The organism is Bradyrhizobium sp. STM 3561 (genome assembly GCF_045571455.1).
In the GTDB taxonomy this organism is placed as follows: domain Bacteria; phylum Pseudomonadota; class Alphaproteobacteria; order Rhizobiales; family Xanthobacteraceae; genus Bradyrhizobium; species Bradyrhizobium vignae.
Map to the genome: position 1 here is coordinate 5,621,554 of NZ_CP120695.1, position 56,864 is coordinate 5,678,417.

The following is a 56,864-nucleotide window of genomic DNA, read 5'->3' on the forward strand; positions in this document are numbered from 1 at the left end:
GAGCGGGACGTCCGCGTTCCGCTCCGGCGATAGCAGACGTGGGATCGTCAGCGTATTGTTCTGGTCGAGCTTGCGCAGGAGATCGGGATCGGTGATCGCGATGCCGCGCGTCAGCGCAGTGTTCTCCGCTGCGAAGAGCGAAACGACACCGCCCAGCAATGCGACGGCAGCAACGAGAATTCGCAGCGCGCGGCTCATGCCTCAGGTAACACCGCGCAGGGACGCCTATTCAAGCAAAAAAGGCGCCTCACAGGGTGGTGAAGCGCCTCTGCGACGGTCGAATATCGAATGTTCAGCGCGCGACGATCAGGCCCCTGCTGGTGACGACCACCCAGCGGCCGTCCTGGCGGCGAATTGCATCGACGCGGCCGACCCCGGGTATGGGGTCGCCGGGATAGACCTCGTAGATGCCGTAGCGGCCCTCGATCAGCGCACCGCCGTTGCCGGCGTTGCGCAGCCGCCAGCCCTCGACCGTCGGGAGACGTCCAATCTCGGTCTTGGGCGCGGCGGGAGCGGGAGCCGGTGCGGCCGCAGCAGTCGCGAGCTGGGTCGGCGCGATCGAGCCGGTGGTCTCCTTGGCCGGTGCGGCCGTGGCTTGCGCAGGTGCGGCGGGCGGAGTCGCGCGGAGCTTGTCGACGGTCTCAGACAGCTTGGCGATCTTGGCCAGCGGCTCGGCCTGCGCCTTTTCGAGCTTGTCGAGGCGCTCGTTGGTCCGGCTCAACTGGCTGACTCCGGTCTTCGAGCTCTGCTCGACATTGGCCTTCAGTGCGACGAGATCGGCATCGATCCGGGCGACGGACGCATCCAGCGCGCTGGTATCGGCGACCTGTACTGGCGCCTGGGCCGGGGATGCGAAATGCATCATGCCGGCGGTCGCGAGCGCACCGCTGATCGCGCCGACGCCGGCGGCAATCGCCACCGCGGCAGCCATGGCCGAGAGGCGGCGCTTGCTACCGGTTTCGCGCGGCTCGTCCGCCTTCACATGCGGAGCGAACTCCTCGCGCTCCCAGGTGCGGTCGGCAGGCGACATGACGATGAGCTTGCCGAGCTTCGGCTCGGGATTGGCTTCGGTCTTAGCTTCGAACTTCGGCACCTCGATCCGCGGCGGCTCCACCTTCGGGGCTTCCGCCTTGACCGGATCCGGCTTGGGCGGCGCCTCGTGGTCGGGGGCAATCGAGGGGGCCTCGATACCGGCGGCAGCCTCGACGGCCTGCGGCGCTGCGGCGTCGACAGCACCGGAATCCTGGGCAGCCTGCTCGGGCAATGGTTCGCTCACGGCTCAAATACTCCAGTCTCGGTTGACCTTTTGGTAACTTTCATTGCTTGCGAAATCCTTACCTTCGGATCCGCTTACCGAAATTTTAGGAACTCATCCGGGGCCGAATTAGGCCGGGAAAATGGAACCGGTGTGGCGGGCGTGAAACAGTTTGTAATCGGGGCAAGATGAATGGCGGCGCAACGGACGGGCCGTCGCGTTCGCGGCGCGCTGAAGAAGCGGGCGCTTCAGTGCGACGGCGAGAGAGTTAACGCGTCCGCTGCGTCCACATCGTCATTGCGTGTGGGGCGTCAGCCGGCATTCACATCACCACCGGCGCATCCGGCAGCTCGTTCGGATGCGGGCCGCCCGGCGGGAAATGGCGCGCCAGTTCGCGCGACACCGCCTCGATGCCGGCGATCACACCGCGTTCGAACTGGCCCGATCTGAAATCGGCCTCCATCGCCTGGCAGATGGTCTCCCAGCCCTCGGCGCCAACCTTCGCGTCGATGCCGCGGTCGGCGATGATCTCGACGTCGCGGTCGGCGAGCAGGAGATAGATGAGGACGCCGTTGTTGTGCGCGGTGTCCCAGATGCGCAAGTGCGAGAACACGTCGAGCGCACGCTCGCGCGCCGGCTGGTTGCGGAACAGGGGGCCGCCGTCGAGCGCGCCTTCGACCACGAAGCGGATCTGGCCGGAATGGGAGGCTTCGCCGCGCTCGATCGCCTGCTCGATGCGTTCGAGCACGGCTCGCGGAAAAATCTGCTTCGCCCGCCAATGATGCTGCACGAGATGTCGGGCAATGCGCTTGATGCTCATGACTGCTACCAGCTCCCCGAGGCGCCGCCGCCGCCGAAGCTGCCGCCTCCGCCGCTGAAACCGCCACCGTCGCTCGACGATGATCCGCTGCTCCAGCCGCCGGACGAGGAGCCGCTCGACCAGGAGCCGCCGCGCGAGCGGCCTGTCGCCGATCCCACCCCCAACAGATCCGCGATGAAGGTCAGGATGGCGCCGAGCACACCGGCGCCGAGGCCAATCACGGCAGACTCCAGCACGAACCAGGCGAGGACGCCGACGATGACTCCGGCCACCACCGAACCCAACAGACGCCCGAACATGGCGCGCAGAAATCCGCCCACGACGAGGGGGCCGAACAATACGAAGTAAAACAGCGGCTCGATGTCGTTCCAGCTGCCGAAATTCACGCTGCGCGAGGGCGTCGGCAGGGGCTCGCCGTCGATCACGCGGATCATGCGATCGACGCCCGCCGAGATGCCACCTGAAAAATCGCCGCTGCGAAATTTCGGCGTGATGTCCTCGTCGATGATGCGCCGCGAGGTGACATCGGTGAGCGCGCCTTCGAGGCCGTAGCCGACCTCGATGCGCAAATGCCGGTCGTTCTTGGCGACGACGAGGATCGCGCCGTCATCGACCTTCTTGCGCCCGATCTTCCAGACCTCCGCGACGCGGATCGAGAATTGCTCGATCGTTTCCGGCTCCGTCGTCGGCACGATCAGGACGGCGATCTGGCTGCCCTTGCGGTTCTCGAACTCGCGCAATTTTTGCGACAACGAGGCGATGTCGCTGCTGGAGAGCGTGCCGGTCTGATCGACGACGCGGCCGGTGAGTTGGGGGACGGCGACGTCGGCGCGGGTGGGGAATGCGAGGGTGAGAAGCAGTGCGATGGCGAGGACCAGTGCGGCGACCAACGAATACGCCCGCCACATTCGCGCTGTCATCGCCCGCGCAGGCGGGCGATCCAGTATTCCAGAGGCCGCGCTGCTCGAGCCGTGAAGCCGCGGCGTACTGGATTCCCCGCTTTCGCGGGGAATCACAGTGGAGTGTGGGGCCCGCATCGGAAGCCGAACGCAGCTACTTCGACGGCGCTGGTGACGGATTGAAATCCACCTTCGGCGCGGTCGAGATCGCCTTCTCGTTCTCGACCGAGAAGTTCGGCTTCTCCTTGTAACCGAACGCCAGCGCGGTGAGGTTGGTCGGGAAGGAGCGGATGGTGACGTTATACTCCTGCACTGCCTTGATGTAGCGGTTGCGCGCCACCGTGATGCGGTTCTCTGTGCCCTCCAACTGGGACATCAGGTCCCTGAACAAGGCATCGGACTTCAGCTGCGGATAGTTCTCGGTGACGACCAGGAGACGCGACAGCGCGCTGGAGAGCTCGCCCTGGGCGGCCTGGAATTTCTGGAAGGCGGCGGGATCATTCAGCACCTCCGGCGTTGCCTGGATGCTGCCGACCTTGGCCCGGGCATTGGTGACACCGAGCAGCACGTCCTTCTCCTGCTGCGCAAAGCCCTTCACCGAGTTGACGAGATTGGGCACGAGATCGGCGCGGCGCTGATACTGGTTCACGACCTCGGACCAGTTGGCTTTGATCTGCTCGTCCTCGGTCTGGATCGCGTTGTAGCCGCAATTGGTCAGGCTGAGCGAGGCCAGCGCCGCCAGCACGGTCAGGATCTTGCGCATCAAATTTCTCCCGGTGGAATCCTGTGATTCAATATCAGATAGCGATCACACGATGCCAGCTTCCCGCGTCATTCCGGGGCGCGAAGCGAACCCGGAATCTCGAGATTCCGGGTCTGGTCCTCCGGACCATTCCGGAATGACTGCGGCGAATGGGGCACCCCAGCCGACTGACGCAAGCCCCTTGCCTATCGCAGGCGGTCATAGTCAACTCCGGCAAAACAAAAGCGGAAACGCCAGGAGGAGCGCGATGTCCTCGTTCGAGACCATTCTCGTGGAGCGGCCGGAGCCGGCCATCGTCCGTGTCGTGATGAACCGGCCCGAGGCGCGCAACGCCCAGAACCTGCAGATGACCTACGACCTCAACGCCGCTTTCGATGCAGCGGTGCAGGACGACGCGGTCAAGGTGATCATCCTCGCCGGTGCGGGTCCGCACTTCTCGTCCGGCCATGACCTGCGTCCGGGCGGCAAGAACGCCGCAGGCGTCGATTTCCCGCCGATCGGAAATTGGGGCGGCTTCGCCGAACCCAACGCGCATGGCCGCTTCGCGCGCGAGCAGGAAATATATCTCCAGATCACGCGGCGCTGGCGCAACCTCGCCAAGCCGACCATTGCCGAGGTGCACGGCAAGTGCATCGCCGGCGGTCTCATGCTGGCCTGGGCCTGCGACCTCATCGTCGCCAGCGACGATGCGCAGTTCTGCGATCCCGTCGTCACCATGGGCGTCTGCGGCGTCGAGTGGTTCGTGCATCCCTGGGAGCTCGGGCCGCGCAAGGCCAAGGAGTTCCTGTTCACCGCCGACAGCTGGAGCGCGCAGGACGCGCATCAGCTCGGTATGGTCAACCAGGTCGTGCCGCGCGCCGAGCTGTCATCGCGGGTGCTGGAGCTGGCGCGCCGGATCGCGACAAAGCCCTCCTTCGCGCTGAAACTGACCAAGGAGGCGGTCAACCGCTCGGTCGACGTGATGGGCCAGCCCGCCGCGATCGACCAGGCCTTCGCGCTGCATCAGCTCTGTCACGCGCATAATCTCCAGGAGTTCGGCATGATCGTCGATCCCTCCGGCCTGCATCCCTCCGTGCGCAAGCCGCCGACGGCCGCGGAGTAGACGCAATGGACCTGAATCTCAGCGACGAGCAGAAATTGCTGCGCGGGAGCGTGGAGCGGTTCGTGGCCGAAAGCTACGATGCCGATCACCGCCGCAGAATCGCGAATGATCCGCTCGGCTTCAGCCCTTTGGTGTGGAAACAGTTCGCCGACCTCGGCTGGCTGGCGTTGCCCCTTCCCGAAGAATTCGGCGGTCTCGGCGGCGGCGCGGTCGAGATCGGTATTCTGATGGAAGCCTTTGGCCGCGGGCTCGTGTCGGAGCCCTATGTAGCGACCGTGGTGCTCGGGGCCGCGCTGATCGCCAGATGCGGCACCACGAAGCAAAAGCAGGCGAGCCTGTCCAAGATAGCGGACGGATCATTGAAGCTCGCCTTGGCGCATTCCGAGCGCGCGGCCCGGTTCGATCTTGCCAAGGTCACGACCAGCGCCACCAAGACGTCGCAAGGCTGGCGCCTCGCCGGCAGCAAGATCGCCGTGCTCGACGGACATGCCGCCGACGAGATCATCGTCTCCGCCCATATCCACGATCACCGGGGGCCGTCGGGGCGGATCGGCCTGTTCCTCGTGCAGGCGACGACGCCGGGCCTCGTCATCAACGATTATCCGCGTCTTGGCGGCGGACGTGCCTGCAACATCGAGCTGTTCGACGCGCATCTGCCGGAGGATGCCCTGCTCGGCGACGGCAGCGATGCGCTGCCGGCGATCGAATGGGCAGTCGATCGTGCCATGGCCGCGCTGGGTGCCGAAGCTGTCGGCATCATGCAGACGCTGCTCGACACCACGCTCGAATACACCAAGATTCGAAAGCAATTCGGCCGGCCGCTCTCGGCCAACCAGGTGATCCGCCACCGTCTCGCCGACATGGCGATGCAGGTGGACGAGGCACGCTCGATGGCGCTGCGGGCCGCGTTGAAGGTGGATGCTGCGCCGATCGAGCGTGCCCGGGCGGCGTCGGGCGCGAAAGCCAAGATCGGCAAATGCGCGCGCTTCGTCGGTGAGCAGTCGATCCAGCTTCACGGTGGCATGGGCGTCACCGAGGAGCTCGAGGTCGGCGCCTATTTCAAGCGGCTGGTCGCATTCGACACGCTGTTCGGCGGCAGCGCGCATCATTATGCCCGCCACGCCGAACTTGGCCGCAGGGCCTGACACCGGGAGAGCCTCATGGACCTGTCGTTCAATGTCGAGGAGCGTGCCTTCCAGGACGAGGTGCGCGGCTTCATTGCAAAGAATCTCACCGAGGAGATGAAGCGCGCGACCGCGCTGACGCCGTCGGTGTTCTCCGATCCTGATATCGGCATGGCCTGGCAGCGCGCGCTGCACCGGCAGGGCTGGGGCGCGCCGGGCTGGCCGGTCGAATATGGCGGTCCCAATTGGACGCCGGCACAGCGCTGGATCTTCGAGACCGAATGCGCGCGGGCCGGCGTGCCGAACGTCAACGTGATGGGCGTGAAGATGGTCGGGCCCGTCATCATCGGCTTCGGCAGCCCCGAGCAGAAGAACTTATACCTGCCGCGGATTCTCTCCGGCGAGGATTATTGGTGCCAGGGTTATTCCGAGCCGGGCTCCGGCTCCGATCTGTCCTCGCTGAAGACGCGCGCGGTCCGCGACGGCGACGACTACATCATCAACGGCACCAAGATCTGGACCACGCATGCCCATCACGCCAACCGCATGTTCGCACTGGTGCGCACCAGCGACGGGCCGCGGCAGCAGGACGGCATCAGCTTCATCCTGATCGACATGAAGACGCCGGGCATCACGACGCGCCCCATCCTCACCATCGGCGGCGACCACGAGGTCAACCAGGTGTTCTTCGACGACGTCCGCGTGCCCGTCGCCAATCGCGTCGGCGAGGAAGGCAAGGGCTGGACCTACGGCAAATATCTGCTCGAGTTCGAGCGCGGCGCCGGCATCGCCTCCGCCAAGCTGCGCGAGGGCCTGAAGGCGATCGCGGATCTCGCCTGCTCCGACCTCACGGGCCGCGCAATCGACAGTCCCGACATCGCGACGCGGATCTCCGAGGTGGAGGTCGATATCGACGCGCTGGAAATGACCGAGTTGCGCGTGCTCTCGGCGCTGCAGACCGGGCAAAATCCCGGCGCGGTGTCGTCGATCCTGAAGCTGCGCAACAGCGAGATCCGCCAGGCCGTGACGCGGCTGGGCGCCGACGTGATCGGCCACGATGCGCTCGCAGTCGAGCCGATGCGCCCGCTCTACAAGCTCAACCACGAGCCGGCGACACCTGAGGAAATGCTGACGGTGATGCCTGAATATCTCAACGGCCGCGCCTACACGATCTTCGGCGGCACCTCGGAAATCCAGCGCGATATTATTGCGAAGATGATGCTCGGGATTTGATGGCTGCGGCCCTCTCCACCGTCATTGCGAGGAGCCCTTCGAAGCAATCCAGAACTGCCGCTGCGGAAAGATCCTGGATTGCTTCGCTGCGCTCGCAATGACGGTGCCCTTGAAGGCTTACCCCGCCGCCTTCGCATCCCGGATCGCCTGCCAGATCTTCTGCGGCGTCAGGGGCGTGTTGAGCTGGGTGATGCCGAGATCGGCGAGCGCGTCCATCACGCCGTTGGTGACGCAAGGAGGGCCGCCGATCGCGCCGGATTCGCCGCAGCCCTTGGCGCCGAGCGGATTGGTGCGGCAGGGCGCCGAATCGTCGAGCGTCACCACGATCGGCGGAACGTCGTCGGCGCGCGGGATGCAGTAATCCTGGTAGCTCGCGGTGAGGAGCTGGCCGTCGGCGTCGTAGGACACGCCTTCATACAGCGCCTGGCCGATCCCTTGCGCGACGCCGCCATGGATCTGGCCGGTGACCAGCATCGGGTTCACGGCGATACCGACGTCATCGACCGTGGTGTAGCGCACGACCTTGGAGACGCCGGTCTCGGGATCGATCTCGACCTCGCAGATATGCGTGCCGTTGGGCCAGCTCGGACCATCGACCTCGCCTTCGGAATCGACGCTGAGCTTGGCGCCGCGCTCCTTCTCGGCGAGATCGAACAGGCTGATGCGGCGGTCGGTGCCGACCACGGTGAGCATGCCGCCCTGATATTCGATGTCCTCGACCGAGGTCTCCAGCACGTTGGCCGCTTTCTCGCGCGCCTTCTGGATCAGGTCGTTGGAGGAGACCGCGACCGCCGTGCCGCCGACGAACAGCGAGCGCGAGCCGACACTGCCGAAGCCCATGGCGAGATCGGTGTCACCCTGGACGACGTCGATCTTGTCCATGGGAATGCCGAGCGAGTCGGAGATCATCTGGGTGTAGGTGGTCTGCAGCCCCTGCCCCATCGCCATGGTGCCGGAATGCAGCACGACGCGCCCCTGAGAGGTCGCGTGCAGGCTGACCTTCTCGGTGTGGGCGCGGCCGCCGGTCCACTCGATGTAGGAGGTGAGCCCGCGGCCGTAGAGCAGGCCCTTCTTCTTCGCCGCCTTCTTGCGCGCGGCAAAGCCGTCCCAGTCGGCGAGCTTGACGGCACGGTCGAGCATGTGGGCGAAGGCGCCGGAATCGTAGACCTGGCCGGCGGCATTGGTGTAGGGCAGCTGCGCCGGCTTGATGTAGTTCGCTTTCCGGATCGCGCGCGGATCCATGCCGATTTTTCGTGCGGCCGCGTCAAACAGGCGCTCGACGATGAAGACGGCTTCGGGTCGGCCGGCGCCGCGATAGGCACCGACCGGCGCGGTGTGGGTCATCACCGTCTTCACTTCGAAATGCACCAGCGGCAGATCGTAGACGCCGGTCTGCACGAAGGGCCCGAGCACCAGCGGAATGATGTTGGCCGCGCCCGAGGAATAGGCGCCGGTACAGCCGATCGACTTGACACGATAGGCCAGCACTTTGCCTTTCTCGTCCAGCGCGAACGAGGCCGTCGAGGTGAGATCGCGGCCATGGGTGCCGCCGACAAACTCGTCGGTGCGATCGCCGCGCCAGCGGATCTTCTTGTTCAACTTGGTCGCGGCATAGGCGACGATGCCGTCTTCCGGATAGAGGTTGGTCTTCTGGCCAAAGCCGCCGCCGATGTCGCCGACCAGCACGCGCACGCTGTCCTTGGGACGCTTGAGCACGGCTTCCGCCAGCACGTCGCGGGTCGAGGCCGGGGTCTGCGACTGCACGTGCAGGAGGAGACGGCCGGACTTCCTGTCGATCTCGGCAATGGTCGAGCGCGGCTCCATCGCGGAAGGAACGAGGCGCTGGCTGACGATGTCGAGCTCGACCGTGTGCGCGGCCTTGGCAAAGGCCTCGTCGACCCTGGCGGCGTCGCCATAGCTCATCGCGCCGACGATGTTGTCGGGTGCCTCCGGCCACACCACGGGCGCGCCGGGCTTCACGGCTTCGACGGGATCGACCACCGCGGGCTGCACGTCGTATTCGACCACGATCGCCTCGGCGGCGCTCTGCGCCTCCACGCGCGATGAAGCCACCACCGCGGCCACGGCCTCGCCGGCATGGCGCACGACCTCGTGGGCGAGCAGCCGGCGCGGCGGCACTGTCATCGGCTTGCCATCGGGGCGCTTGAAGATGTTCAACGTCGGGATGCTGCCGATGTCGTCCTTGACGAGGTCCGCGCCGGTGTAGATCGCGGTGACGCCGGGCATTGCGGCCGCGGCGCTGGTGTCGATCGAGACGATCTTGGCGTGGGCATGCGGCGAACGCAGCACGTGCAACCACAGCGCGCCGTCTTCCGGCTTGTCGTCGATGAACTGTCCCTTCCCGGTGAGCAGCCTGAGGTCTTCCAAACGCTTGACGGGTTGCCCCGCTCCGAAACGCAAATTGCCGGGAAGAATGTTCATTCCGTTATGTCCTCGAAATCCGGAAAACGACCGCGGCGGTTTTAACCGATTTTGCGGGTCAGACAACCGAGCCCCGGCGCATCTGCAATGCGCGTCAGAGCCCCTTGCAGGCGCGGATTGGCCCGCTAAGACCTGTCGATATCGATGATGCTTACGTTCACATCACGGGTATCCGAGCCGCGCTTGACCGTGAGCCGAACGGTCTTTCCGGCCCCGGACAGCTCAAGCGCATCGGTCAGGTCGGAGAGGCGTCGCACCGGCTTGCCGTCGGCCGCGGTGATGATATCTCCGACCGCTCCGGTCGAAAAGTTGACACCACGAATTCCCGCGCGCTCGGCAGGACTGCCGGGGGCGGTCCGGACCACGATCACCCCTTCGACACCAAGCCGCGTCGACACATCCTCGCTGGCGGCCACGATGCCGATACCGGGTGTCGGCACCCGGCCGTTGCGGATGAGCTCGGGCACGATCCGGTTCACGACATCGACCGGCACCGCGAAGCCGATGCCGGCGTTGGAACCCGACGGCGATATGATCGCGGTCGTGACGCCGATCAGCCGGCCGGCAGAATCCAGCAGCGGTCCGCCTGAATTGCCCGGATTGATCGCGGCGTCCGTCTGGATGACATTGGCAATCTCCCGGCCGCCATGAGTCGGGAGCCTGCGCTTGAGCGCGCTGATGATGCCGCTGGTCATCGATTGATCCAGCCCGAAGGGGTTACCGATCGCAAAGGCGGATTGCCCGACCTTCAGGTCGCTCGAGCTGCCGAGCGCCACCGGCGGAGGCAGTTCGCGCACACTGCGGATCCGCAGCACCGCAAGATCGTAATTGGGAGCCGTGCCGACCAGATCGACCTGGGCCACCTCTCCCGACGCAAAACGCACGGCGATTTCCTCGCCATTGGCCACGACATGATTGTTCGTCACGAGATGGCCCTCACGGTCCCAGACGAATCCCGTGCCGGAAGCGCCGCCCTGGGCTTCCTCGCCCATCAGCGGATTGGCCGCCGATTTCGCCGCCACCTGGACGACCGAGGGAGACACGCGCTCGAAGATGTCGATGGTGGCCTTTTCGGCCTCGGACAACGGCCCGCGCTGCTCGATGGCTCGCGCGGCAGGCGTGGTCCACGGCACATGCTGGATCTTCGCGGCGGTGACCACGACGAGCAGAGCGGCCAAAACTGCCGCGGCAATTCCGTAGCGACGATTCATGGGTGATCACTGCGTGTGCTGAAGACCATGCTCGGAATGCAGATACATAAGCTGGCGGACCTCGCTCACGCAGCAACGTCCCAAGCGGATGGAAGTTTCCCGGTCAGGCAGATGGGGAACGGCTTGGCTCTTGGCAGGCGTCCGAGGACATATTGCCGCGTGACAATCGGCTATGCCAACTCCCTCAGCGCGGCTTCGACGATCCTGCGCTGCTCGACTGTCAGCGCGGCCTGCGGCGGGACGGGGTCGCCGACGTCGTAGCCCTGGATCGAAAGGCCGGCCTTGATGCAGGCGGCGAGGTTGAAGCGGGCGAAGGCTTCGTTGATGCGCCACAGCCGGCGCTGGAGCGACATGGCCTCGTCCCAGCGGCCGGCCCTGCAGAGGTCGTAGAGCATCACGCTCTGGCGCGGGATGATGCAGGCAGGTCCCGCCATCCAGCCGCGGCCGCCGATCAGCATCACCGCCGCCGGAATGTGGGCGGAGGCGGAGAACACGCGCAAGGCGTCCCCGCAGCGGTTCATGATCGAGAGCAGCCGGCCGGTGTTGGTCGAGGCGTCCTTGATGTAGCCGATGCGCGGATGCTCGGCGAGGCGCGCTATGACGTCGAGGGTGAGATCGGAGCGCTGGAATTGCGGATTGGTGTAGATGACGACGGGAATGTCCACGGCATCGGCGATGGCGCGGAAGTAGGACTCCACCTGGACATCCGAGAGCGGGAAATAAGCCTCCAGGATCGCCAGGATGCCGTCGGCGCCGAGGGCCTGATAGGCTCTCGCCTGCGCCACCGCATCCGCCGTCGAAGTGGAGGCAACGCCGGCTACGACCGGCACGCGGCCCCTCGCCGCCTCGATCGTGGTCCGTACGACAGAGGTGCGTTGCGCTGCATTGAGATAGGCGAATTCGCCGGTCGAGCCCAGCGGCGTCAGCCCGTGGACGCCGGCAGCGATCAGGTCCTCACATAGCTTCGCAAGGACGTTCGTCCGCACCGTGCCGTCGGCATCAACGGGAGATACGAGGTAGGGAAAGACGCCGTGGAATTCGGACATGTCGGGCTCCCGGAGAGCAGCTGGCACCCGACGGTATTACCAACGCCAGCTCCAGCGATCAAACCTTGAGCAAGCGTACCCGCGTGCCCCAGGGATCGATCGCTTCCAGGCCGTCGGCAAGCGCCGTGACCTTCACACCGTTCTTGCGCAGGCGCTCCTCCTGGGCGGCGAGCAGCTCCGGCTTCGCCATCATCAGAGAAAACCAGGCAAGTCCCGTCGTCTGCTCATCGCGTTGGCCGGCGCCCTGGCTCTGCCAGACGTTCATGCCAAGGTGATGGTGGTAGCGGCCCGACGACAGGAACGCCGCGCCGTCGCGGCGGCGGGTCGGGTCGAGACCAACCGTGCCATGATAGAAGCTCTCGGCCTGCGCGAGATCGCCGACGCGAAGATGCATGTGGCCGACGCGCATTCCGTCCGGCGCTTTGGCATAGTCGGCAACGCGCGTATTGGTCAGCGACAGCAGGTCGGGGATGTTGAGCTCGTCGGTCGCCATCTTCACGCTGCCCTCGCTCCATTGCCATTGCGAAGGGTCGCGGTCGGCATAGACCTCGATGCCGTTGCCCTCGGGATCGTCGAGATAGATGGATTCAGAGACGAGGTGATCGGCAAAGCCCGACAGCGGCACGCGATGCGAGGCCGCGTGAACCAGCCAGCGCGCCAGATCCTTGCGGGTCGGCATCAGGAAAGCGGTGTGATAGAGGCCGGCGGCGTTGCGCGGCTCGATCGCCGCATCGGGACGAGCTTCCAGCGCGAGCAGCTTGATGCCGGCCGTGCCGAGCTTCGCGCCGGTTGCCGAACGCTCCATCACGGTGAGACCGATCACGTCGCGGTAGTAGTCCGCGATCTTCTCGAGATTCTTCACCCGGAGCGTCACCATGCCGACCCGCATCGGCGTGCGGCTGGCATAGGTCGGGCCGCCGCCCTGCGGTGTGCCCTCGGCGCGCGCCGCCGCTGCGGCGGCCATCGCAAGCGAGGTGGCGCCGGCCAGTTGAAGCAGGGTGCGGCGGGTGAGATCGATGGTCATCTGTCAGGGCTCGCTGAAATCCTTGGTGCCAAAGGGCGCACTTTCGGGATTGCTACACGTTCCCGTGAGGCGCTCCCAATCACATGTTCGTCGGCCGTGGTCCTGCGGCGGACCGCCCTGTCCCTGCTCTGGTCCTGGCCACCCGGCCAGTTTCGCAATCGTGCGCGGCATCCCAGATTGAGGGCAACTACAGGAGCCTGCCATGACTGATTCAACTCCTCTGACCTTGCTGTCGTCCGCGCTCGCGGACGTGGTGGCGCGCACCGCGCCCTCCGTCGTCTCCGTGCATTCGCATCGCGCCCGCGCAACCGGCTTTGCCTGGAAGCCCGGTCTGATCGTCACTGCCGATGAGGCGCTGGCCGACGAGGGCGAGGTCGAGATCGGCCTCGCTGACGGCAGCCGGGTCGCGGCCACGATCGCCGGCCGCGACCACACGACCGACATCGCGCTGCTACGCACTGAGGCCGCTGTCGCACCGGTCAAACTCGCCTCCACGGTCCCGCCCCTCGGCGCGCTGTCGATCGTGGTCGCCACCCATCGCGAGACGCCGAGCGCCGCGCTTGGAATGGTATCGGCGTCCGGCAAGGGCTGGCGCTCCTTGCGCGGAGGCGACATCGACGCCCGGATCGAGCTCGACGTTCGCCTGCGCGATAGCCAGCAGGGCGGCCTCGCGCTCGACGCATCGGGCGATGCCTTCGGCATGGCGGTGCTCGGGCCGCGGCGCGTCCTCGTCATTCCGACGGCGACGATCGAACGTGTCGCGCCGCAGCTTGAGGCACGTGGCCGCATCGCACGCGGATATCTCGGCCTCGGGCTCCAGCCGGTGCGGCTCGACGATGGCGTCGGGGCGATGGTGATGAGTGTCGACAAGGCCGGCCCCTCGGCCGCGGCCGGCATCCGCCAGGGCGACGTGATCGTCGCGGTCAACGACCAGAAGCTGTCCGGCGTGCGCGCCTTGTCGCGGACGCTCGGACCTTCGAGCGTCGGCGCGGTGGTCGAAGTCGCCGCCCGCCGCGGCGGCGAGCCGGTCAGCTTCAAGGTCACGGTCGGCGAGAGGCCTGAGGCGTGAGCGAGGACAACGCGCCCGAGATCGTGCTGTCGCTGGAGATCGACGATCCCGCTCTCGCCGATCGCCTGGCGAAGCTGCTGAGCAACGTCACAGGGTTACGCCTCGCCGCGCCCGGCGAAGCGGCCTCAGTGACGGTTGTCGCCCGCGACCCGCGCATCAGGCCCGACATCGCGCTGACCCAGCGCGAGCTCGACGTGCTGGCGCTGATGGCCGAAGGCGCCTCCAACAAGATGATCGCCCGGCAGCTCGGCATCTCCGTGCACACCGTGAAATTCCACGTCGGCTCGCTGCTCGACAAGCTGGATGCCACCGGACGCACCGATGCGGTCGCGCATGCGGCGCGGCGTGGCGTGATCGAGCTTTGACACCGCCGGGCGTCACGGCGCCGACGTCGCTCGGAAGCGGAGCTCGACCTTCAGGCCCGGCGCATTGTCTTGCAGCGCAACCTCGGCGCCATGAAGGCGCGCGACCGCGGCGACGAGGCTGAGGCCGAGACCATTGCCCGGCGTGTAGCGGCTCTGCTCGAGTCGATAGAAGCGCTTGAAGACGTGATCGCGCTGCTCGGCGGGAATGCCGGGACCGTCGTCGGCAATGGATATCAACGCACCGCCATCGGCTCTGCGGCAGCTCACGGTCACCTGCCCGCCCTTGCGGCCGTGCTTGATCGCGTTGTCGACGAGATTGGCGATGGCGTCGAACAGCAGGTCGCGGTCGCCGGTGATCGCCACCGCGCGGTCACCATCGAGGCTGAGGCGCGTGGCGACCTGCTCGGCGGCGGCATCGTAGAGCTCGACGACCTCGCCGGCGATCTCGGCGAGATCAAGCGCGCGGAAGGCACCGGTGCGGGCCCGCGTCTCGATCTCGGAGATCCGCGTGATGGAGGCGAACATGCCGAGCACGGCATCGAGATCGGCGATGGTGTCGCCGATCAGCGCCGCGTCGGCTTCGCTGTTGCGCGGCGCGTGGAAGGCCTTCTCCAGCCGGCCGCGCATGCGCGTCAACGGCGTGCGCAGATCATGCGCGACATTGTCGCTGACCTGCTTGACCTCGCCCATCAGCGTCTCGATGCGGTCGAGCATCTGGTTGAGATTTTCGGCGACGCGATCCCACTCGTCATTGCTGCCCCGCAGGGGAATACGCTGGTCGAGGCCGGAGAGCATGATGGCGCGGCTGGTGGCGTTGATCTGTTCGATCCGTCCGACCGTGCGTCGCGTCACCAGCACGGCTGCGAGCCCGGCGAGCACCAGCAGCAGCGCAGCGACGGCAGCCATCGCGAGCTCGATCATGCCGGTGAAACCGTCATGATCGACGACAGTGCCGACCCGGCGCTCGACATAGGCGAGCGTGCCGAAATAGACATAGGCCATGATCGCCGCCACGATCAGCCCGAATGTCGCGATCGCGATCAGCGCCAGGCGGAAGGTCGAGGAGCGGAGGGTCTTAGCCAGGAGCACGGAGACAGTATCCGATGCCGCGGATGGTGTGGATCAGCGGATAAGCCTGGGCGTCGTCGACCTTGCGGCGGACGCGCCCGACATAGACGTCGATGATGTTGGTGGAGGGATCGAAATGCAGGTCCCAGACATGCTGCAGGAGCATCGCGCGGGAGACGACGCGGCCCTCGTTGCGGACGAGATATTCGAGCAGCTGGAATTCACGCGGCAGCAGCGGAATCTTGCGGCCGCGGCGGCTCGCGCTACGCGCGATCAGGTCGATGGCGAGATCGCCGACGCGCAGCAGCGTTTCCTTGGCGATGGTCTCGCTGCGGCGGCCGAGCGCCTCCAGCCGCGCCAGCAATTCGGTGAAGGAAAATGGCTTGACGAGATAATCGTCGCCGCCGGCGCGCAGGCCGCGCACGCGGTCGTCGACTTCGCCGAGTGCGGAGATGATCAGAAAGGGTGAGGCGACGCCGTCATCGCGCAGCTGGCGCATCACGCTGATCCCGTCGATATCGGGTAGCATGCGGTCGATTGTGATCACGGCATAGTCGCGCGCCGAACCATGGCTCAGCGCTTCGCGCCCGGTGGCGGCGAGATCGACGTCATAGCCCGAGGTCGTCAGTTCCTCGACGAGCTGGCCTGCGGTTTCCGGATCGTCCTCGACGACCAGGATGCGGCGGTGACCTCCGGTCATGCAAGACTCCGCGCGACGGTCGCCACCAGACTATCCCGTTCCGGGGCTGAGCGGAACTGCCCGGTGGCGATCGCGACAATGGTGCGGTCCGGCGATGCTAGTACCAATCGTACCCGCACACATTGACCCATTGCCATCCGTAGGGCGTCCAGCTCCTGCGCCAGCAGCCGTCATAGTAACTGGCATAGATGAAAGGCGCGCCGAAGAAGGCGAAGCGGTGGAAGCGATGATGCCGGAAGAAGAAGGCATGTCGGCCAATGAAGGGCCTGTGGAATGCCGTGCCGGCAAACCGCGGTCCGAAGGCGGCGCGGGTCGCGAACGGCGCACCGGCAAAGCGCGGCCCGATCGCCGCGTGAGCGGCCATCGGGGAACCGGCGAAGCGGGCGCCACCGAAATGAGCGCCGCCCATGCCGCCCATCCGCATGCCCCCGCCCATTCCGCCGACGTGCATGCCGCCACCACCGAAATGCCCGCCGCCAAAGCCACCATGGCCGCCGCCGCCAAAACCACCGCGCGCGAGAGCGGGCGCCGCAGCCGCCAGCGTCGCAGCAACTGTCGCCGCGACGAGCCCTGTGAGAAGCCTGTTCTTCATCGGAATATCCTCCTTGCAGTGCAGCGCTAGTCCCGCTGCACGAAGGGGATCAGGAGATGCGAATGGGCTGTCCCTATCAACTTACAAATGCGCCAGTTTCTGACGCCGGTGTTAGGGAGGGCAGGCTCTCTCCCCGTCATTGCGAGGAGCCTTTGCAACAATCCAGAGTCCCGCCGCGAAAGCGGTTCTGGATGGCTTCGCTGCGCTCGCAATGACGATGTGGAGAGAGTTTGCCGTACGGCGAGTAGCCGACCTCTCTCCGCAAAGAGCGGGGAGAGGCAGAAGTCACGCCCGCTTACCGCCGCTCTTCTCCGCAGCCCTGCGCAGCGCCTCCGCGAGAGCGCCGCCGCCGGAGGACTCCTGCTTGCGCGGCGCCGACGAGGTCATACGGCTCGCGTTGCGCGAGCCGTTGTCGCGCTGCATGCCGGGAGCGTCCTTCTTGGCGCCGACCTCGTCGTCGAGGCGCAGCGTCAGCGAGATGCGCTTGCGGGCGACCTCGAAATCCAGCACCTTCACCTTGACGATGTCGCCGGGCTTCACCACCTCGCGCGGATCCTTGATGTAGCTCCTGGACATCGCCGAGATGTGCACGAGGCCGTCCTGGTGCACGCCGATGTCGACGAAGGCGCCGAAGGCAGCGACGTTGGTCACGGTACCCTCGAGGATCATGCCCTTCTTCAGGTCCTTGATCTCCTCGACGCCCTCCTTGAACACGGCAGCCTTGAACGCCGGTCGCGGGTCGCGGCCGGGCTTTTCCAATTCGCGCAGGATGTCGGTCACGGTCGGCAATCCAAACCTCTCGTCAACGAAATCCTTCGGCTTCAGCGTGCGAACGACGTCGCTGTTGCCGATTAATGCCTTGATGTCGCTCTTGGTCGCTTCGAGAATCCGGCGCACCACGGGATAGGCTTCGGGATGCACGCCGGAGGCATCGAGCGGGTCCTCGCCGCCGAGGATGCGCAAGAAGCCCGCGCACTGCTCGAACGCCTTCGGCCCGAGCCGTGGCACGTCCTTGAGCGACTTGCGCGACTTGAACGGGCCGTTGGCGTCGCGATGCGCCACGATGCTCTGGGCAAGGCCGGAGCCGACGCCCGACACGCGTGCCAGCAGCGGCGCGGAGGCGGTGTTGACGTCGACGCCGACGGCATTCACGCAATCCTCGACCACGGCATCGAGCGATTTGGCGAGCTTGGCCTGGCCGAGGTCGTGCTGATACTGGCCGACGCCGATCGCCTTGGGCTCGATCTTGACGAGCTCGGCGAGCGGATCCTGCAGGCGACGCGCGATCGAGACCGCGCCGCGCAGCGTGACATCGAGGCCGGGCAACTCCTCCGAGGCAAAGGCCGAGGCCGAATAGACCGAGGCGCCGGCTTCCGACACCACGATCTTGTTCATCTTCAGCTCAGGCAGCCCCTTCACCAGCTCGGTCGCGAGCTTGTCGGTCTCGCGCGAGGCGGTGCCGTTGCCAATCGCGATCAGCTCGACGCGATGCTTCAGCGCGAGCCGGCCGAGCGTCGCCAGCGACTCGTTCCACTGCCGCTGCGGCTCGTGCGGATAGATCGCGGTGGTGTCGACCACCTTGCCGGTGGCATCGACGACGGCGACCTTCACGCCGGTGCGGTAGCCGGGGTCGAGCCCCATGGTGACGCGGGTGCCGGCGGGCGCCGCCAGCAAGAGGTCGCGCAGGTTCGAGGCGAACACGCGCACGGCCTCGGTCTCGGCCGAGTTCCACAGCCGCATCCGCAGGTCGATGTTGAGATGGACCTGGATCTTGGTGCGCCAGGCCCAGCGCACGGTGTCGATCAGCCAGCGGTCGCCGGGGCGCTTGAGATCGGCGATGCCGAAGCGCTTCATGATCTTGAGTTCATAGGCACTCGGCACGCCCGGCGGCGGCGCTTCGGCCTCGGCTTGAATTTGCAAGTCGAGGATCTCTTCCTTCTCGCCGCGGAACATCGCGAGGATGCGGTGCGACGGCAGCTTGGTCAGCGGCTCGGAGAAATCGAAGTAGTCGGCGAACTTTTCGCCCTCGGTCTTCTTGCCGTCGCGCACCTTGGAGGCCATGCGCGCGTTGGTCCACATTTCCTCGCGCAGAGCACCGATCAAGTCGGCGTCCTCGTCGAACCGTTCGACCAGGATGGCGCGGGCACCATCGAGCGCGGCGGCGGCATCCACCACGCCCTTATCGGCGTTGACAAAGCCTTCCGCCACGACCTTCGGATCGTTGCCGGGCTCGGCCATGAGCTGATTGGCGAGCGGCTCGAGGCCGGCTTCCTTGGCGATCTCCGCCTTGGTGCGGCGCTTCGGCTTGAACGGCAGGTAGATGTCCTCGAGGCGTGCCTTGCTGTCGGCGGCCATGATGGAGGCTTCGAGGGCGGCGTCGAGCTTGCCCTGCTCGCGGACCGATTCGAGGATGGCCTTGCGGCGGTCTTCGAGCTCACGCAGATAAACCAGGCGCTCCTCCAGGGTGCGCAATTGCGCGTCATCGAGCGCACCGGTCGCTTCCTTGCGGTAGCGGGCGATGAAGGGAACGGTGGCGCCGCCGTCGAGCAGCGTCACCGCCGCCTCGACCTGCTCGGCGCGAACCCCAAGCTCCTGCGCAATTTTCTGGTTGATGTTGGCCACGCGAGATTCCCTCTGTCAAAGCACGCGGCGCAGGGGCGAACCACCGGCCGCGGGACGGAGCTTATGGACCAACCAAGGTTGATTCATCAAGGTGCGGCGGAGGACCTTCGACAGAGGATTTTTTGCTGGATCGATGCGATCTCGCCACATTCGTGGGGGCTGGCGGCTTCTCTCTTGCGTCGCGGCAGACCAGAATAGCCGGCCGTCATCCTGAGAGGGTGTGAACCTTTTTCAGGCTGACGGTGAAAGTGCATCGCTTGCAGCTTGACATCAGCCCCGCGTTCCGCGCCTGCTTGATCCGCCGGACCACCGAACTCTGAGGACCAGTATGCCTGCAACATCGGTCGGCGTTTTCAAGATCGCGACCAGCGGCCCCGGCGACGTCTCCGGCCTCATGAGCCTGATCAGCTCCGGCACGATCGATCCCAAGTCGATCCTCGCGATCCTCGGCAAGACCGAGGGCAATGGCGGCGTCAACGACTTTACGCGGGAATATGCCGTTGCCGCGCTGTGCACCGCACTTGCACCACACCTCAACCTGCCGCCGCACGACGTCGAGCAGCGCATTGCCTTCGTGATGTCCGGCGGCACCGAAGGCGTGCTCAGCCCGCATGTCACGGTATTCACACGCCGGACGGTCGAAGCTCGTCCGGACGGCCGCTCCGGCAAGCGGCTGAGCATCGGCATGGCGCAGACGCGGGACCTCCTCCCTGAGGAGCTCGGCCGCGCGACGCAGATCACGGAAACGGCGACGGCCGTGAAGGCCGCGATGGCGGACGCCGGCATCAGCGATCCCGCCGACGTCCATTTCGTGCAGATCAAATGCCCGCTGCTCACCAGTGATCGCATCGCGGCGGCAGCGGCGCGCGGCAGCAAGACAACGACGACCAGCGCCTACGCCTCGATGGCCTATTCCCGCGGCGCTTCCGCGCTCGGCGTCGCCGTCGCGCTCGGCGAGATCGCGCCTGGTATCCGCGACGAGGACGTGCTGCGGCGCTACGACCTGTTCTCGAAGGTCGCCTCGACCTCGTCCGGGATCGAGCTGATGCACAACGTCGTCATCGTGCTCGGCAATTCAACATCGTCAGCAAGTGAGTTCGAAATCGGGCACGCCGTGATGAAGGACGCGATCGATGCCGCCGCAGTGATGGCGGCCCTGAACAGCGTCGGGCTTGGTACTACGCCGCAATCAAGCCGTGAGCTCGTCAACGTCTTCGCCAAGGCCGAGGCTTCGCCTGACGGCAGCGTACGCGGCTTTCGCCACACCATGCTGGAGGACACCGACATCAGCGCGACGCGCCATGCCCGCGCTGCGGTCGGCGGACTGCTCGCGGGCCTTGCCGGCAATGGTGCGGTCTACGTCTCCGGCGGCGCCGAGCATCAGGGACCTGCGGGCGGCGGGCCGGTTGCAGCGATCGCGCGGCTCTCTTCCTGATAGGGCGACCCCACCGCGCCGTGCAACCCTGCCCCTCGCGCCGGCTCGGTTGATTCACGCCCGCCCTTGCGAAAAAGGTGACGCTGCTACCGAGGGGATTTGATTTCATGACTTTGCCGATGAGCTGGAGTGAATGGGCGCAGCACGATGGCGTCGCGCTGGCGGGACGCGTCCGCAAGGGCGAGCTGACGGCGAAGGAACTGGCACGGCAGGCCGCCGCGGGCATCGCCAAGGTCAATCCGGCACTGTCGGGCGTAGTCGAGCTGTTCGAGGACGTGATCGCCGATCCCGCCAAGGATGGCGCCAATCTTGCGGGTCCGTTCGGCGGCCTGCCCTTCCTGATGAAGGACCTCGGGCCGACCATGAAGGGCCGGCTCCAGGAAATGGGCTCGCTGTTGATGCGCGGCAATCGCGCCGCGGCCGACACGTTCCTGACAGGTAAATTCCGTCAGGCGGGGCTCAATCTGATCGGGCGCACCACGACGCCGGAATTCGGCGTATGCAGCTCGGCCGACAATCCCGCCGTCTACGTCACGCGCAATCCCTGGAATACCGACTACACCACCTGCGGCTCGTCAGCCGGCAGCGCCGCGATGGTCGCCGCCGGCGTTGTGCCGATCGCGCATGCGACCGATGGTGGCGGCTCGATCCGCATTCCCGCCGGCGTCAACGGCAATATCGGACTGAAGGTCTCGCGCGGCGTGTTCTCGCTGGCGCCGCACATGTCCGACCTCACCGGCCTCGTCTCGATCCAGGGCTGCCAGTCGCGTTCCGTGCGCGACACCGCCGCCTTCGTCGATCACGCGAGGGGACCGGCGCCGGGCGAGTTCATGCCGTTCTGGACCACGGCGCAGCCTTATTGCGAGATGATCAAGCGGGACCCGGCAAAGCTTCGCATCGCGCTGTCGCATACATGGGGCGACTACACCGCGACGCCCGAGATCGCCGCCGAGCTGGCGAAGGCCGGTCGCTTCCTCGAAGGCCTCGGCCATCACGTCGACTACGCGCTGCCCGAGCTCGATTTCCGTGCCGCGTTCGCAGCGCAGACCACCTGCTACATCTCGAACTTCGCGGTGGTGATCTCCAACTTGCTGGCCGCGCGCGGGCTGGAAAGGCCGCCGGAAGACCTGATCGAGCCCATGAACGTCCGGATCTGGGAAGCCGGCCGGCACACGAGCTTCGCCGAGCGGGCGAAGATGCAAGGCGTATTCAACACGACCTCACGCGGTTTCGGCGCGTTCTTCGAGCAGTGGGACGTGATCCTGACGCCGATCACGGCGCTGCCGACGCCGAAGGTCGGCACCAAGGAATACCTCACCATCTCCGATAATCCCGATGTGCTCGACTGGTTCGGCAATCTCTGGCGCTTCTTCGCCTTCACGCCGCTCGCCAATCTCTGCGGCATGCCGGCGATCTCGCTGCCGATGGCCGCGCAGGACCACGGCCTGCCGCTAGGCATCCAGGCGATCGCCAAGCAGGCCAATGACGGCCTGCTTCTCCAGCTCGCCGCCCAGATCGAACGCGCACTCGATGGCAAGTGGAACGGCGGCAAGAAGCCGAAGGTGCATGTGGGCTGAGAAGCTGGGATTGCCCTGACAGGCGATCGCGCTTCTGCCTCAATTCTTCACCGCCGGGATGTCCTCCGTCGGCTGCTGCTGGCCCTGCTTGTACATCGCGAGCGCCTTGTCGAGCGCTTCGCGCAGCGCCAGCGCGGCGGCCACGCTGCAACGTAAGTGCGCGGTCTGGACCACGTCGACCCTGACGGCGGCGCCGACCGGCATCAGCAGGTTTGCGGCGAGTTCGATCTGGATCGCGCCGTTGTGGTGGCCGAAACAGGAAGCGCCATCGAAATAGATGATCGGCGCCCGCTCGGCGCTGGAGGTCGAAATGGTGACGGGCCCCTGGGCGGTCGAGGGCGTTTCGGGATCGGCCATGGGCACTCCTTACAACGAGTCGAACGAACGGAGCCCCACCATCGTCGCTTCGGACCGCCCTGTCGAGGCCAAACCGCTCCAGGCCGAGCAGCGACGCCCATTCGGGGTTTTGCACGGCGCCCGGCGCTGGTCTAGAACCTGCTCATGTCCAGCACACCGACCGCACTCCCTTTCGAGGAACTCGCCGAGGCCATCCAGGGCCGGCGCTCCGATTACGGCCATATCAGCGGGCTCCAGCTCGATCGCTTCGCGCCGGCCGAGGCCTGGTCCAGCCTGCCCTACCGTCCCGTCTTCGTCGGCGACACCGAGACCGGCGTTCTGCATGGCGGCGTCGTCACCGCGATGCTGGACGAGAGCTGCGGCATGGCGGTGCAACTTGCGCTCGACGGCACGCGCGCGATTGCAACCCTGGACTTACGTATCGACTACCAGAAGCCGGCAACACCCGGCCTCGACATCAAGGCGCATTCGGTGTGCTACCGCACCACGCGCTCGATCGCCTTCGTGCGCTCCACCGCCTATCAGGAATCCGAGGACGATCCGGTCGCGACCGCGACCGCCTGCTTCATGATCGGCGCCAACCGCACCAACATGCTCGCCGATCGCCGGATGGACTTGCGCAGCATCCCGACTCTGGAGGCGCCGGAGGATCCGGATGGCCCGTTTGCGAATAGCCCGTTCGCGCGCTGCCTCGGCATCCGCGTCAACGACAATGGCACGCTGACGATGCCGTTCTCGCCGAAGATCATCGGCAATCCGATCCTGCCCGCGATCCACGGCGGCATGACCGGCGCCTTCCTCGAGACCACCGCGATCGTCGGCGTGGCACGTGAGCTCGGCGCTGCCGCGCCGCCCAAGCCGATCGGCCTCACCGTCAACTACTTGCGCTCCGGTCGCGCCCTCGACACGTTTGCCAACGTCTCGATCGTGAAGCAGGGCCGACGCATCGTGGCCTTCGAGGCGCGGGCCTGGCAGGACGATGCGAACAAGCCGATCGCCACCGCTTTCGGTCACTTCATGCTGCGGTCAACGCCGGGCCTCGAGCAGGATTAAGTCGCATCTGGCGGTACGCTACCCAAGACCACGAGCCTACACCGACGACCGTAAATTCCGATTCGTGATCGCGGCGCCATCGCCGTCGCACAAGCATTCTTGAGATCATGCTGCCCGATCTGGAGCGCGCCGTCGCCAGGTTCTCCACCCGCTCGTCGAAACGCGATGCTGCGATCGACGAGGCGAGGATTGAGTTGCTCGAGGAGTCCATCGACACCGCCATTCGTGGGCTGATCGCCGAGCGGACCGGCTTGGCTCCGTGGCTAAACCGATTTCTGGATGAACCGGAAGCGCTAAAGCGCGATGAGATTTGGATGAATCGTCATCGCGCTTTAGCTTGTTGTTTACGCATGATCTTTCCGGAAAACCGCTTCGCACTTTTCCGGATCATGCTTTAGCAACTTGGATCTCCGCGAATAAGATGCAGCCACCCAAATCGGAGCTCGAGCGCGTCGAGAGACGTCTTCGTCTACTCGATCGCCAGATCTTGGAATGCCGACACATCGAGCGCACGATCGCAAATATGCGCGTCCTGGCCGGTGGCGCAAGGCGAACCGCGGGTGTATGAGTCAGCAGCCTACGTTGCCGGCCCGGCGTTGCCGTGCGACCCGGAGTGCCTGATCTTCACCACATTGGGGCTTGACGGGCGACGCGCGCGTCTACAACGATACCGTGGTTCCACGAGAGGTACCGTCGTGCGGCATCCGATCGACATCGTCGCCATGTTCGCCGCGCTCTGGCTGCTGGCATCAATGGTGCTCGACGCGTTGACGCCGAAGGAGCTGACGGCGATCATGATCGCCATCGCCATCGGGCCGGCCATCGTCATCACCGCCGTGTTTTATTATCTGCGCTGCCCGCGAACCGACTTTGCGGTCATGTTCGCAGCGCTGTGGCTGATCTCTGACATCGCCATCGCCTTCATCTCGCCGAAGGAGCTGCCGCACTTCCTGATCATGCTCGGCTTTGTGCCGGCGCTGCTGATCGGCATCGTGCTGCACTGGCAACGCTTCCAGCGCCGCCATGAGCGGTTGCCGCTACCCTCGGCGAAGCGCGGCTGAGGACGCGCATTGGTATTCACCTCTCTCCATCGGCGGGAGGTCGGAAATGCTCTTGGCGATGCGAAGCGTCGTCCAGTGCAATCCGGGTGAGGGGCCGCAGCAGTCAGTGAGACTGCAACCCCTCACCCGGACCGCATTTGCAATGCGATCCGACCTCTCTCTTCAGGAGAGGTGAGGCCGAGCCGCCTCAGCCGGAATCAACGCGGCAACAAATTCGTCTTCGCAAGGTCCAGAACCTCGTCGCCGCGCCCGTTCATCACGGCGCGCAGGACCCACAGGCTGAAACCCTTGACCTGCTCGGCGGTGATGGTCGGTGGCATCGACAGCTCCTGCTTGGCGGTGACGACATCGAGCAGCGCCGGCCCATCGTGCGCCAACATCTCCTTCATCGCGCCAGGGAGCTCGCCGGGATCTTCGACGCGTTTCGCGAAGATACCCATCGCACGCGCCAGCGCGGCGAAATCGGGATTCTCCAGATCGACATTGGTGTCGACGAAGCCTGCCGCCTTCATCTCCAGCGCGACGAAGCCGAGCACGCCATTATTGAAGACGACCACCTTCACCGGCAGCTTCATCTGCGTCAGCGTGATGAGATCGCCCATCAGCATGGTGAAGCCGCCGTCGCCGGAGAGCGAGATCACCTGTCGCCCGGGCTGTGCGGCCTGCGCGCCGATCGCCTGCGGCATGGCATTGGCCATCGAGCCGTGCGCGAAGGAGCCGATCAGCCGGCGCCGGCCGTTCATGTCGAGATAGCGCGCCGCCCACACCGTCGGCGTGCCGACATCGGCAGTGAACACGGCATCCTCAGATGCGTGGTCGCTGATGACCTTGGCGAGATATTGCGGATGGATCGGCTTGCTGCCGGGCGTGCCCTTGGCGAGCGAGTCCAGACCTTCGCGCGCCCTCTTGTAGTGCACGATGGCATCGTCAAGATGCCTGCGCTGCGTCTTGGTCTTCAGCAGCGGCAGCAGCGCCTCGATGGTCAGCTTGACGTCGCCGACGAGGCCGAGATCGATCTTGCAGCGTCGCCCGAGATTTTCCGGACGGATGTCGATCTGCGCGATCTGGCAGCCGGTCGGGAAGAACTGCTTGTAGGGAAAATCGGTGCCGAGCATCACCAGCGCGTCGCAAGCGTGCATGGCGGCGTAGCCTGAGGAGAAGCCGATGAAGCCGGTCATGCCGACGTCGTAAGGATTGTCGTACTCGACATGCTCCTTGCCGCCGAGCGCATGCACGATCGGGCTCTTGAGCGCTTCGGCCAGCTGCATCAACGGCGCATGCGCGCCGGCGCAGCCGCGGCCGCAGAACAGCGTGACACGCTCGGCGCGGTTCAGGAGGTTCGCAAGCGCCTTCAGCTCATCGGGCTGCGGCTCGACCTTCGGCGCAGCCAGCGCAAGCCCGCGCGCCGTCGATAGCGCGCGCTTCGGCGGGCTGCGGAAAGCGACATCGCCGGGCATGGCGACGACCGCGACACCGCGCAGGCCCACCGCCGCGCGGATCGCATTCTCCAGCACGTAAGGCAGCTGGCTCGGGTCCGAAACCAGTTCGCAATAATGGCTGCATTCGCGGAACAGGTTCTGCGGATGCGTCTCCTGGAAATAGCCGCCGCCGATCTCCGCGGTGGGGATCTGCGCTGCAATCGCCAGCACCGGAACGCGACTGCGATGCGCATCGAACAGCCCGTTGATCAGATGCAGATTGCCCGGGCCGCAGGAGCCCGCACACACCGCAAGACTTCCCGTCATCTCGGCTTCGCCGGCCGCGGCGAAGGCCGCAACCTCTTCGTGGCGAACATGGATCCATTCGATCGTGCCGCGGCGACGCAGCGCCTCAGTCAGCGCGTTCAGACTGTCGCCGACGATGCCGTAGATGCGTTTGACGCCGGCCTGCTCGAGCGTTGCCACGAACAGATCGGCCACGTTGTTGATCGCCATGTCGGTCTCCTGCTTCAGCCATTCGCATGCGCACGATGCGCGAACATCGCGGCACCGCGAAGGACAATAAGCTATCACACGATCAAGGCTTGTCTGTTCCGGCTCACTTTTTCGCAATCGCCCGATCGTAGGCCGCGACTGTCACCTTTGCGCGAGCTGCGACATCGGCTGCACTCATGCCGGGCTTGTAGAGGCTGGAGCCGAGGCCGAATGCGGTCACACCACCGTCGATGTACTCCGCAAAGTTCTGGTCGGAGACGCCGCCGACGGCGGCGATCATCACGCCTGATGGCAGCACGGCGCGGATTGCGGCAATGCCGGAGGCGCCGAGCACGCTCGCCGGAAAGAATTTTAGGCTCGACGCGCCGGATCGCATGGCGAGCAGCGCTTCGGTCGGCGAGAAAACGCCGGGCATCGTGATCATGCCGTGCTGATGCGCGCGCGCCAGCACCTCGGTGTCGACATTGGGCGAGACCATCAGTCGGCCGCCGACATCGTTGAGACGATCGACATCTGCCGTGGTCAGCACCGTGCCGGCGCCGATCAACACGCCTGATGGCGCCCGCTTCACCGCCATCGCGATGGAGCGGAATGGATCCGGCGAGTTCAAGGGAATCTCGATCGCGGTCATGCCGGCCTCGATCAGCACGCCGACGATCGCCTCGGTCTCCTCGGGCCTGACGCCGCGCAGGATCGCGACCAGCGGCCGCTTCATCGACGGAAAGGGAACGCTCATCTCAAGAATCCTTCCACTTCGTCCAGATCGCGGCGGCCGCCATCGACAGGCCGCGGCGGACGGCTTCATCCGCATCGACGGGCCTTGCGGTCACCGACAGCGCCTCGAAACCCAGCCGATACAGCATCGCAAGCCGCCCCGAGGCAATCAGCTGGACACCCGCTGGCGGCACGGCGCCGGAGAGCCCCGCGGCCAGCTCGACGCCGATCAACGTGCCAGACAGCGTCTCGCGCGCCGCGGCCGGCGTGCCGCCGAACAGAAGCTGCCGCGACCGCGCGGTGAACAGAAGGTTGGCAGCGAAGGCCGGGGCGTCGAACGCGGCCTTCACGGCCGCCTTGAAGCTCACGACATCCTCAGTGTCGTCTGCGCCGGCGACCGCGAGCGACAGGATGGTCTCGCGCGAGACGACACTGAACAGCTCGCCGGTCATGAACGTGGAAAATCGTTCGACAGTCCCGTCCGTCACGCGAACCCATTTCGAATGCGTGCCGGGCATGCAGACCAGCGCCTCACCCGCGGCATCGAGGCCGAGCGCGCCGAGCAATTGCGTCTCCTCGCCGCGCATCACGTCCGGCGCTGTTGCATCGCGCTGCGCGATGCCCGGCAGGATGCGGATGTCGCGCGCCTCGCCCGGCACGCGCACGGCCTGTTTCAGAACGGCGGAGAGCGGCGCCGGCGTGTCGACATAGCCGGCCTCGACCCAGCCGTTACGGGCACCGGCCATGCCGCAGACGAGCACCGGCAGATGATCCGGCGCTTCGACGGCCGCAAGATGCGATTGCAGCACGGTGGGAAAGCCAGCCTTGGCCGCGGCCAGCATGCCCTCGCCGCTGCGGCGCTCGGTCAGCGCCTGGCCGGCGCGATCGATCAGCCAGAGCCGGAAGCTGCTGGTGCCCCAGTCCACCGCGACGTAAGCGGGTTCGGTCATGTCAGGTCTCGTCCTCGTCTCACGGCTAAGACGCCGTCTCGCGACACATGAGACGATGTCTTGCAGGCTCCCGTCGAGATACCGGCTATTGCGCGGGCAAACCAGCCCTTTCTCTTCAATTTGAGACCCCGCCGCGCTGGCACACCGCTTGCTCAAGCTGGGTCACTCAATCCGTCAACGCGCGGCAAGACGCGTCAACATCAGATGAGGAAACCCATGGAGATCGGTTATTTCACGATGCCCTCGCATCCGCCGGAGTGCGGCCTGAAGGAAGGGAACGACTGGGACCTGCAAGTCATGCGCTGGCTCGACGAACTCGGCTATCAGGAGGCCTGGGTCGGCGAGCACCACACCGCACCCTGGGAACCCAATCCCACGCCGGACCTCCTGATCGCGCAGGCGCTGATGCAGACCAAACGCTTGCGCATCGGACCGGGCGGCTTCCTGTTGCCCTATCACCATCCGGCCGAGCTCGCCAACCGCGTCGCCATGCTCGACCATCTCTCCGAGGGCCGGCTCAATTTCGGCGTCGCGGCTTCTGGGCTGCCGAGTGACTGGGCGATGTTCAACGTCGACGGCATGAGCGGGCAGAATCGCGACATGACCCGCGAGGCGCTGGAGATCATTCTCAAACTCTGGACCGAGCCGGCACCCTTTACCCACAAGGGCAAGTTCTGGACGGTGACCAAGCCTGACACGATGTTCGACTTCCTCAAGCCGCACATCAAGCCGCTGCAGGCGCCACATCCGCCGATCGGCGTCGCCGGGCTTTCCAAGAACTCGGACACGCTGAAGCTCGCCGGCGAGCGCGGCTTCATCCCGATGAGTCTCAACCTCAACCCGGCCTATGTCTCCAGCCATTGGGACTCGGTCGAGATCGGCGCGGCCAAGACCGGGCGCAAGCCGAACCGGCAGGATTGGCGTCTCGTGCGTGAAGTGTTCGTCGCCGACACTGATGAAGAGGCCTGGAAGCTCTCGACCGGCGACATGATGGGCCGGATGATGCACGAGTACTTCCTGCCGCTGCTCGGCCATTTCGGCTTCAAGGACTATCTGAAGCACGCACCCGACGTGCCCGACAGCGACGTCACCGTCGAATATTGCGCCAAGCGGAACTGGATCGTCGGCTCGCCTGCGACGGTCGCCGAGAAGATCGAGAAGATCTACGACGAGGTCGGCGGCTTCGGCGTGCTGCTGGTGTTCGGTTTCGACTACAAGCACAAGGCCGAAGCCTGGCATCACTCGCTGTCGCTGCTGAAGAACGAGGTGATGCCGCGTCTTGCGCATCTCGGCTCCGCGAAGAAGGCGGCTTGACCCGCAGCGGGTGCGGCGCGATCGTGCCGCACCCGCATTCATTTGGGAGATTTCCGCGTGTCCGTGGATGCAAAGGATTTCAAGCAGGCCATGCGCCAATGTGCCGGCGCCGTGGCGCTGGTCACGGTCGGCGCGGAGCACGGCAAGCGCACGGGGCTCACAGTCACGTCGGCCTGCTCGCTGTCGGACAATCCGCCGTCGCTGATCGTCTGCGTCAACCGCAATGCCAGCGCCCATGCACGCATCCGCGAGGAAGGCGCCTTTGCGATCAATTTCCTGCACGAGGAACACGCGCTGCTGGCGCTCACCTTCAGCGGCCAGAAGGGCGTCAACGGCGACGATCGCTTTGCCTTCGGGCAATGGACACGCGGCGCCACCGGCGCGCCGGTGCTGACGGATGCGGTGGCGGCATTCGACTGCGTGTTGGCGCAGGAGTTCGAGACCAAGACGCATTCGATCTTCGTCGGTGAGGTCCGCGGTGTCTCGCATGCGGATGCCGCCAAGCCGCTGGTCTATCTGCGCGGCAATTTCCATACGCCGCACGAGATCCGCGAGATGGTCGCGCTCGGCGACCTCGATGCGCGGCATCTGAGCTGGACGGATTTTTCGTGACGAGCGCTCGCGTTCTTCCTAATGCGCGATGAGATTTGGATGAATCGTCATCGCGCTTTAGCTTGTTGTTTGCATGATCATTCCGGAAAACCGCTTCGCACTTTTCCGGATCATGCTTTAGGGGGAAGACCCCCTCGCCACATGCAGTTGAGCCCTACTGCGCCGTCTCGATATTCAACTGCTTGAGCTTCCGATAAAGCGTCGCGCGGCTCAGCTTCAGCGCGCGTGCGGCCTCGGTGACGCGGCCGCCATGCCGGCGCAGGGCTTCCACGATCGTCGCGCGCTCGGCTGCCGCGAGATCCAGCTCCGCCCTCCCGCCAAACGGCGGCAGATCGAGGTCGGAGTCGGCAATCACACCGTTCTCCGCCGTACAGCCGGCGAGCCGTAGCACGTGGCGGAGCTGGCGCATGTTGCCGGGGAACGGATAGGTCGCGAGCTGCGACCAGGCCTGGTCCGAAAGGCGGCAGTTCGGCGCCTCCTCGCGCGCGATCTGGCGGATGATGTCGCCGCGGTCCGCACGCTCGCGCAAGGCCGGCAGGTGCACCTCGAGGCCGCGCAGGCGGAAATAGAGGTCGGCGCGGAACGCGCCCTCTTGCGCCATGCGGCCGAGATCGCGATGGGTGGCGCTGATCAGGCGGATGTCGACGGCGACAGGCTTGAGCGCGCCGAGCGGCCAGACCTCGCGGTTCTCCAAAACGCGCAACAGGCGCGTCTGGAGCGCAATCGGCATATCGCCGATCTCGTCGAGGAACAGCGTGCCGCCATCGGCCTGCACGATCAGGCCCTTCGAGCCCTCGCGCCGCGCGCCGGTGAAGGCGCCGGCCTCGTAGCCGAACAGTTCGGCGTCGATCAGGCTCTCGGGCATGGCCGCGCAATTCAGCGCGACATAATTGTTGCGCGCACGATTGCTCGCGGCGTGGATGGCGCGCGCGAACACGTCCTTGCCGACACCGGTCTCGCCATGCAGCAGGACCGGCAGATTGTGATCGCCGATGCTCATGAGCCGCTTCACGCTTCGGATCAGACCGGGATCGCGTCCAGCAAGCCGATGCAGGGCATCGAACCGGCCAGCAGGCGCATCGCGGCGCGGCACATGCGACCTTGCACGCAGCGGCGGAGCAACGCGCCCCTGTCCCAACGGACTGCCATCGGCGCGGCGCAGCTCGACCAACTCGTCCGCACCGCGCGCGGCGTGATGATCGAGCTTGATGTAGCGCGACAGATCGATGCCGGATGCGATGAGGCCATCGGTGAGGCCCAGCAGCGCACGCGCGGAACGGCAGGCGCCCACGATGCGGCGGTCGTCGTCATAGGCGACGAGGCCGCTGCCGCCGTCGCCGGGCAGGGTCGCGATCCAGGCGTTGCGGAAATGGCCACGGAAGATCGCGCCCTCCATCCGCCGCGTCGCCTCCATCGTCACCGCGAGTGCAAGCTGATGTGCGGCGCGCTCCAGATCCTCGCGGCAGGAGGTGATGTTGATGGCACCGGCGAGGCGCCCGGCCTGGTCGAACAGCGGCGCCACGGCGCAGGAGAACATGTGCCATTGCGCGCGGAAATGTTCGTCGCGATGCACCAGGATCGGCTTCTCCTCGGCCAGCGCGGTGCCGAGCCCATTGGTGCCTTCAAATGTCTCGGCGAAGTTCGAGCCCGTGTAGATCTTCCAGTCCAGGAACATCCTTGCGTCGGCCTCGCCCGGCAGGCGGCTGAACAGCATGGTCGCGTTCGCATCCGCGAGATTGACGCAATAGCCGGCGTCGCGCAGCACGCGGGCGAGATCCTCGAGCTCGGGCGTGGCGAGCCTGATCGTCTCCTCCATCGGTTCGGCGGCATGCCGGATCTCGGATTCGGTCAGCGTTTGCGGCGGGCCCTGACGGGCGGGATCGAGCTTGTGATTGACGAGGCACCGCCGCCAGGAATTGGCAATCCGCGAAGAGGCATCGACGTCGGCCACGTGGTTGGCGACGGACAAGACACGGGCGACATGGTTCGAGGCCGAAAGGCTGGCCATCGCGGACGTCTCCACCCTGTATTATTGTGCAAAGTCTGGCACCACAGGCGGGGATGTCAATCGGAAACCGGGGACGCAGTTGTATCGCGCGATGCCTCAGCGCCGTCATGGCGGGGCTTCGTCGCGGCCATCGACGTATTTCAGCGCGTGCGAAAGAACGTGGATGCCCGGGACGAGCCGGGCATGACGGTGCGGAGGCGAGTTCGCTAGAAACTTACGGCGCGCATTGCTGCACCGCCCTCACCACGTGTCGATGCACGGCCGCTTCTTCGCCGTCCTCGGCTCGGGCTTCGGCACGGAGCGCAGCCCCGCCATGATCCAGCGCCGCGTCTCGGCGGGATCGATGACGTTGTCGATCTCGAACACCGAGGCGATCGAGACCGCCTTGCCGTTGGCATAGAGCTCGGTAACCTTATTGCGGTAATAGGTCTCGCGCTGCTCGGGATCGGCGATCGCCTCCATCTCCTTGCGGAAGCCGAGGCGGACATAGCCCTCCAGGCCCATGCCGCCGAACTCGCCGGTTGGCCAGGCCGCGGTGAAGAAGGAGGCGTGGAAGCCACCGCCGATCATCGATTGCGCGCCGAGACCATAGCCCTTGCGCAGCACGATGCCGAACAGCGGCACGGTGAGGCTCGCGCCGGTGACGAACATGCGCGAGACGTGGCGCACGATCGCAGTCTTCTCCGCTTCGGGGCCAACCATGAAGCCGGGCGTGTCGCAGAGCGAGACGATGGGCAGATCGAACGCGTCGCAGAGCTGGAGGAAGCGCGCAGCCTTGTCGCCGGCATCGGCATCGATGGCGCCGCCGAGATGGCGCGGATTGTTGGCGATGAGGCCGAACGGCTTTCCCTCGATGCGGATCAGCGCGGTGATCATGCCGACGCCGTAATCGCGGCGCAGCTCAAGCACGGAATCCTCGTCGGCGAGGAGGTCGATCACGTCGCGGATGTCGTAGACGCGCAATCGGTTCTCGGGGATGGCGCGGCGAAGCAGGCGCTGGTCGGCGGCTTCCCACTCGGTCACCGCGCCCTGGAAATAGGACAGATATTTCTGCGCGACGCGCGTCGCCTCTTCCTCGTCCTCGACCAATATATCGATGACGCCGTTCGGCGACTGGAACGAAACCGGGCCCACCTCGGCCGGGTGATAGACGCCGAGCCCGCCGCCCTCGATCATCGCGGGACCGCCCATGCCGATCGAAGCGTTTTTGGTGGCGATGATGACGTCGCAGCAGCCGAGCATCGCCGCGTTGCCGGCAAAGCAATAGCCGGAGACCACGCCAATCACCGGCACAAGGCCCGACAGTCTTGCGAACTGCACGAAGGACGGACCGTCGAGGCCGGTCATCCCGAGCCGGTCGGTATCGCCGGGTCGGCCGCCGCCGCCTTCCGCATAGAACACCAGCGGCACGCGCCAGTCTTCCGCGAGCGTCAGCATGCGGTCGATCTTCTTGTGATTCATGTGGCCCTGCGTGCCCGCGAGCACGGTATAGTCATACGCCAGGACGATGCAGCGGCCGCCTTCGGCGCCGAACTTCTCGGCATTGACCGTGGCAACGCCCATGACCAGGCCGTCGGCCGGCGTGTTCTTGATGAGGTCGTCGAGCTTGCGGCGGCGGCGCTGTGCCGCGATCGCGAGACTGCCATACTCCATGAAGGAGCCGTCGTCGACGAGCTGTGCGATGTTCTCGCGCGCGGTGCGCTGGTTGGTGTTGCGGCGGCGCTCGACCGCAGCCGGGCGGTTCTCGTCAAGCGTGTTGGCCTGGCGCGCGATCAGCTCGGCAAGATCAGGGCGGATGTGGTCGAGATCGATCTCCGATTCCGCCGCCGCGCTATCAGCCGCGACGTCGAGCGGCTCGAGATACAGGATCGGCTCGCCATGCAGCAGCGTAACGCCATCGCCGGCGACGAGCTTCATGACGCGGCCGCCCTGCTCGGCCATGATCAGATGCTCCATCTTCATGGATTCGATCACGGCGAGTTGCTGGCCGGGGCGGACGATCTCGCCTTCCTTCACCTGAATGGTGACGATGGTCCCTTGCAGCGGCGCCGCAACCATCACCGCGCCTTCGGGTACGACTTGCGCGACGTGCGCCTCAGCGGCGAGCGTGCCGCTTCGCTCGGTCGCAGCGAAGTAAAGCGGCTTGGCTGCGCCATCGGCGGCTTCGACAAGTCTTGCGATGTTGCGATCGATGAAATCGGTCGCGATGCGGTTGGTCCTGAAATCGGGATGCGCGAGCACGGCCTGGAGGAAGGCGATGTTGGTGACGACGCCGTCGATCCGGAACTCGCGCAAGGCACGCGAAGCCTTGGCGACCACGTCATGCCAGGCCTCGCCCGGCGTATGCACGATGACTTTCGCCAGCAGCGAATCGAAAGCTGCGCTGGTCTTGTAGCCGGCATAGCCAAAACTATCGACGCGGACGCCTGGGCCCGACGGCGGCTCGAACACGGCAAGCACGCCGCCGGTCGGATGCGTCGCGCCGGTCTCGTCCAGCGTCTCCATGTTGACGCGGAGCTGCATGGCATAGCCGTGCGGCTCGGGGATCGAACCCTGCGCAAGACCCAGCGAGGCCAGCGTGCTGCCTGCAGCGACCGCGAGCTGGGCGCGGACGAGGTCGAGCCCGAGCACCTCTTCCGTCACGGTATGCTCGACCTGGAGCCGCGGATTAGCCTCGATGAAGGCAAAGCTGTCTTCGGCGGTGCCGTCGATCAGGAATTCGAATGTACCGAGACTATCGTAGGACGCGGCTGCCGCGAGCTGCTTCGCCGCCTCGATGATACGGCCGCGCAGGGCATCGCTCAGCGAAGGGCTCGGCGCCACTTCGATCAGCTTCTGGTGCCGCCGCTGGATGGTGCATTCGCGCTCCCAGAGATGGGAGATCGCGCCATGGCGGTCGCCGATGATCTGCACCTCGATATGGCGCGCCTGCCGGATCAGCCGCTCGGCGTAGACGCCGTCGAAGCCGAATGCCGCCTTCGCCTCCGACTGGCAGCGCACATAGGCTTCCGCGAGATCGGACGCGTTCTCGACCACGCGCATGCCGCGGCCGCCACCGCCTGCCATCGCCTTGATCACGATCGCCGCCTTGCTGCCCAGAGAAGTGAAGAACGCCGAAATCTCCTCCAGCGAGGACGGCCCGCTGGTGCCGGCGATGATGGGGACGCCGCAGCGCTTTGCCAGTTGCCGTGCCGCAACCTTGTCACCGAACAGTTCGAGCGCCGCGGCCTTCGGCCCGACGAAAACGATGCCCGCATCGCTGCAAGCCTCGGCGAATGCCGCGTTCTCGCTGAGAAAGCCGTAGCCGGGATGCACGGCATCGCAGCCAGCCGCCGTCGCCGTCTTCGCCACCGCATCGATATCGAGATAGGCCCGGGCGCCGCGGCCGGGGATTTCGACCGCTTCGTCGGCAACGCGCACGTGCAGCGACAGCGCATCGTCGGCGGGGTGGATCGCAACCGTCGCGATGCCGGCGTCGGCCGCCGCGCGCGCGATGCGGATGGCGATCTCGCCGCGATTGGCAATCAGGAGCTTCTTGAACGACATCGTGGTCTCTCACTCAAACGGCAGCGGGCAGGTTGGGATTGAGGTCTTGCTTCTTCACCTTGCCCGTCGCCGTCAGTGGCAGGGCTTCGATAATACGCACTTCCGGGACCTTGTAGACGGCCATGCGCTCGGCGCACCAGGCGCGCAGGTCTTCCGCGGAGATGGTGCCTACCGCCTCCGGCTTGAGCTGGATATAGGCCACCGGCACCTGGCCCTTATCAGGGTCGTCGCGCCCGACCACACCGGAGCCCAGCACCTTCGGATGCTGGCCGAGCAGCGCCTCGATCTCCGGCGGAAACACGCTCATGCCCTTGACCTTCAGCATCTCCTTGCGGCGGCCGAGGAAGTGCAGAAAACCGTCCTTGTCGATGGTGCCGATATCGCCCGTGCGCAGCCAGCCGTCGACGAGCGACTCCGCGGTGGCCTCCGGCTTGTTCCAGTAGCTCTTGAGCAGCGACGGCGTCCGCACGCGGATCTCGCCTTCCGCGCCGAGCGGCGGCAGCGCGCCGGTTTCGAAATCGGTGATCTTGAACTCGGCGCCGGGGACCGGCAGGCCGACGAAGATCGGCTGGCTGTTGAGATCGAAATCATCGTCCTGGAAGCCCGCCGTGAACGTGTTGGACGTGTGGGTCTCGGTCATGCCCCAGGCCGCCTCCATCAGGATCGTGCCGGTGAGATCCTTCCAGCGCCTGCGATAGTCGGCATTGAGCTTCTTGACGAAGGAGACGACGCGCACCTGCTTCAGGGACGACAGGTCGAACTCGCGCCAGCGCGGATGATCCATCAGCTCGACCGCACCGTCGACCGGCATCGCGGTGATCGTGACCTTGTACTTGTCGATCGCGCCATCACGCCGACGGCGTCCCAGCGCGCGAGCAAAACCAGCGTCGCGCCAGAGAACAGCGGGAAGATCAAGCCGAAATTCTCGCCCGCGATCCAGAACTCCGGGAAGAACGACAGAAACACGCTGCTCTCGTCCGACAGCACCGAGATGCCGTAATTGGCGGCGGCGGTGTAGACCATGTCGCGATGGGTATGGACGCAGCCCTTGGGCATGCCAGTGGTGCCGCCGGTGTAGTTGAGCGCCGCGACATCATCGAGATCCGGTGGCGGCAGCGGGGTTGGCGCGGGCATTGCCGCGAGCGCGGTCAACAGATCGGTTGCGCCCGGTACCGCGATGCGCGGTGTGCGGATCGAGTCAGGCGCGGGAAACGCAGGCGCTGGCGGAACGACGTCGGCAAAGCTGGTGACGATGATTTCGCGCAGGCGCACCTCGCCGCGGACCTGCTCGACGACCGGGATGAGCTGGTCGAGCGCGACGATCACTTCGGCCTGGGTGTCGTTGAGCTCGTAAGACAGCTCGAACGCGCGCGACAGCGGGCTGACGGGGACATGGACCGCACCGAGCTTCAAGATACCGAAGAACACGATGTGGAATTGCGGGCAGTTCGGCAGGAACACGGCGACGCGATCGCCCTTGCGCACGCCCTTGGCCTCGAGCAGCGCCGCGAAGCGATCGCTCTGCCGGTCGAGATCGGCATAGGTGGTGACGTGACCGTAAAAGATCACCGCGGGCCGCTCGGGACTGCGCTTTGCCCAGGCGCGCAGATATTCCGTCAAGGGAACTTCGCCGTGCAGATAGTTCGGCGAGCGCGGCATGCCCCGCGGCCAGGCCTTGTCCCACAAACCGCGCAGGGTGGCGAGGTAGTCCTTCTCGTCGAGGCCCACGTTCATGACGTCCTTCCCGTGTTGCTTTTCTTCTCGCGAAGGCACGCAGGTGCCGTCGATCGACATCGCTACAGGTCGAGCACGGCAGAGGTCATGTCAAGAAAAACAGCACCGCGTCGCGGCCGATGCCGCGACGCGGAAATACCAGACGTCTCGCAGCGCTCTTTCGCTAGCCCGCACGCCTGCAACGAAGGCGCTGACCTCGGTTTCGAGCGATTGCAGCTTCTGCGCCAGCCGGCCACTCGATTGCAGGACGAGGCCGGCGGCCTCGCCGGTCGCCGCCGTGGCGTCGGTGAGGCCGGAGATGTTTTGCGAGACCTGCCCGGTGCCGGAGACGGCATCGAGGCAAGCGAGACTGACTGCATCAGAGATACGAATTCTTCCAATCTAGAACACCTCGACGTCGCCTCTCCGAGCGTTGACTTGATGAGGTCTCTGGCAGAACGATCGGCGCAGATCATCCGCGCCAACTCCGGCGTGAGCGCAGCCAAAGGCCAGAGGCTCAATGCATCAATCGACACATACCAGGGTCCTCGAGCTCCCTGCGCTGAGCGCGGCGGAGCGGCTCTTCATCTGGGGATTCAGGCGAAGGCACGCAGCGGAGGCGCCGTTCCGACCGCGGCCGATATCAAGGAGGTGTACGACCATTTTTGCGTCGGCGATGCCGTGCCGTCGCTGGAGTCCATCATCGAGATCTTCGCCTGCACGGCCCATACCGCCATCGAAGTGCATTGCCCGACTTGTCCCCGCATGTCGGACGGCGAGCACGGAATTCTGCGCGCCATCGCCGCGGCGCAGCGGGACCGCATCGATGTCGCGCGCGAGCAGTTCGAGCGCTGGCTGCTACCGGTCGGCGCCGATTGGGCGCTCGCGCCGGTCCAGGGGCTTGCAACGATCTTCCGCATGGCCGGTCTCATCCTGCCCGACCGGCACCTGCGGTCTTTCGAGCATGACCGGATGATGGCGATGAAGAGCTGGCTGGTCGGAAGCCCCACGCTGCATTGACCAGGCGGGCTTGATGCGCCTGCTTGCGGTCGCACGGCGCAAGCAGCCGGGTGAGCTCGCCTCACTCGTTTGCCAGTTCGTCGGCTCCGACAAGGAGGACGCGGCGACGCTGGCGCGGTTGCGTTCTGCTGAGCTTTGACAGGCTCTGGTCGCATATCTCCTCTTGAGAATTGATCGCCGGAAGGCTCTGATGGGGTGCGGAGATCGATACGATGATCCGACTGCGCGGCGCCCACGGCGCTCCCCGGACGAGACGGACGAAGGCACCGGCCGAGCCGGAGGTTGAATGAGATGGTGGTGTTCCGCGGCAGCTGCCTGTGCGGAGAGGTCGCCTTCGAGGTCGATGGTCCGTTCGACCGTTTCCTCAACTGCCACTGCTCGCGCTGCCGCAAGGCGACAGGAACGGCGCATTCCTGCGAGGTCATCGTGAAGGCGCAGGCGCTGCGATGGCTGCGCGGTGAAGCATCCGTCGCGCGCTTCGATCTGCCCAATGCGCGAAGCTTTGCCACCGCGTTCTGCAAGATCTGCGGCAGCCCGATGCCGCATTTGACTCGCAGCGGGCGCGAGGCGATCATCCATGCCGGCGCGTTCGACGAGAAGCTGGATGCGACACCCGACCGGCATGTGCAGTGGTCATCGCGCGCCGAATGGTATGTCCATGGGGATGGATTGTCCGTGGAGGATTGAGACACGACGCGGGCTTCACACCCCATCAACGCACGCCTCCATGATCGCGTCGAGCTGCGCCTTCGAGAGAACGCCGAGCTCGGCGATGAAGACGATGCGTGATCGCGGCACGCCCGGCGCCGGCGCATCGCCGGGTGCCAGCGTCGCGCGGCCGGCCGCGAACTGGAACACCATCATGCGGCCGGGCTGCTCGACGGTCTCGAACAGGCCTTTGGCGCGCGCCAGCTTTGGCGCCAATCGGTTGATGGCCTGCTGCAGGCGGGGCAGCGAGACCGGCTTGTCCGAGATCCAGCTCAGCGTCTCGAAGCGTTCTTCCGCCGGCCGGCGCGGGCCGACCTCGCGCGGCGCGGGCGCGCGATCGGCATTCGCAGGGAACAGCAGCGCGGCCGGAATCTCGCCGTGGTTTGCATCAACCACCACGGCGGGAACACGCAGCGCGCGGATGGCCGCGCGCATCCGCGCCCCCGCGCCCGCATCCGCCAGATCCAGCTTGCTCAACGCGACGATATCGGCGACGCGCAACTGCGACCGCAGCAGCGCGTCATCCAGGGCCGTTGCCGGCGCCGTCGCATCCATCACGCAGAGCACCGTCTCCAGCGGCGCCTCGCGCAGGATCACCGGGTCCATCAGATTGCGCACGATGTCGGCGGGATCGGCGACGCCGCTGGTTTCGATGACGATATACTCGGGCTTGGGATCTCGCCGCAGCAGCGTCGAGAGCGTGCGCAACAGATCGCCCTCGAGCGAGCAGCAGATGCATCCATTGCTGAGGCTGACCACGCCATCGCTCGCGCCCGCGATCAGCTCCGCATCGATGTTGATCGCGCCGAAATCGTTGACCACGGCGGCGATGCGCCGCCCCTCAGCATGCGCCAGCAGATGGTTCACGACCGTGGTCTTGCCGGCCCCCAAAAAGCCCGTCACCAGGAGAATGGGGACCTGCATGGGTCAGCCCTCAACGACAGGGCGGCGCACGGGCTTACCCGGCCGCGCCGCCACATCAAGCACGCCATCGCTGATCAGCACCTCGCCGCTGACAATCAGATGCCGCACGCCTTCGGAGGGACGGTTCATCGCCGTGAAGGTCGCGCGGTCCGAGAGCTTCTCGTAATCGAACACGACGACGTCGGCATCCGCGCCTTTCGCAAGCCGGCCCTTGGCCCGCATCGCGGGCGTGCTCTGCGAGAGGATCTCCGCGGGGATCAGTGCGCATTTGCGCACGCCCTCCAGCAGCGACACGGTCTTGCGCTCGCGCACCCATTCGCGGATGAATTTCGTGAAGCAGCCGGCCGAGCGCGGATGCGAGGTGGCATCATCCGGCAGCGGCCAGGCATCGCCGGCATAGGTGGTGCCGTCGGAGAGCGTCCATGGCATCGCGTCGGAGGCAATCGCGCCGCCGGGATAGAGCACCGACATGTCGAGCAGGTCGCGGTGATGCGCATTGTTCTCGGTGTCGAGGATGTGCCAGAGCACCAGCGAGGACGGCTCTTCGGCCTGCGCCTTGAGCAGCTGCTCGCGGTCGTGGAAGCGGTAGCCGTCGGTCACGCGCTGGACGGAATCGTAGCCGGTGCCGTTGCGCTCGACGAACTCCGGATCACTGAAGAAGGCGGCGGCCAGCACGGTCGAGCCGGTGCCGTAAGGATAGGCTTCGACCGTGATCGGCAGCCCCTGCGCCTGCGCCTTTTCGATCAGCACGCGGCAGCGCTCGACGTCGGTCTTGCTCGACGAGTTGAAATGGCAGATGTGCATGTGCGCGCCGGTGGCGCCGGCATAGCCGATCAGGCGGATATAGGCCTCCGCCGCGCTTTCGGGGTCGATGCGCGACATGAAGGCGACATGGGTGAAAGTCGGCACGTCCTTGGCCGCAGCCAGCTGGCACACCGCCGTCAGCTCCTGGACGCCGGCGCCCGGCGCATAGGCGTTCAGAATGCCGATGCCGATGCCGCCTTCGTTGAGGCCGCGGGTGAGACGCTCGAGGATGCCTGATACCTCCGCATCGGTTGCGACATTGTCCATCCAGCGGCGATCGCGCATGGCGTTGCCGAACGCCTCCAGCGAGCTCTCCGCATTGGAGCCGGTCATCGCGCCGATGCGCGCGAAGGCCCAGTTGGTGGCTGCGCCATAGTTCAGCACGCGGCCCTTCCGCGCCTGGCGCTCATACCAGGATGCGACCGGCAGCACGCCGGCCTCGAGATCGAGCGTCGTCGTGACGCCGTCGAACGCCTGCATGCGGTCGGCCGGAATCGACTGTCCATGCGCATGCAGGTCGATGAAGCCCGGGGCCACCACAAGCCCGGTCGCGTCGATCATCCGCTCGGCGCCGCCGAGGCCCGTGCCGACCGCGGCGATCTTGCCGTCCACCACCGCCACATCACCAACGGCGTCCATCCCGCTCGCGGGATCCACCACCCGGCCGCCAGAGATCACCAATCCGCTCATCTCGCCACTCCTCCGCCTTGAAATCGCATCAAGGCAGATTCCGGGGGCAACGACCACCTTCACGAAGGCCGATGCATCATGCTTCAGCGGAAGGCCATTTAGGGGATCGCAGACACGCGCCCGCATCCTCGCGGCAGGATTTGCCCGAGCTATGCTCCGCTTCACGCTCGATTTTGCCCGCGAGTGTCTGCCTGATGATTTCGACGACGCCCGTTATTTCTTCAGCAAGCGAGGCGCTTACCCGAAATTAAAGGCCCTGCTCGCCAGACGAGGTGCGATCGATCGATGGCATGCATACGAGAATAAGGCGATAGAGCAGGCCTTGCGCGAGCGGTGCGCGCTGCATGAGATCGAAATCGTGGGCTGATCTGACGTCCCCGCTCGGACACGGTTGGAACTTCGCCGGACGCTCGCAAGTCCTGCGGCGGGAACGTGGACGCCATGTCCACGCTGCCGAGTGCGAAACTGGCTCTGCCGTCTTCTCGCCCCCATTGTCATTCAGGGAGCTGGGCGGGGCGGCGTTACGGTGGGCAAAGTTCCCGAGGTTCCGTGTGATCGTCCGACGTCTTCTGCAACGCGACTCCCGTCATTCTGTTTCGCGCCGCGCGCTTCTTGGCGGACTCGTGTCGGCAGGAAGCGCACTCGCGCTGGGCGGATGCGCCGGCTTGGGTGCGACCGGCGCACGCTTCGACGCCTCGTCGCTGTCCGTTGACCCCACATTGCTCGTCGTCACCACGCGTAAGCCCGTGAACGGCCGCACCAAACCCTGGTTCGGGCCGGAGCGCGCGACGAGCATGACGGTCGCGCGGGCGAAGCTGGTGGCCCCGGACGAGAGCCGTCTTTCTCTCGCCTCGGTTGGACTCGACGATTGGCGTCTCGACCGGATCGAACCGGTGTCGACCGACGCCGGCGATCTCGCTGCGCAGGCCGGCGCAGGGGACGTGCTGATCTATGTGCACGGCTTCAAGCAGACATTCGAGACGGCGGTGCTGGATGGCGTCCATCTCTCCGACGGAATCAAGTTCCGCGGCCGGACCATGGTGTTCTCCTGGCCGTCCAAGGCCGGACTGTTCGACTACGCCTATGACCGCGACAGCGCGATGTGGTCTCGCGACGCTTTCGAACGCGTGCTCTCCGCGCTCGTCTCGGCGCCAGGCGGCGGCCGCGTGCACATCGTTGCGCACAGCATGGGAACGATGCTGACGCTCGAAAGCCTGCGTCAGCTTTATGCCCGATACGGCGATACAGTCACGAGCAAGATCGGCGCTGTGGTGTTTGCCTCGCCCGACATCGATATGGACGTGTTCTCGTCGTCAATCCAGCGCATCGGTCCGCTAACCGGCAAAATCACCGTGATTGCCTCGACGAACGATCGTGCACTGGCGCTGTCGGGGCAGATCGCCGGGGGAATGACCCGGGTCGGCGCCGCCGAGAAGGCCACCATCGCGCGGCTCGGCGTGCGCGTGGTCGATGCCTCCCAGGAAGGCTGGGGCATCATCAACCACGACCTGTTCTTGTCGAATGCGGAAGTGCAGCGCGTGATCCGCCGCTCGATCGACGGCACCACGGCGTAAGGGCGCGCACTTGCGCAGCTAGGGCGCGATCAGATTGGGATGAATCGTTGCCGCGCTTCAGGTCATTGCTTGAGCAGGATCTTTTCAGACCACCGCGTCGCGCTTTGAGCAAACGCGGCCCTCCGGGTGGCGGTGTCGCCACGGCGCCGCTAGCCGGCGGCAACACCGCCGCCGGCTAGCTGGCTCTTGGCGCTCGCTAAGCAGTTCGTCCCATCTGCTTACGCGAAGTGGAAGTCGTGGCTGTTCAGCTTGTCGAGCTGGGTGTTCTTCAGCGTGAGGGTGTCGCTCCCCGCCGCGATAACGACGTCGTGGCCTGACTGGGCCGCGTGGGAGAGAACGCTCGCAAAACTGTCGAACACGCTCTTGCTGAACTCACCGAAGTCATTATTGAATGATCATCACGGCCGACACGTAGCTGTTCTCGTTGATGACCGTGTTGTGCCGAATGACGACGTCTGAAACGCCGCCGTCGATCTCGATACCATCGTAGTGCGGGCCACCCAATGACGTGCCGAGACGCACATTCGGCGCATTCATGTGGTGGATATAATTGTCTTGGACGAGGCTCGAGCCTGTAACAATAATACCGTTCTCCACGTCATGGATATCGTTGCGCAGGAATGTGCCGGACCCGACAATGCCGTTCGCGCCATTTGGGCTGCTTCCAACGTTTATAATCTCGCTATCCTTGACGACAGTTCCTGCAACGCCATCCTTGATCCAGATGCCGGTCCAATCGCTGGACGTGATGCGGCTATTCTCAATCGTGACGTTATCGGCCTGGACCGAAATCGTGCCTTTGACATCGAGAGCGTCGATTACGGTACCTGGCTGAGTGACAGTCACGTCGCCCGATGGAGTCGGAATAACGCCACTAGGAAGACCGGTGCTATTCGCGTCTGGAAATCCAGCAATTGCCATGTTGTGTTCATCCCCTTGAGCAATGCACGCGCAGACTAAGTTTCATGCGGTTCGATACGTCGCGGCTCAGTCCGACTTGATCTGGTTCTTTGCCGCCCCATCAGGAGAACTGAAAACTAATGATCAGGATTTAATTTCGACGGAGCGCGTTGTTTAAAAGCAGGCGACGAACGACCGATGTGGTTCGCGTCGATACCAACATGCTCTACGCTATCAAACGCTGCACCAATGCCGACTCGCTCGAATACGTCAGCAGCGCTTCGTGAGTCGCCCGGGTCACCCCGACATAGGTCAGCCGGACACATTCCTCCACGGTCTCGCCGTGGCGGCCGAGCAAGCCCAAGCCGGCAATGGCGACGCACGGAAACTCCAGTCCTTTCGCGGTGTGCATGCTCAGGAACCGCACGGCGACGCGCTTGACCGAAACCCTGTTGCGATTGTCCTTGGCCATATCGATCGGCACGTCATGCCTGGCGAGGATCTGCGCGACCCGCCCGCCGATCCAGTGCTCCGGGTAGAGACACGCCATCTGCGACCACTCGTACCCGGCTTTCTTCCGGTCGAGAAACCACTCGGCGACGCAGTGAGCTTCTGCGTCGATGCTCACGCAACGCCGCACCGCGGGCTCCAGTCCCTGCCGACCCGCATCCTCGGGCAACAGGATGGCGTGCTCATCGTCGGCCGTGACGCCGGGAGCGCCAATGACGTCTGCAGCGAAGCGTCGTGCGAAGGCAACGATTTGCGCCGTGTTGCGATAGTTGACTTTCAACACGGTCGTTCTGCCCTTCGCCTCGATCCCGAGCTGACTCCACACCGGGCGCTCACGTCCTTTATAGATGGCCTGAATATCGTCGTAGACGACCATCAGCGCCTTCGTGCGCGGGTTCACCATCTTGGCCGCCAGCGCGAGCCATTGCGGCTCGAAGTCGTGCGCCTCGTCGATCAGGACAGCGTCGTACTGCTCCATTGGGATGTGGCCTTGATCGACGGCCTTCACGACCTCCGACACGCTCGCAGCCAGGCGTTCTGCGTAGTCAGGATAGTCTCGCTCGGAGGGGGCCGGAATCCCATAAGTCCGCAGCATCCGGTAACACCAGGAATGAAAGGTGAGAACCTGAACGCGGTGCTCCACGCCCCTGCTCTGCATGGCGTCCTCGAGCCGCCCGGCGATGCCGTTGGCGTAACACAGGATCAGCACCGGCTTTGCCGCCGCACGTGCCAGATACTCGGCCCGAAATGCCAGGATCAGCGTCTTGCCCGATCCGGCGACGCCGCGAATGATTCGATGCCCTTCTCCCAGACTGCGCGCGAACTGCTCCTGATGCAGGTCCATGACCGCAAGCGTCCGGTCCGAAGGATCGGCCCGAGGCGCGTCGTCCAGAGGCAGGGCGATCTGCCGTATGCGGATTTCCGGAAAGAGCAGCGCCCGCAGGCGGTCGAACTGCGGCATGGATAGGGGGTCTCCGAGACGCGGATGAACCATGCGCCACAATCTGGCCCGGAATTCCTCGGGATCGGCGCCCTCCGTCATTTCGTCCTTGAACAGACAGAGGTGCTCGGCGAACACCTCCTTGAGATCGGTCTGGTCGAACTGCCTGCGCGTGATGTTGGTGAACACGGTCCCGAAGCCGAACGGAACAATGGCCCGGCCCGCGAAGCGATGACCGGGCGGAAACAACAATTGCCCGTCGCGCTCCAGTGTGCGCACGACCTCGAACGTGTACTTGCGAGCCCGCTCGAGCGGATTACTCTCCCGCACGACACCACGACTTGTCAGCAACTCGACCTTCGTCTTGTCCGCCGAAACGATCGTCTCCAGCCGCCAGTCTTTCACCTCGAGCACGAGCAAACCGTTCGCGGGATGAACGATAATGAAATCCGGATGCCGGTTGAGAGGGCCAACCGGGAGGTTGTGCCAGACGACGGTGTTGTCTTCGAGGAAGTCCTTGAGCCGCTCGGCCAATCGAAGCTCGCCACGGCTGTCGAAGCGCGCGAAGCCGAGACTCGGGATCAGGATTGCCATGTTGCGACTGCGAGGGCCATTGCGGACCACCTTGTGAGACTACGCATGTGGCAGGGCAGTCTCTCCAGGTTCACATGGTCGCCTAGAGTGTGCAGGTTTTCAATGGCTTAGGATTATCTGGCGCTCCCTGGGGGGAATCGAATCCCTGTTTCAGCCTTGAGAGAATTGCATCTCGTACGTTGGTGTTGGCGAACACCGGCGAACGTCAATAAACGACGTATTTTCAATCGCTTAGTTCGTTCACGCTCGGTACTATGCGCCTCAATTCTCGACCGGCTTTTGAAGAAACCTTGAAGAAATGGAGCACATGGTTGGCACGCGGAGCTCGTCACTCGAAACGCGAACAGCTCCCGAAACGAGTGCCAGGCGCGCCCCCCTTACGATGATGATGCGCGACGCGCCCGACGGGCGTCACGGGCGGAACTCAGCTCGCGAGTTCGGTTACTCGCGCCGTCATTCGTAGTTAGGGCGGTAACGCCAGACGCGGTCAGTCCTCGCCGATCGCCTCGGGCTCCGCAGCGATCGCCGACCAGCACATCGCCGCAAGTTGCCGGCGCCTTTCCGGGCTGAGTTCCTCGCCGCGGGCGCGCATCCATTTCAAGGTGTTGCGCAGGCCGCCGCCGATGAAGGCGCCCATGTCGTGGGTTCCGAAATCGCGCAGCACGCCGGCCTCACGCGCCTCCCGGATGGTCTTGTTGGTGAAAGCGATGACTGGCGCGAAGATCTGCAGCATCTCGGCGGCGGGGACGATCGGCACGTTCGAGAGATATTCGAACAGCAGCGCCCGGTCGGCATCCGTCCAGACGAAGGCGATATAATCCTCGATATAACGGCGCAGCCGCGCCTCGGGCGAAGTCGCGGCATCGTGCTCGACGATCAGCGCCGCGACGATAGCTTCGGTCAGCTGCGCATAGACGCCGCGGACTAGGTCGTCCTTCGATTTGAAGTAGGTGTAAAGTGAGCCGGTGGCCACGCCGGCCGTCGAGGCGATCTCCGCCATCGAGCATTGCAGGCCGTTGCGAACGATGAGCTTGGCGGTGGCGGCCAGGATCCGCTCGCGCTTGTCGAAAACGATGGCATGCATGATTGAATGAACGTTCATTCGGTTGTCATGATGCCTAGATAGGGTGCCGCCGCCCTCGCGCAAGAGCGAATACGCTGCCTTCAACAAACGTATCCGTCTGCGCCCCTCGATTTGACGCAGAGCCCCGCCATGTCGCATCCGCTGACCTTCGTCCACCTCACCGACCTGCACATCGGCGACCCCGCCGTGCAGGACGACCATCTCTATTCCGACACCACCGCCACGCTGCGGGCGATCCTCGCCGATGTGAAGCGCATCGAGCCGAAGCCGAGCTTCGTGATCGCCAGCGGCGACCTGACCAATCGGGGCGACATCGGGAGCTACGAGCAGCTCAAGGCCATCCTGGCCGAGGCCGCGCTCGACATGCCGGTGCTCTTCACCCTCGGCAACCACGACAAGCGCCAGGGCTTCTATCCTGCCATGCTCGGCCGGACCAAGGATCTGTCCGTCCCTTACGACCATTCTGCGGTGATCGACGGCATCCATGTGATCCTGGTCGACACCAGCACGCCCTACAAGATCGGTGGGCATTTCGAACCGGGGCAGCTCGACTGGTTGGCGGCCGAGCTCGACCGCGAGCCGGGACTGCCGAAGCTGATCGCGATGCACCATGCGCCGGCACTCGATGCCGACCGGCCCGACCTGGAATGGGAGGCACTCTCCTTCACCGATACAGAGGCGCTCCGCGCGGTGCTCGACGGCCGCCGCAACGTGCTCGGCATCCTCTGTGGCCATATGCATTACGACCGCGTCAGCAACTGGCACGGTATCCCGGTGATCGTCGGCATCGGCCAGCATGCCGCCACCGACGTGCTGCGGCTGCATGAGGAACTGCGCATGGTCTCCGGCGCCTCCTTCGCGATCGGCACCGTGCGCTCCTCCGGGCTGACGATCTCCTTCGTGCCGCAGCCGGCCGAGCGCCGCGAGCTCAAGGTTCACAGCTTCTCCGGCATGGCCGAGATCATCAAGCGCTACGAGGCCGAAGCTGAGGCCCAAGCCCAGACGCTGGCCGCCGAATGACCCACCTCACAGGAACCATGATCATGAACGTCAGATCCTTCCTGCGGGGCGCGCTCGCGCTCCTGGCGGCAGGCGCCGTGCTTCCGGCTCTCGCTCAGAACGTCCCTGCGACCGTCGACCGCCCTGTGACGATCAGCTACTACAACTACAACCTCGCCTCGGCCGGCATCGGCGCCGAGGCGACTAAGCGGCTGATCGCCCAGTTCGAGGCCGTCAATCCTAAGATCAAGGTCGAGCCGGTCGGCGCCAGCTCCTTCGAATTGACCAGCCGCGTCCAGGCCGATGTCGCCGCCGGCCGCATTCCGGACGTGGCGCAGATGGTGTTCTCCGACCTCGCCTTCGGCGTCGACAATCTCGGCGTCGCGGCGCTGGAGGACATCGTGTCGGAGGAGGAGCGCAAGGCTCATTTTGCCGGGATGTCGCCCAACGGGCTGAAGCTCGGCATGCTCGACGGCAAGACCTACGGCCTCGCCTATACCTTCTCGACCCCGGTGCTGTTCTACAACGCCGATCTGTTCAGGAAGGCCGGGCTCGACCCGGACAATCCGCCGAAGACCTGGGCAGAGGTGAAGACCGCGGCGCTCGCCATCACCAAGAAGACGAAGGCAGCCGGCGTCGCGACCGGCATCTTCGGCGCCTCGGCCGGTGACTGGCTGTTCCAGGGCGTGCTGCGCTCCAACAACGGCAGCCTGATGAGTGACGATCGCAAGAAACTGACCTTCTCCGAGCCGGCTTCGGTCGAGGCGGTGGCGATGCTGCGCGATCTCTACGACAGCGGGGCCTACACCAATCTGGAGATCGACGCGGCGATGGAGGGCATGGCCGCCGGCAATATCGGGATGTACCTGCAGACCTCCGCCATCCAGGGTTTTTTGGTCCGCGGCGCCCAGGGCAAGTTCGACTTGCGCGCCTCCACCATGCCGCGCTTCGGCGACAAGCCGCAGCGTCCGAACAATTCGGGCAGCGCGCTGGTGATCCTCAGCCGCGATCCGCTCAAGCGCCGCGCCGCCTGGGAGCTGATGAAGTTCATGACCTCGAAAGAGGCCTATACCGTCATCACCTCCGAGATCGGCTATTTGCCGCTGCGCACCGACATCGTCGACGATCCGCAATATCTCGGCGATTGGGTCAAGAAGCACCCGCTGATCAAGCCCAATCTCGAACAGCTCGCGATGCTGGAGCCTTGGGTCTCCTTCCCTGGCCCCAACTACCGCCAGATCCAGAAGATGATGATGGAAGGCGCGGAGATGGCCGTGTTCGGCGGCATGAATCCCGCCGACGCGATGAAAGCCGCGCAGGACAACGCCCAGGCCCTGATGCCGCGCTGATCGCCCGGACCCCGGCTCGCCATGCGCGGCGGGCCGGGACTTCCACGTTCGTTTCATCGCCCTGCCGAGAGACATGATGTCGGACGCCACCTTGAGCGGGCCTGTGCAGGCCCCACCACAGCCCCTGCGCCTTCCCCGCCCCGCGACGCCCACCCGGCGCGCCTCGGCCTGGCGGATCGCGCCCTGGCTCTATCTCGCGCCAGCCGCCGCCACGCTGATCCTGTGGATCTACTGGCCGCTGCTCGACGCCTTCCGGCTCAGCTTCTTCCGCTGGAACATGCTGCCGGGCGCGCCGATGACCTTCGTCGGCTGGGAAAACTACCAGAACATCTTCGCCCTGCCGAAATTCTGGCAGGCGCTGCGCAACACTGGCCTCTACATCCTCGGCCTCGTCCCGCTCGCCGTCATCGTCCCGACGGTGGTGGCAATCTACACGCACGACCTGCCGGCCCGCTCGCGCAATTTCTACCGCACCGTCATCTTCGTGCCGATGATCATCGCGCCCGTGGTCGCGGCCGCGATCTGGCGCTGGCTGCTCGATCCCGCGCACGGCATGGTCAACGAGGCGATCACGCTCTTCGGCTTCCGCCCGGTGCGCTTCCTGCAGGACCCAACCGTCGCGATCTGGACCATCATCGTCCTGACCGGCTGGAAGCTGATCGGCTTCTCGACGCTGATCCTCTCGGCGGCCAACGCCAACATCAATCCGGCACTGATCGAGGCCGCCCGCATGGACGGCGCTTCCAAATGGGAGATCGTCCGCGACATTCGCCTACCGCTGCTGCGCTCGACCATCCTCTTCCTGGCGCTGATGACGATCCTGCTCGGCGCGCAGTGGAGCTTCTCCTATATCCATGTGCTGACCGGCGGCGGACCGCTCGGCTCCACCACGAACATCTTCTACATCCTATGGGATTTCGGCTTCTCCACCCTCTCGGTGGGCTGGAGCTCTGCCGCGGCCGTCATCCTCTTCCTCGGCTTCGGCGCGCTGGCCTTCGTGCTCTTGCGCCTGATGGACAGGTACTCCTTCCATGACAACTGACGCGATGACGCTCACGCCGGCCCGGCCTCTGCCGAAGCCGGCCCGCCGCCCGCGCAAGGCGAAGCCGAGCCGGAGCTGGAACACCGCCGCCGGCCATCTGGTGATGGTCGTGCTCGCGATCTTCTGCCTGTTCCCCGTCTACTGGATGATCGTCTCCTCGCTGCGCCCGGCGAACGCCATCTTCGAGACCACGCTCTGGCCGAGCACGGCCTCGCTCGACAATTACTCCTATGCGCTCAAGGCGATCCCGATCCTGCGGATGCTGGTCAACACGCTGGTCGTCGCCGCGACCGTCACCGTGGTGCAGCTCTTCACCGGGCTACTGGCCGCCTATGCCTTCGCGCGCTGGCGCTTTCCCTGCGACAAGCTGATCTACACGCTGATCGCGCTGACCTGGCTCGTGCCCTTCCAGGTGGTGATGATCCCCAACTATCTGCTCGTCGCCAATCTCGGCCTGCTCGACAATCTTTTGGCGCTGATCCTGCCGCATTTCGCGGCGGCGCTCGCGATCCTGATGCTGGCGCAGTCGATGCGCTCCTTCCCGCGCGAGGTGCTGGAGGCAGCGCGCATGGACGGCGCCCGGAGCTGGCGCATCCTGTGGGAGATCGTCACGCCCAATCTGCGCGGCACCATCGCCTCGCTGGCGATCCTGATCTTCATCTCGACCTGGAACGAGTATTTCTGGCCGCTGCTGCTCTCGCGCTCGCCGCAGAACAGCGTCGTCCAGATCGGCATCCAGATGTTCATGAGCTCGGAGGGCACGCAATGGGTTCCGCTGATGGCCGCTTCCACCCTGGCGAGCCTGCCGATCCTCGTCATCTACGTCGTCCTGCAGCGGCAGGCCTTCATGAAATCCGGAATCCGTTGATGTACATCACCGTCCAGCGTCACCTGCCGATCCCCGGCACCTTCAACATCCGTGACCTCGGCGGCTATGCCGCAGGCTCCGCCGAGACCCGTTGGCGTCGCATCCTGCGCGCGGACGGCCTGCACCATCTCGATGCCGCGGGCATGACCGCTCTGACCGGAGAAGGCGTCACCACCGTCATCGACCTCCGACACGATCACGAGCTGCAGAGCCGCCCCAACCCGTTCCACGGACATCCCACCGTCGCCTATCACAACGTCTCGCTGTTCGAGCGGCTGGCGCCGGCCGACATGTCCGTCAGCGACGTCCTGCTCGATCTCTACATCCAGGCGCTAACCACACGGCACGGCGCGATCTCGCAGGTGCTGACCCTGATCGCTGAGGCGCCGCGGGGCGTCGTGCTGTTCCATTGCACCGCCGGCAAGGACCGCACCGGCCTTGTCGCCGCGCTGCTGCTGGCGCTGGCCGGGGTCGCCGACGCGACCATCCTCGACGACTATGCGCTGACCAAGCTGATGATCGCGCCGCTGCTCGACCGGCTGATCGCGGAGGCCGAAGAGCGCGACGCCGATCTCGCGGCCTTGCGCCCGCTGCTGGCCTGCGAGCCGCAGACCATGGCAGCGACCATCGCGCATATCCTCGACAACCACGGCTCGGTCGAAGCCTATCTCCTCGCAATCGGCCTGAGCGACGCCACCATCGCGCGGCTGAAGGCGCGCCTGCTGGAGGATGCGTGATGGCGAAGCTCTCCCTCTCCGGGCTCCGCAAGAGCTATGCCGGCAAGCAGGTCCTGCACGGCGTCGACGTCGAGATCGACCAGGGCGAGTTTGTGGTCATCGTCGGCCCATCCGGCTGCGGCAAATCCACCCTGCTGCGCATGATCGCCGGGCTCGAGGAGATCACCGAGGGTGAGATTGCGATCAACGGCCAGGTCGTCAACGATCTCGACCCCGCCGACCGCGGCTGCACCATGGTATTCCAGAACTACGCGCTCTATCCGCATATGACGGTCGCCGAGAATATCGCCTATCCCCTCAAGATTGCGCGCGTGCCCAAGCCCGAGCGCGAGAGGCGCGTGCGCGAGGCGGCCGCGATTGTCGATCTCTCCGACTATCTCGACCGCCGGCCGGCCCAGCTTTCGGGCGGGCAGCGCCAGCGCGTCGCCATGGGCCGGGCGATCGTCCGCGAGCCGCAGCTCTTCCTCTTCGATGAACCGCTTTCCAATCTCGACGCCAAGCTGCGCGTCTCAATGCGCATCGAGATCAAGCGACTGCACAAGCGGCTCCAGGCCACCTCGATCTTTGTGACCCACGACCAGGTCGAGGCCATGACGCTGGCCGACACTCTGATTGTGATGAATGGCGGCCGGGTTGAGCAAATCGGTGCGCCGGCGGAGATCTACGACAAGCCGGCATCGACTTTCGTCGCGGGCTTCATGGGCGCACCGGCGATGAACCTCCTGCCGGCTACGGTCTCCGGGCCCGGTCGGGTAACCCTCGACGGCATCCCCGACTCCTCGATCCAGATCGAAGGCTACGATGTGGCACCTGGAACGAAGGTCGTCTTAGGCATCCGCCCAGAGGACCTTGTGATCGACGCCGGCGGCGCTGACAGCTCCCTCTCCGGCGCGGTCGATCTTGTGGAGGAGCTCGGGAGTAGTCGTGCGGCGTATTGCTCCGTTGGGCCGCAGGAGCTGGCGGTCATCCTGCCCAAAGGTTTTGCTCTGGATCGCAGCGGTGCGATCGGGCTGGCGGTGCCCCCCAAGGCGGTTCATCTCTTTGATGCGGCAACGGGGCGGCGGCTGGAGTCCATGGAGGGCCAACGCTCCTGCGCAACGGCCATGAACGCCTCCGAATAGTCGGCACTGCTGCGCCCCCCCGATCGTAGGCGATAGATGCGTCTGGCCGCGCTACCGAAGGGCACATGCATAGGAGCCGCGGCCCGCCGGACCCGGGATGAGGCTGACCAACAAAAGACTGCCGGCGTGGCGCAGAGCAGCTGCTGGGACGCATCTACGGAAAGTCGGAGAAAACGATCGCTCGGGGGAAAGACCGCTGGGCTTTTTGGCACTAAGCAGCGGGTCGCCTACGAGCTAATGCTAAACGTTGGCACTGCTCGCGTGGACACCCATTTGATCACATGGGTTCAGGCCGACGCTGACGAGTTCGAGTATACAAGGCGCGGAGCTACCGCACACGAAATCATGGCCGCGCTCGGCCATCTCACTCTCGCTGAAGCTGAGCGCTATACGCGTGAAGCTGATCGCCGGCGCGGGGGGGGGGGGCGGCGAGCAATCGTGAAGCTTGAAAATCACAAAGCGAACAGAACACCCCAAACCCCTTCGAAAAGTTTGGGGAAATCAGCGAAAACGATAGGAAAATCAAAATGAAGAAGAAAGCGCTGGCGCTCCCTAGGGGAATCGAACCCCTGTTTCAGCCTTGAGAGGGCCGCGTCCTAACCGCTAGACGAAGGGAGCGTGAGGGGTACGACATAGCCGCGAATTCCGCCGGCGGCAAGGTGAGATTCACGGGTTTCAAACGGCTTCGGCAACGCCGTCCTGGCGAAAACCCGGGGCCCAAAGGCAAATCGGAGCTGACGGGATTCGTTAACTGAACCCTGCGGCTTTGGGTGCCGAGTTGCGCTTCGCTTGTCCGGGACCACAGCGGAGTTATGCGTCGCGACTGCGGCCCACCTCACGGCTCATTGGCAAATTTCAGCTTCCCGGCCGGCTTCAAGGTGTGGGCATCGAAGGTGCGGATCTCGATGATCCCGCCGACATCCAGCGTGACCACGAGGCGGTCGCCGGCGACGCCGGTCGAGACGATCCTGGCGCCCTTGGGCAGGGTGGCGGTGACGTCGCTGGCCGCTTCGACCGCCCTTCCCTCGGACTTGAAAAGGCGGTAGCCCACCGCGATCACCACGGCGCAGATCGCCAGCGCCGTGGTCAACCCCGCGATCAGCATCATCCGCCGCACCCGCGCGAACAACGCGGCCTGCTCGGGGGTCGGCTCGGGAACAGCGGTATCAGACGTCGTCATGGAAAGCTCTGGGTCAGCGCAAAGGTTGGAGGTCGTGGTCGCCGGCGATGAGGGCTCGGCGCGGCTCGACCGCGTGCTGGCGGCGCGCCTGCCGGAGCTGTCGCGATCGAGGCTGAAAGCCCTGATCCTGGCGGGCGCAGTGCACCTGAAGGCCTCCGCGGTCCGCGACCCCGCTTATCACGTCGCATCCGGCGATACGATCATAATCGACGTGCCGGAGGCGGTGCCTGCGGAGCCCAAGGGGGAGGACATCGCCCTCGATATCGTGTTCGAGGACGACGACATCGTCGTCCTCAACAAGCCCAAGGGGCTGGTGGTGCACCCCGCGGCCGGCCACGAGACCGGCACCCTTGTGAACGCGCTGATCGCCCATTGCGGCGCCTCGCTGTCGGGCATCGGCGGGGTGCGCCGGCCCGGCATCGTGCACCGGCTCGACAAGGACACGACGGGGCTGATGGTGGTCGCCAAGAACGACCTTGCCCATGCCTCACTGACCGCCCAATTCGCCGATCACGGCCGCACCGGCGCGATGCGCCGCGGCTACATGGCCTTCGCCTGGGGCGTTCCGAACCGGCACCGCGGCACCGTCGATGCGCCGATCGACCGCCATCCGCACGCGCGCGAGAAGATGGCGGTGCGCCAAGGCGGCCGCGAGGCGGTGACGCACTGGGAGATTCTTGAGAGCTTCAATGGACGCGACGGCAAGGGCGTCGCCGCCCTGCTCGCCTGCGAGCTCGAGACCGGCCGCACCCATCAGATCCGCGTCCACCTTGCCCATATCGGCCACCCGCTGATGGGCGATGCCGTCTATGGCCCGCATTTCAAGACCAAAGCCAACCAGCTCGGCCCCGAGTCGCAAGCCGCGTTGGCGGCGCTTGGGCGACAGGCCTTACATGCTTACCTGCTGGTATTGGAGCACCCGAGGACAGGAGAACTTCTGCACTGGGAAGCGCCTCTGCCGGAGGATTTGCTTCTCCTTCAAAGCGCCCTCAAAGCGGCGCTATGACGCAGGCCGCTTCAGAAAGTCTTTACATTACAAAAAGTTATAGCTGCCACACGGGGACGTGACGTCAGCAATCCTTCCCTTTCCGCCCCCCGATGGGGTATATTGCCCCTGCGTTGAAATGATCAACGCGGAACATCGCAGCTACGGCCGGCTTTAACACAGCGGTCGTCTGCCTGGCCCGCCGCTATCGGGGGCCTGAACCTTTGGAGGGCGCACTATGGCCCGTACCGCTGCTTTGCCGGTCCTCAATGGAGAATCCGGCCTTTCTCGCTACCTCGCCGAGATCCGCAAGTTTCCGATGCTGGAACCCCAGCAGGAATACATGCTCGCCAAGCGTTGGCGCGAGCATGACGATCGCGACGCGGCACACCAACTCGTCACCAGCCACCTCCGCCTCGTGGCCAAGATCGCCATGGGCTATCGCGGCTATGGCCTGCCGATCTCCGAGGTCGTCTCGGAAGGCAATGTCGGCCTGATGCAGGCGGTGAAGCGTTTCGAACCCGAGAAGGGGTTCCGTCTCGCCACCTACGCCATGTGGTGGATCAAGGCGTCGATTCAAGAGTACATCCTGCGTTCCTGGTCGCTCGTGAAGATGGGCACTACCGCGAACCAGAAGAAGCTGTTCTTCAACCTGCGCAAGGCGAAGAGCAAGATCAACGCGCTGGACGAAGGCGATCTCCGCCCCGACCAGGTGCAGATGATCGCCAAGCGCCTCGGCGTCACCGATCAGGACGTGATCGACATGAACCGCCGCCTCGGTGGCGACGCGTCGCTCAACGCGCCGATCCGCGACGACGGCGAAGCCGGCGAATGGCAGGACTGGCTGGTCGACAACACGCCCAACCAGGAAGCCATGATGGCGGAGCACGAGGAGTATGATCATCGCCGTGACGCGCTGAACGGCGCCATGGGCGTGCTCAACCCGCGCGAACGCCGCATCTTCGAGGCCCGCCGCCTCGCCGATGAGCCGATGACGCTGGAGGACCTCGCCGCCGAGTTCGGCGTGTCGCGCGAACGCGTCCGCCAGATCGAGGTCCGCGCCTTCGAGAAGGTGCAGTCCGCGGTCAAGGGCACGATCGCGAAGCAGGAACAGGCTGCGCTGGAAGCCGCGCACTGAACGACGGCCCAGCGCCAGAGATTGGCGGATCGAAAGAGACGAAAAGCCGGCGGCAACGCCGGCTTTTTTGTTTTGGACTTGAGAGGAT

Annotated in this window: 51 protein-coding genes, 1 tRNA gene and 1 pseudogene (1 of these 53 running past the window's edge); 25 read left to right on the forward strand and 28 right to left on the reverse strand. The window is 65.3% G+C overall.

All coding sequences use genetic code 11. From position 1 onward, the window contains the following. From P6U28_RS26595 to P6U28_RS26615, 5 genes are all read right to left on the reverse strand, one after another. Positions 1-198 carry the beginning of a hypothetical protein gene (locus P6U28_RS26595; protein ID WP_129142418.1) on the reverse strand. 1,341 nt of this gene lie to the left of the window's left edge, so the window shows 198 of its 1,539 coding nt (coding positions 1-198); its start codon is at positions 196-198; its stop codon lies off the left edge, out of view. A 94-nt stretch (positions 199-292) separates the two neighbouring features. Next, the gene (locus tag P6U28_RS26600; protein WP_162500548.1) at positions 293-1,264 is read right to left on the reverse strand and encodes a hypothetical protein; all 972 of its coding nucleotides are present in this window, start codon (positions 1,262-1,264) and stop codon (positions 293-295) included. A gap of 313 nt (positions 1,265-1,577) precedes the next feature. Continuing rightward, positions 1,578-2,075 carry a TPM domain-containing protein gene (locus P6U28_RS26605; RefSeq protein WP_122401130.1) on the reverse strand — a complete coding sequence of 166 codons (498 nt, stop codon included), beginning with the start codon at positions 2,073-2,075 and terminating at the stop codon, positions 1,578-1,580. A gap of 5 nt (positions 2,076-2,080) precedes the next feature. Then, positions 2,081-2,995: a YgcG family protein gene (locus P6U28_RS26610; RefSeq protein ID WP_122401129.1), complete on the reverse strand. Its 915-nt coding sequence runs from the start codon at positions 2,993-2,995 to the stop codon at positions 2,081-2,083. Positions 2,996-3,128: 133 nt separating this feature from the next. Further along, positions 3,129-3,737 (reverse strand): LemA family protein, encoded by a 609-nt coding sequence (locus P6U28_RS26615; RefSeq protein WP_122401128.1) that lies wholly within the window; start codon positions 3,735-3,737, stop codon positions 3,129-3,131. A gap of 247 nt (positions 3,738-3,984) precedes the next feature. On the opposite strand from P6U28_RS26615, the gene P6U28_RS26620 reads away from it, so the two are divergent. The 3 genes from P6U28_RS26620 to P6U28_RS26630 are packed head-to-tail and all read left to right on the forward strand — an operon-like array spanning position 3,985 to position 7,196. Then, the gene (locus P6U28_RS26620) at positions 3,985-4,839 is read left to right on the forward strand and encodes an enoyl-CoA hydratase (protein WP_162500135.1); all 855 of its coding nucleotides are present in this window, start codon (positions 3,985-3,987) and stop codon (positions 4,837-4,839) included. 5 nt (positions 4,840-4,844) lie between these two features. Next, entirely contained in the window at positions 4,845-5,984 is a 1,140-nt protein-coding gene (locus P6U28_RS26625) for an acyl-CoA dehydrogenase family protein (protein WP_407120245.1), read from the forward strand. A gap of 15 nt (positions 5,985-5,999) precedes the next feature. Then, positions 6,000-7,196, forward strand: coding sequence for an acyl-CoA dehydrogenase family protein (locus P6U28_RS26630; protein WP_129142419.1), 1,197 nt, complete (start codon positions 6,000-6,002; stop codon positions 7,194-7,196). Between the two features lie 117 nt (positions 7,197-7,313). Here P6U28_RS26630 and P6U28_RS26635 read toward each other — a convergent pair whose 3' ends face one another. From P6U28_RS26635 to P6U28_RS26650, 4 genes are all read right to left on the reverse strand, one after another. After that, the gene (locus tag P6U28_RS26635) at positions 7,314-9,638 is read right to left on the reverse strand and encodes a xanthine dehydrogenase family protein molybdopterin-binding subunit (RefSeq protein ID WP_122401124.1); all 2,325 of its coding nucleotides are present in this window, start codon (positions 9,636-9,638) and stop codon (positions 7,314-7,316) included. A gap of 125 nt (positions 9,639-9,763) precedes the next feature. Then, positions 9,764-10,849 carry a S1C family serine protease gene (locus P6U28_RS26640; protein WP_129142420.1) on the reverse strand — a complete coding sequence of 362 codons (1,086 nt, stop codon included), beginning with the start codon at positions 10,847-10,849 and terminating at the stop codon, positions 9,764-9,766. A gap of 170 nt (positions 10,850-11,019) precedes the next feature. Beyond that, a complete protein-coding gene (locus P6U28_RS26645; RefSeq protein WP_129142421.1) occupies positions 11,020-11,895 on the reverse strand; it encodes a dihydrodipicolinate synthase family protein in 876 nt (291 codons plus the stop codon). 58 nt (positions 11,896-11,953) lie between these two features. After that, complete coding sequence (locus tag P6U28_RS26650) at positions 11,954-12,919, reverse strand: VOC family protein (protein WP_122401121.1); 966 nt, start codon at positions 12,917-12,919, stop codon at positions 11,954-11,956. A gap of 202 nt (positions 12,920-13,121) precedes the next feature. On the opposite strand from P6U28_RS26650, the gene P6U28_RS26655 reads away from it, so the two are divergent. Beyond that, the gene (locus tag P6U28_RS26655; RefSeq protein ID WP_129142422.1) at positions 13,122-13,988 is read left to right on the forward strand and encodes a S1C family serine protease; all 867 of its coding nucleotides are present in this window, start codon (positions 13,122-13,124) and stop codon (positions 13,986-13,988) included. Continuing rightward, the gene (locus P6U28_RS26660; protein ID WP_407120246.1) at positions 13,985-14,353 is read left to right on the forward strand and encodes a response regulator transcription factor; all 369 of its coding nucleotides are present in this window, start codon (positions 13,985-13,987) and stop codon (positions 14,351-14,353) included. Before P6U28_RS26655 ends, P6U28_RS26660 begins: the two co-directional genes overlap by 4 nt. A gap of 12 nt (positions 14,354-14,365) precedes the next feature. Here the strand turns inward: P6U28_RS26660 and P6U28_RS26665 are convergent, their stop codons facing one another. From P6U28_RS26665 to P6U28_RS26680, 4 genes are all read right to left on the reverse strand, one after another. After that, positions 14,366-15,442, reverse strand: a complete 1,077-nt coding sequence (locus tag P6U28_RS26665) for a HAMP domain-containing sensor histidine kinase (protein ID WP_129142424.1) — start codon at positions 15,440-15,442, stop codon at positions 14,366-14,368. Continuing rightward, positions 15,429-16,121 (reverse strand): response regulator transcription factor, encoded by a 693-nt coding sequence (locus P6U28_RS26670; RefSeq protein ID WP_122401117.1) that lies wholly within the window; start codon positions 16,119-16,121, stop codon positions 15,429-15,431. Before P6U28_RS26670 ends, P6U28_RS26665 begins: the two co-directional genes overlap by 14 nt. 97 nt (positions 16,122-16,218) lie before the next feature. Continuing rightward, positions 16,219-16,713, reverse strand: coding sequence for a hypothetical protein (locus P6U28_RS26675; protein WP_122401116.1), 495 nt, complete (start codon positions 16,711-16,713; stop codon positions 16,219-16,221). A gap of 285 nt (positions 16,714-16,998) precedes the next feature. Next, the gene (locus P6U28_RS26680; protein WP_129142425.1) at positions 16,999-19,335 is read right to left on the reverse strand and encodes a Tex family protein; all 2,337 of its coding nucleotides are present in this window, start codon (positions 19,333-19,335) and stop codon (positions 16,999-17,001) included. Between the two features lie 328 nt (positions 19,336-19,663). On the opposite strand from P6U28_RS26680, the gene P6U28_RS26685 reads away from it, so the two are divergent. Continuing rightward, the gene (locus P6U28_RS26685) at positions 19,664-20,770 is read left to right on the forward strand and encodes a ring-opening amidohydrolase (protein ID WP_129142426.1); all 1,107 of its coding nucleotides are present in this window, start codon (positions 19,664-19,666) and stop codon (positions 20,768-20,770) included. Between the two features lie 107 nt (positions 20,771-20,877). Further along, positions 20,878-22,347, forward strand: coding sequence for an amidase (locus tag P6U28_RS26690; RefSeq protein ID WP_162500134.1), 1,470 nt, complete (start codon positions 20,878-20,880; stop codon positions 22,345-22,347). Between the two features lie 39 nt (positions 22,348-22,386). Here P6U28_RS26690 and P6U28_RS26695 read toward each other — a convergent pair whose 3' ends face one another. Next, positions 22,387-22,704, reverse strand: a complete 318-nt coding sequence (locus P6U28_RS26695) for a hypothetical protein (protein ID WP_162500133.1) — start codon at positions 22,702-22,704, stop codon at positions 22,387-22,389. 144 nt (positions 22,705-22,848) lie between these two features. On the opposite strand from P6U28_RS26695, the gene P6U28_RS26700 reads away from it, so the two are divergent. The 3 genes from P6U28_RS26700 (at position 22,849) to P6U28_RS26710 (ending at position 24,818) form a co-directional block, all read left to right on the forward strand. Beyond that, a complete protein-coding gene (locus tag P6U28_RS26700) occupies positions 22,849-23,757 on the forward strand; it encodes a PaaI family thioesterase (RefSeq protein ID WP_122401112.1) in 909 nt (302 codons plus the stop codon). Between the two features lie 107 nt (positions 23,758-23,864). Next, on the forward strand, positions 23,865-24,155 hold the full coding sequence (locus P6U28_RS26705; protein WP_122401111.1) for a hypothetical protein: 291 nt from the start codon (positions 23,865-23,867) through the stop codon (positions 24,153-24,155). A gap of 297 nt (positions 24,156-24,452) precedes the next feature. Further along, positions 24,453-24,818: a hypothetical protein gene (locus P6U28_RS26710; protein ID WP_162500547.1), complete on the forward strand. Its 366-nt coding sequence runs from the start codon at positions 24,453-24,455 to the stop codon at positions 24,816-24,818. A gap of 197 nt (positions 24,819-25,015) precedes the next feature. Here P6U28_RS26710 and poxB read toward each other — a convergent pair whose 3' ends face one another. The 3 genes from poxB to P6U28_RS26725 form a co-directional block, all read right to left on the reverse strand. Continuing rightward, positions 25,016-26,752, reverse strand: coding sequence for a ubiquinone-dependent pyruvate dehydrogenase (gene poxB, locus P6U28_RS26715; RefSeq protein ID WP_407120248.1), 1,737 nt, complete (start codon positions 26,750-26,752; stop codon positions 25,016-25,018). A gap of 103 nt (positions 26,753-26,855) precedes the next feature. Next, a complete protein-coding gene (locus P6U28_RS26720) occupies positions 26,856-27,488 on the reverse strand; it encodes a 2-dehydro-3-deoxy-6-phosphogalactonate aldolase (protein WP_122401109.1) in 633 nt (210 codons plus the stop codon). A gap of 1 nt (position 27,489) precedes the next feature. Then, a complete protein-coding gene (locus P6U28_RS26725; protein WP_122401108.1) occupies positions 27,490-28,416 on the reverse strand; it encodes a 2-dehydro-3-deoxygalactonokinase in 927 nt (308 codons plus the stop codon). Positions 28,417-28,632: 216 nt separating this feature from the next. On the opposite strand from P6U28_RS26725, the gene P6U28_RS26730 reads away from it, so the two are divergent. Beyond that, complete coding sequence (locus tag P6U28_RS26730) at positions 28,633-29,730, forward strand: LLM class flavin-dependent oxidoreductase (protein WP_122401107.1); 1,098 nt, start codon at positions 28,633-28,635, stop codon at positions 29,728-29,730. Between the two features lie 57 nt (positions 29,731-29,787). Further along, positions 29,788-30,342: a flavin reductase family protein gene (locus P6U28_RS26735; protein WP_122406402.1), complete on the forward strand. Its 555-nt coding sequence runs from the start codon at positions 29,788-29,790 to the stop codon at positions 30,340-30,342. A 154-nt stretch (positions 30,343-30,496) separates the two neighbouring features. Here P6U28_RS26735 and P6U28_RS26740 read toward each other — a convergent pair whose 3' ends face one another. From P6U28_RS26740 to P6U28_RS26750, 3 genes and pseudogenes are all read right to left on the reverse strand, one after another. Continuing rightward, on the reverse strand, positions 30,497-32,350 hold the full coding sequence (locus P6U28_RS26740) for a sigma-54-dependent Fis family transcriptional regulator (RefSeq protein ID WP_162500132.1): 1,854 nt from the start codon (positions 32,348-32,350) through the stop codon (positions 30,497-30,499). 240 nt (positions 32,351-32,590) lie between these two features. Next, complete coding sequence (locus P6U28_RS26745) at positions 32,591-35,896, reverse strand: carboxyl transferase domain-containing protein (RefSeq protein WP_407120249.1); 3,306 nt, start codon at positions 35,894-35,896, stop codon at positions 32,591-32,593. Between the two features lie 13 nt (positions 35,897-35,909). After that, positions 35,910-37,630, reverse strand: a pseudogene (locus tag P6U28_RS26750) (AMP-binding protein). Between the two features lie 240 nt (positions 37,631-37,870). Here P6U28_RS26750 and P6U28_RS26755 point away from each other — a divergent pair. The 3 genes from P6U28_RS26755 to P6U28_RS26765 all read left to right on the forward strand — a co-directional run bounded on the left by P6U28_RS26755 (position 37,871) and on the right by P6U28_RS26765 (position 39,316). Then, positions 37,871-38,629, forward strand: a complete 759-nt coding sequence (locus P6U28_RS26755; protein WP_407120250.1) for a hypothetical protein — start codon at positions 37,871-37,873, stop codon at positions 38,627-38,629. Positions 38,630-38,642: 13 nt separating this feature from the next. Then, the gene (locus tag P6U28_RS26760; protein ID WP_283809938.1) at positions 38,643-38,768 is read left to right on the forward strand and encodes a hypothetical protein; all 126 of its coding nucleotides are present in this window, start codon (positions 38,643-38,645) and stop codon (positions 38,766-38,768) included. A gap of 152 nt (positions 38,769-38,920) precedes the next feature. Continuing rightward, the gene (locus tag P6U28_RS26765; protein WP_122401104.1) at positions 38,921-39,316 is read left to right on the forward strand and encodes a GFA family protein; all 396 of its coding nucleotides are present in this window, start codon (positions 38,921-38,923) and stop codon (positions 39,314-39,316) included. A gap of 15 nt (positions 39,317-39,331) precedes the next feature. Here P6U28_RS26765 and P6U28_RS26770 read toward each other — a convergent pair whose 3' ends face one another. Then, positions 39,332-40,261, reverse strand: coding sequence for a CobW family GTP-binding protein (locus tag P6U28_RS26770; RefSeq protein WP_407120251.1), 930 nt, complete (start codon positions 40,259-40,261; stop codon positions 39,332-39,334). A 3-nt stretch (positions 40,262-40,264) separates the two neighbouring features. Beyond that, positions 40,265-41,755 (reverse strand): amidohydrolase family protein, encoded by a 1,491-nt coding sequence (locus P6U28_RS26775; protein ID WP_407120252.1) that lies wholly within the window; start codon positions 41,753-41,755, stop codon positions 40,265-40,267. Positions 41,756-41,906: 151 nt separating this feature from the next. Here P6U28_RS26775 and P6U28_RS26780 point away from each other — a divergent pair, with 151 nt between their 5' ends. Together P6U28_RS26780 and P6U28_RS26785 are read left to right on the forward strand one after the other, a co-directional pair. Further along, complete coding sequence (locus tag P6U28_RS26780; RefSeq protein WP_407120253.1) at positions 41,907-42,122, forward strand: hypothetical protein; 216 nt, start codon at positions 41,907-41,909, stop codon at positions 42,120-42,122. 184 nt (positions 42,123-42,306) lie between these two features. Continuing rightward, positions 42,307-43,329 (forward strand): alpha/beta hydrolase, encoded by a 1,023-nt coding sequence (locus P6U28_RS26785; protein WP_122401101.1) that lies wholly within the window; start codon positions 42,307-42,309, stop codon positions 43,327-43,329. A gap of 218 nt (positions 43,330-43,547) precedes the next feature. Here the strand turns inward: P6U28_RS26785 and P6U28_RS26790 are convergent, their stop codons facing one another. From P6U28_RS26790 to P6U28_RS26805, 4 genes are all read right to left on the reverse strand, one after another. After that, a complete protein-coding gene (locus P6U28_RS26790; RefSeq protein WP_160118753.1) occupies positions 43,548-43,688 on the reverse strand; it encodes a hypothetical protein in 141 nt (46 codons plus the stop codon). 25 nt (positions 43,689-43,713) lie between these two features. Beyond that, positions 43,714-44,250: a right-handed parallel beta-helix repeat-containing protein gene (locus P6U28_RS26795; RefSeq protein WP_122401100.1), complete on the reverse strand. Its 537-nt coding sequence runs from the start codon at positions 44,248-44,250 to the stop codon at positions 43,714-43,716. 205 nt (positions 44,251-44,455) lie between these two features. Further along, positions 44,456-46,273 carry a UvrD-helicase domain-containing protein gene (locus P6U28_RS26800; RefSeq protein WP_122401099.1) on the reverse strand — a complete coding sequence of 606 codons (1,818 nt, stop codon included), beginning with the start codon at positions 46,271-46,273 and terminating at the stop codon, positions 44,456-44,458. A gap of 487 nt (positions 46,274-46,760) precedes the next feature. Beyond that, positions 46,761-47,375, reverse strand: a complete 615-nt coding sequence (locus P6U28_RS26805) for a TetR/AcrR family transcriptional regulator (protein ID WP_160118752.1) — start codon at positions 47,373-47,375, stop codon at positions 46,761-46,763. Between the two features lie 111 nt (positions 47,376-47,486). Here P6U28_RS26805 and P6U28_RS26810 point away from each other — a divergent pair, with 111 nt between their 5' ends. The 6 genes from P6U28_RS26810 to P6U28_RS26835 all read left to right on the forward strand — a co-directional run bounded on the left by P6U28_RS26810 (position 47,487) and on the right by P6U28_RS26835 (position 53,473). Next, positions 47,487-48,377, forward strand: coding sequence for a metallophosphoesterase (locus P6U28_RS26810; protein WP_122401097.1), 891 nt, complete (start codon positions 47,487-47,489; stop codon positions 48,375-48,377). 23 nt (positions 48,378-48,400) lie between these two features. Continuing rightward, the gene (locus P6U28_RS26815) at positions 48,401-49,705 is read left to right on the forward strand and encodes an ABC transporter substrate-binding protein (RefSeq protein ID WP_209296299.1); all 1,305 of its coding nucleotides are present in this window, start codon (positions 48,401-48,403) and stop codon (positions 49,703-49,705) included. Between the two features lie 73 nt (positions 49,706-49,778). Beyond that, positions 49,779-50,747, forward strand: a complete 969-nt coding sequence (locus tag P6U28_RS26820; RefSeq protein ID WP_244607869.1) for a carbohydrate ABC transporter permease — start codon at positions 49,779-49,781, stop codon at positions 50,745-50,747. Continuing rightward, positions 50,737-51,615, forward strand: a complete 879-nt coding sequence (locus tag P6U28_RS26825) for a carbohydrate ABC transporter permease (RefSeq protein ID WP_407120254.1) — start codon at positions 50,737-50,739, stop codon at positions 51,613-51,615. Before P6U28_RS26820 ends, P6U28_RS26825 begins: the two co-directional genes overlap by 11 nt. Further along, positions 51,615-52,352: a tyrosine-protein phosphatase gene (locus tag P6U28_RS26830; protein WP_244607868.1), complete on the forward strand. Its 738-nt coding sequence runs from the start codon at positions 51,615-51,617 to the stop codon at positions 52,350-52,352. The genes P6U28_RS26825 and P6U28_RS26830 overlap by 1 nt, the downstream gene beginning before the upstream one ends. Continuing rightward, positions 52,352-53,473, forward strand: coding sequence for an ABC transporter ATP-binding protein (locus P6U28_RS26835; protein ID WP_122401094.1), 1,122 nt, complete (start codon positions 52,352-52,354; stop codon positions 53,471-53,473). The genes P6U28_RS26830 and P6U28_RS26835 overlap by 1 nt, the downstream gene beginning before the upstream one ends. Positions 53,474-54,016: 543 nt before the next feature. Here P6U28_RS26835 and P6U28_RS26840 read toward each other — a convergent pair. Beyond that, a tRNA-Glu gene (locus P6U28_RS26840) sits at positions 54,017-54,091 on the reverse strand. A gap of 217 nt (positions 54,092-54,308) precedes the next feature. Next, complete coding sequence (locus P6U28_RS26845) at positions 54,309-54,653, reverse strand: hypothetical protein (protein ID WP_122401093.1); 345 nt, start codon at positions 54,651-54,653, stop codon at positions 54,309-54,311. Between P6U28_RS26845 and P6U28_RS26850 the strand changes: the two genes are divergently transcribed. Both P6U28_RS26850 and rpoH read left to right on the forward strand, forming a co-directional pair. Further along, on the forward strand, positions 54,652-55,659 hold the full coding sequence (locus tag P6U28_RS26850; RefSeq protein WP_122401092.1) for an RluA family pseudouridine synthase: 1,008 nt from the start codon (positions 54,652-54,654) through the stop codon (positions 55,657-55,659). The genes P6U28_RS26845 and P6U28_RS26850 overlap by 2 nt on opposite strands. 217 nt (positions 55,660-55,876) lie before the next feature. Next, a complete protein-coding gene (gene rpoH / locus P6U28_RS26855; RefSeq protein WP_122401091.1) occupies positions 55,877-56,776 on the forward strand; it encodes an RNA polymerase sigma factor RpoH in 900 nt (299 codons plus the stop codon). Positions 56,777-56,864: the final 88 nt, after the last annotated feature.

What these genes read in the sequence shown, in the direction of transcription:
- P6U28_RS26690 (WP_162500134.1), top strand. Translation starts at nt 20,878, where the DNA reads ATGACTTTGCCGATGAGCTGGAGTGAATGGGCGCAGCACGATGGCGTC.
- P6U28_RS26770 (WP_407120251.1), bottom strand. Translation starts at nt 40,261, where the DNA reads ATGCAGGTCCCCATTCTCCTGGTGACGGGCTTTTTGGGGGCCGGCAAG.
- P6U28_RS26675 (WP_122401116.1), bottom strand. Translation starts at nt 16,713, where the DNA reads ATGAAGAACAGGCTTCTCACAGGGCTCGTCGCGGCGACAGTTGCTGCG.
- P6U28_RS26805 (WP_160118752.1), bottom strand. Translation starts at nt 47,375, where the DNA reads ATGAACGTTCATTCAATCATGCATGCCATCGTTTTCGACAAGCGCGAG.
- P6U28_RS26740 (WP_162500132.1), bottom strand. Translation starts at nt 32,350, where the DNA reads ATGGCCAGCCTTTCGGCCTCGAACCATGTCGCCCGTGTCTTGTCCGTC.
- P6U28_RS26670 (WP_122401117.1), bottom strand. Translation starts at nt 16,121, where the DNA reads ATGACCGGAGGTCACCGCCGCATCCTGGTCGTCGAGGACGATCCGGAA.
- P6U28_RS26820 (WP_244607869.1), top strand. Translation starts at nt 49,779, where the DNA reads ATGATGTCGGACGCCACCTTGAGCGGGCCTGTGCAGGCCCCACCACAG.
- P6U28_RS26830 (WP_244607868.1), top strand. Translation starts at nt 51,615, where the DNA reads ATGTACATCACCGTCCAGCGTCACCTGCCGATCCCCGGCACCTTCAAC.
- P6U28_RS26835 (WP_122401094.1), top strand. Translation starts at nt 52,352, where the DNA reads ATGGCGAAGCTCTCCCTCTCCGGGCTCCGCAAGAGCTATGCCGGCAAG.
- P6U28_RS26725 (WP_122401108.1), bottom strand. Translation starts at nt 28,416, where the DNA reads ATGACCGAACCCGCTTACGTCGCGGTGGACTGGGGCACCAGCAGCTTC.
- P6U28_RS26650 (WP_122401121.1), bottom strand. Translation starts at nt 12,919, where the DNA reads ATGACCATCGATCTCACCCGCCGCACCCTGCTTCAACTGGCCGGCGCC.
- P6U28_RS26760 (WP_283809938.1), top strand. Translation starts at nt 38,643, where the DNA reads ATGCGCCTGCTTGCGGTCGCACGGCGCAAGCAGCCGGGTGAGCTCGCC.
- P6U28_RS26630 (WP_129142419.1), top strand. Translation starts at nt 6,000, where the DNA reads ATGGACCTGTCGTTCAATGTCGAGGAGCGTGCCTTCCAGGACGAGGTG.
- P6U28_RS26605 (WP_122401130.1), bottom strand. Translation starts at nt 2,075, where the DNA reads ATGAGCATCAAGCGCATTGCCCGACATCTCGTGCAGCATCATTGGCGG.
- P6U28_RS26625 (WP_407120245.1), top strand. Translation starts at nt 4,845, where the DNA reads ATGGACCTGAATCTCAGCGACGAGCAGAAATTGCTGCGCGGGAGCGTG.
- P6U28_RS26635 (WP_122401124.1), bottom strand. Translation starts at nt 9,638, where the DNA reads ATGAACATTCTTCCCGGCAATTTGCGTTTCGGAGCGGGGCAACCCGTC.
- P6U28_RS26810 (WP_122401097.1), top strand. Translation starts at nt 47,487, where the DNA reads ATGTCGCATCCGCTGACCTTCGTCCACCTCACCGACCTGCACATCGGC.
- P6U28_RS26615 (WP_122401128.1), bottom strand. Translation starts at nt 3,737, where the DNA reads ATGCGCAAGATCCTGACCGTGCTGGCGGCGCTGGCCTCGCTCAGCCTG.
- P6U28_RS26640 (WP_129142420.1), bottom strand. Translation starts at nt 10,849, where the DNA reads ATGAATCGTCGCTACGGAATTGCCGCGGCAGTTTTGGCCGCTCTGCTC.
- poxB (WP_407120248.1), bottom strand. Translation starts at nt 26,752, where the DNA reads ATGGCGATCAACAACGTGGCCGATCTGTTCGTGGCAACGCTCGAGCAG.
- P6U28_RS26825 (WP_407120254.1), top strand. Translation starts at nt 50,737, where the DNA reads ATGACAACTGACGCGATGACGCTCACGCCGGCCCGGCCTCTGCCGAAG.
- P6U28_RS26695 (WP_162500133.1), bottom strand. Translation starts at nt 22,704, where the DNA reads ATGGCCGATCCCGAAACGCCCTCGACCGCCCAGGGGCCCGTCACCATT.
- P6U28_RS26775 (WP_407120252.1), bottom strand. Translation starts at nt 41,755, where the DNA reads ATGAGCGGATTGGTGATCTCTGGCGGCCGGGTGGTGGATCCCGCGAGC.
- P6U28_RS26645 (WP_129142421.1), bottom strand. Translation starts at nt 11,895, where the DNA reads ATGTCCGAATTCCACGGCGTCTTTCCCTACCTCGTATCTCCCGTTGAT.
- P6U28_RS26850 (WP_122401092.1), top strand. Translation starts at nt 54,652, where the DNA reads ATGGAAAGCTCTGGGTCAGCGCAAAGGTTGGAGGTCGTGGTCGCCGGC.
- P6U28_RS26610 (WP_122401129.1), bottom strand. Translation starts at nt 2,995, where the DNA reads ATGACAGCGCGAATGTGGCGGGCGTATTCGTTGGTCGCCGCACTGGTC.
- P6U28_RS26765 (WP_122401104.1), top strand. Translation starts at nt 38,921, where the DNA reads ATGGTGGTGTTCCGCGGCAGCTGCCTGTGCGGAGAGGTCGCCTTCGAG.
- P6U28_RS26620 (WP_162500135.1), top strand. Translation starts at nt 3,985, where the DNA reads ATGTCCTCGTTCGAGACCATTCTCGTGGAGCGGCCGGAGCCGGCCATC.
- P6U28_RS26795 (WP_122401100.1), bottom strand. Translation starts at nt 44,250, where the DNA reads ATGGCAATTGCTGGATTTCCAGACGCGAATAGCACCGGTCTTCCTAGT.
- P6U28_RS26685 (WP_129142426.1), top strand. Translation starts at nt 19,664, where the DNA reads ATGCCTGCAACATCGGTCGGCGTTTTCAAGATCGCGACCAGCGGCCCC.
- P6U28_RS26815 (WP_209296299.1), top strand. Translation starts at nt 48,401, where the DNA reads ATGAACGTCAGATCCTTCCTGCGGGGCGCGCTCGCGCTCCTGGCGGCA.
- P6U28_RS26780 (WP_407120253.1), top strand. Translation starts at nt 41,907, where the DNA reads ATGCTCCGCTTCACGCTCGATTTTGCCCGCGAGTGTCTGCCTGATGAT.
- P6U28_RS26705 (WP_122401111.1), top strand. Translation starts at nt 23,865, where the DNA reads ATGCTGCCCGATCTGGAGCGCGCCGTCGCCAGGTTCTCCACCCGCTCG.
- P6U28_RS26800 (WP_122401099.1), bottom strand. Translation starts at nt 46,273, where the DNA reads ATGGCAATCCTGATCCCGAGTCTCGGCTTCGCGCGCTTCGACAGCCGT.
- P6U28_RS26720 (WP_122401109.1), bottom strand. Translation starts at nt 27,488, where the DNA reads ATGAGCGTTCCCTTTCCGTCGATGAAGCGGCCGCTGGTCGCGATCCTG.
- P6U28_RS26700 (WP_122401112.1), top strand. Translation starts at nt 22,849, where the DNA reads ATGTCCAGCACACCGACCGCACTCCCTTTCGAGGAACTCGCCGAGGCC.
- rpoH (WP_122401091.1), top strand. Translation starts at nt 55,877, where the DNA reads ATGGCCCGTACCGCTGCTTTGCCGGTCCTCAATGGAGAATCCGGCCTT.
- P6U28_RS26745 (WP_407120249.1), bottom strand. Translation starts at nt 35,896, where the DNA reads ATGTCGTTCAAGAAGCTCCTGATTGCCAATCGCGGCGAGATCGCCATC.
- P6U28_RS26730 (WP_122401107.1), top strand. Translation starts at nt 28,633, where the DNA reads ATGGAGATCGGTTATTTCACGATGCCCTCGCATCCGCCGGAGTGCGGC.
- P6U28_RS26845 (WP_122401093.1), bottom strand. Translation starts at nt 54,653, where the DNA reads ATGACGACGTCTGATACCGCTGTTCCCGAGCCGACCCCCGAGCAGGCC.
- P6U28_RS26655 (WP_129142422.1), top strand. Translation starts at nt 13,122, where the DNA reads ATGACTGATTCAACTCCTCTGACCTTGCTGTCGTCCGCGCTCGCGGAC.